Origin of the sequence: Rhodanobacter caeni (genome assembly GCF_039523575.1) — a bacterium.
Lineage (GTDB): Bacteria > Pseudomonadota > Gammaproteobacteria > Xanthomonadales > Rhodanobacteraceae > Rhodanobacter > Rhodanobacter caeni.
The window spans coordinates 614,702-669,487 of record NZ_BAAAFO010000004.1; the positions used below are offsets into that span (position 1 = coordinate 614,702).

A 54,786-nucleotide genomic window follows, 5' to 3' on the forward strand; every position below is an offset into this window, starting at 1 on the left:
CAGCATCGCCTCCACCGCCTCCATGCTGCTGCGCGATACGTGCGCGGTGCCCAGCACCACGTATTCCACGTCGCCGCGGATCACCCGCTCGACGGGTTGGTCCTGCAACGCCAGCGGCGCAGACAAAGTGGAATCGGTTTCGGGAACACTCATGCGATCAGCAGGCCGGTCGGGGTGAAGTCCAAGCATGGGGATGACCGGCATGCGGAACAAGCGGAATGAAATGGCGCCACGTCAGTCGCGGAAGCGCTTGAGCAGGTCGGCGTAGGCGTCGATGCGGCGGTCGCGCAGGAACGGCCAGATGCGGCGTACATGTTCGCTGCGCTCGAGGTCGATGTCGGCCAGCAGCAATTCGCGCCGGTCGGTGCCCGCCTGCGCCAGGAACTCGCCCTGCGGCCCGGCCACGAAGCTGTTGCCCCAGAACTGGATACCCGCGCCGACGTCATCGGGAGCGGCCTCGAAGCCGGTGCGATTGCATGCCAGCAGCGGCAGGCCGTTGGCCACGGCGTGGCCGCGCTGCACCGTGATCCAGGCGTCGCGCTGGCGATCCTTTTCCGGCTGGTCGTCGGTGGGATCCCAGCCGATCGCGGTGGGGTAGAGCAGCAGTTCGGCGCCGGCCAGCGCCATCAGGCGGGCGGCTTCGGGATACCACTGGTCCCAGCACACCAGCACGCCGAGCCGGCCCACCGAGGTATCGATCGGCTCGAAGCCCAGGTCGCCCGGGGTGAAATAGAACTTTTCGTAGAACGCCGGATCGTCCGGGATGTGCATCTTGCGGTATTTGCCGGCGATCTCGGCCGAGCGATCGAACACCACCGCCGTGTTGTGGTACAGGCCTGCAGCGCGCTTCTCGAACAGCGATGCCACCACGACCAGCTGCAGCTCCTGCGCCAGCTTGCCGATGCGTGCGGTGCCGGGGCCGGGGATGGTTTCGGCCTGGTCGAAAACCTCCACCGATTCGCGCTGGCAGAAATACGGGCCGTTGTGCAGTTCCTGCAGCAGAACCAGTTGTGCGCCGGCGCCGGCCGCTTCGCGCAGGCCGGTCTCGATGGCGTCGAGGTTGGCGTCGCGGCTGCCGCGGTCGGTTTCCTGCAGCAGTGCGACTTTGAGGGTCTTGCGGGTCATGGAATGTCCTGCCGGATGGGCCAGTCGGCCCAGTTTAGCGGGTGGGGGTGATGGCGCCGCCAAAGTTGTCGCGTGGCGGCGGGCCCTTTTCGTCAGTGCGCCATGCCCGCAGGCAATTGCATGGTGATGCAGTGCAGGCTGCCGTTCTGCCAGATCAGCGCCCGGCACGGCACCTGCACCACCTCGCGTCCGGGATGCGCCGTGCCGATGATGCGCGCGGCCTCGTCGTCGGCGGCGTCGCCATAGGCCGGCACCAGCACGGCGCCGTTGACGATCAGGTAATTGGCGTACGACGCGGCGAGCCGGCGGCCTTCATCGATGATCGGCTGCGCCCATGGCAGCGGGTACAGCTGGTATGGACGTCCATCCGCCGTGCGCAGCGCGGCCAGTTCGGCGGCCATGCGCTGCAGCTCGTCGTAATGCGGGTCGCTGGCGTCCTCACAGGCCTGGTAGACGATGCGGTCGCCGGGCGCCAAGCGGGCGAGGGTGTCGATGTGCGCGTCGGTATCGTCGCCTTCGAGGTAGCCGTAGTCCAGCCACAGCACGCGTTCGGCATGCAGGCCGTCGCGCAGGATCGCGCTCATCGCCTCGCGCGACTGGTCCGGATGCCGCTGCACCAGGCAGCGCCAGGTGGTGAGGATCGTGCCGGCGCCGTCGCTCTCGATGCCGCCGCCTTCCAGCGCCCAGTCGATGCGCTTGTGGGCGGCGTTGCCGAACACGCCGGCGTCGACCAGGCCCGCCACCAGCGCGTCATCCTGCGCCGCGCCGAACTTGCCGCCCCAGCCGGTGAAGCGGAAATCGGTGAGCTGGAAACGATCGCCGGCGGCCAGCGTGATCGGGCCCGAATCGCGCAGCCAGGTGTCGTCGTAGGGCAGCTCGACGAAGCGGATGCGCGAAAGATCGGCGCCCGCGGCAGCAAGCTTTTCCTGCGCATGCGTTTTCACGGTGGCGTCGGCCACCACGATGATGAGCGACTGGAACCGGGTGATCGCGGCGCCCAGCGCCACGTAGGTGGATTCCACCGCGGCCAGGCGGTCGGCCCAGTCGGTGCCGGCGTGCGGCCAGGCGATCAGCACGGCGGATTGCGGCTCCCATTCGGCCGGCAGGCGCAGTTGGGGGGTGGCGGTCATGTCGGCACTCGCGTCTCGAAGCCCGGCGGGCGAAACGGCAAGTGTAAAGGGAGCGGCACCCGACGCGGTGCCGGTGGATCTTATCCGCGGCTCTTACTGCACCGCCGCCGGGTTCGTATTGTTGCCCGCGGGCGTGTTGAGCACCGAGTGGATCACGTGGTCGTGCTCGAAATACACGATGAACTTGGCGTAGTCCCAGCGGTTGATGACCGGGTGTTTCTTCGTATCGCCACCGCGTGGCGACAGCTTGCGCAGCGGTGCGCCGTAATCACGTTCGACCTGGGCCATGCTGAGCCCGCGCCGGGGCAGGTTCATGCCCTGTTCCTGCTGCACGCGATGGATCAACAGGTTGTCACCGTGCGTGGTGCGGGATTGAAGGGCGTGGGCCGCGGGCGAGGCCGCCAGGCCGGCAAGCGCAGCGAGCATGACGATGATCGGCAAGCCGTTCGTGGACGTGACCATGGATTCCCCTCTCCATACAAGCTGTATGCGGCGTTGTTTTATCAGAACTGCCGATGCTACGCCATGTTCGTTGGCGCCGGTTGCGACGTGATCGGCATTCGCCTGCGCCATCGTCGCCCGAGTCGGTGATGGCGGGGCCGGGCGGCTATCATGGGCGGCTGTGGCGACCGCACGCCTGCTTCCGGACACCTGCTCATTCCATGATCGCCTTTCGACACTTCGCGCTGCGCCGCGGCAGCCGCCTGCTGCTTTCCGATATCGACCTGGTGATCCAGGCCGGCTGGCGGCTGGGCGTGATCGGCCGCAATGGCTGCGGCAAGTCCAGCCTGTTCGCCGCCTTGCAGGGCAAGCTGGAAAGCGACGCGGGCGAACTCGACATGCCGGCCAAGGTGCGGTTGGCATCGGTGGATCAGGAAACCCCTGCGTTGCCCGATGCCGCGATCGATTACGTGCTGGGCGGCGATCCCGAGCTGGCTGCCGCGCTGGCGGCGGAAGTCGAAGCCGGCGAGCGCGGCGACATGGAGGCGATGGCGCTGGCCCACCACCGCATCGAGGAACTGCACGGTTACGACGGCCGCGCCCGCGCCGGCAAGCTGATGCACGGACTGGGCTTCTCGCCCGAGACACACGAGCGCGCGGTGAAGGAATTCTCCGGCGGCTGGCGCGGGCGCCTGAACCTGGCACGCGCGCTGATGTGTCCCTCCGACCTGCTGCTGCTGGATGAGCCCACCAACCATCTCGACCTCGATGCCGTGTTGTGGCTGGAGGAATGGCTGCGTCGCTACCAGGGCACCTTGCTGATCATTTCGCACGACCGCGAATTCCTCGACGGCGTGATCACCCACACCATGCACCTCGATGGCGGCGGCGCGAAGCTGTACACCGGCAACTACAGCGCGTTCGAACGCCTGCGCGCCGAGCAGTTGCGCCAGCAGCAGATTTCGCACGAGCGCGAGCAGGCCGAGCGGGCGCATCTACAGTCCTTCGTCGACCGCTTCAAGGCCAAGGCCAGCAAGGCCAAGCAGGCGCAGTCGCGGATGAAGCGGCTGGAAAAGCTGGCCGGCACCGAGGCGGTGCGCGCCGAGCGGCCTTTCAGCTTCACGTTCCCGCCGCCCGGGAGGCTGCCCGATTCCATGCTGCAGCTGGAGGACGTCACTGCGGGCTACGTTCTGCGCCCTCTCCCGTCAGAGGAAGGGGGCGGTGGCCGAGTCGAGGGGGAATCGGAGCGTGTTTCGATGGGTTCTGCTGCAAGCCCCATCCCCTCTCCTCAATCCTCTCCCCGGGGGGGAGAGGAGGCAAACGCCGCCCTGTCGGGCGAGGTTCATCGTCAGAAAGCGGTGGTGTTGGCCGACGTGCGCTTTTCCATTGAAGCGGGTGAGCGAATCGGCTTGCTCGGCCCCAACGGCGCCGGCAAATCCACCCTCGTCAAAACCCTGGTGGGCGAGCTGGAACCGTTCAGCGGCGTACGCAAGGCACACAAGGACCTGAAGATCGGCTACTTCGCCCAGCACACGGTGGAAAGCCTGCGCGAGGGCTCGACCCCGCTTGACCACCTGCAGGACAAGGCGCCGGGCGTGGCCACCCAGGTGATGCGCGATTTCCTGGGTACCTGGAATTTCGCCGGCGACCGCGCCTTCGAATCCGTCGACGGCTTTTCCGGCGGCGAACGGGCGCGCCTGGCGTTGGCGCTGATCGCGTGGGACAAGCCCAACCTGCTGCTGCTGGATGAGCCCACCAACCATCTCGACCTGGACATGCGCGAAGCGCTGGCCGACGCATTGTCCGATTTCGAGGGCGCGCTGGTGCTGGTATCGCACGACCGCCACCTGCTCGGCCTGGTCTGTGACAGCTTCTGGCGCGTGGCCGACGGCAGCGTGGAAAGCTTCGACGGCGATCTGGACGACTACGCCAAGTGGCTGCGCACCCGTGGTACGGCCAGCAAGAAGGCCGCCAAGGCCAGTGCCACCGTGAGGCCGGTGGCAAAAACGCCGGAGATGTCGCCCGAGGAGCGCCGCCGCCAGGCAGCCGCCCGGCGCGATGAGGAAAAAGCCTCGCGCCAGCGGGTGACGCGCATCGAAACCCGTACCGCCAGCATCGACACCGAGCTGGCCGCGCTGGAAAACCAGCTGGCCGACCCGGCAACGTACAACGGCCCCACCCAGGAACTGATGCGGCTGGGCCAGCGCCAGACCGCATTGCGCCGCGAGAAAGAGGCGCTGGAAACCGAGTGGCTGGAACTGGTCGAACGGCTGGAGGCCCTGCCATGAGCACGAAGCCCGAACGCCCATTGCACCTGTGGCTGCCCGCGCTGGCGCGCTTTGCGCCGGACCATCCGCTGCGCCGGTTGCTGGCCCGCGCCGATCGACGGGCCGACGCTTCCATCGGGTATCTCGACGGGCTGGGCGACCATTTCCCCGGCGCGGGCTCGCCGCTGCCGGCGGCGGCGTTGACGCGCGATTACCTCGCCGGTGATGCGGCAGGCCACGGCTGGTTGTCGGCCGATCCGGCCTGGATACAGCCGGACATCAATGGCGTGCGTCTGCTGGCATGCGGTCAGCTCGGGTTGAGCATGGCCGACGCGCAGGCACTGGCCGCGTCGCTGAAACCCGTGTTCGGCGACGCCGGCATGTTGCTGGAAATCACTGCGCCCGATCGCTGGCACCTGCGGCTGGCCAAGGACGCCGCGCTGCCCGTGTTCGCCGCGCCCGAGCAGGCGATGGGCGAGGACCTGGCCCAGCACCTGCCGCAAGGCCCGCAAGGCAAGCGCTGGCGCGTGCTGCTCAACGAGGTGCAGATCCTGCTGCATCAGCATCCCTTGAATGCGCAGCGGCGGGCGCAGGGGCTGTCGCCGGTCAACAGTCTGTGGCTGTGGGGCGGCGGCACGCTGCCCGGTCCGTTACGCAGCGAATGGGCTGGCGTGATCAGCGATGACGTGCTGCTCCGTGCGCTGGCGGCACGCGCCCAGACCGCGCATCGATCGCGCACGGCCGAGACGGTGGCCACGGCAGGCAAGGGCTGGCTGATCGACCTGCAGGATCTGCCGGCCGGCGACATCGCCACCCAGTGGTGGCCCGCGTTGCAATCGCTGCTGGCGCGCCAGCCGGTGGTGCTGCACTTCGCCAGCGGCGAGCGCTGGCAGCGCAAGCCCTGGCATCGCTGGCGCTTCTGGCGCGGGGCGGGCGGTTGAGCGCGGCAACGTCGGGCCCGCTGCAGTTGCGCCGCCGACCCAGCCTGGGCGAAGCCCGCGGCTGGCCTGATGCCGTGCATCCGGTATTGCAGCGGATCTACGCCGCGCGCGGCGTGTTCGGCCCTGATCAGGTGGAGCATCGGCTGGCCCGGCTGCTGTCGCCGCAGATGCTGGGTGGCATGGATCGGGCGGTCGACCTGCTGGTGCAGGCGATCGAGGGCGACTGGCGCATCCTGATCGCCGGTGACTACGACTGTGACGGCGCCACCGGCACCGCCGTGGCGATACGCGGGTTGCGGCTGCTGGGTGCGAAGCATGTGGACTACGCCGTGCCCAACCGCTTCATCCACGGCTACGGCCTGAGCCCGGCCCTGGTGGCCTCGCTGCAACCCACGCCGCAACTCATCGTCACCGTGGACAACGGCGTGGCCAGCGTGGCCGGCGTGGCGGCGGCCAAAGCGCGCGGCATCCGCGTCATCGTCACCGACCACCATCTGCCGGGCGAGCAACTGCCCGACTGCGACGCGATGGTGAACCCCAACCTGGCCGGCGACGGCTTCCCCAGCAAGGCGCTGGCGGGTGTGGGCGTGATGTTCTACCTGCTGCTGGCGTTGCGTGCGCGGTTGTTTGCGGCCGGAACGCCTGCGCGTCCCGATCTTTCCAGCCTGCTCGATCTGGTCGCGCTGGGCACGGTGGCCGACCTGGTGCCGCTGGATTTCAACAATCGCGTGCTGGTGGCTGCCGGCTTGCAGCGCATCCGCAATGGCCAAGCCTGCGCCGGCGTCACGGCGCTGATCGAATCGGGCAGGCGCAGCCTGGCGACGTTGTGCGCCAGCGATCTCGGTTTCGTGGTGGGTCCGCGCCTGAATGCTGCCGGTCGGTTGGAAGACATGCGCCTGGGCGTCGAATGCCTGCTCACCGACGATGTGGGGCAGGCGCGCCGCCATGCCGAACAGCTCAGTGCGATCAACCAGGAGCGGCGCGACCTTCAGGCCTCGATGGTGGCTGAGGCCGAGGTGATGGCCGCGGGCATGGCGCACACCGACGCGATCGGCGTGGCCTTGTACGAGCCGTCCTGGCATGCCGGCGTGGTGGGGCTGGTGGCGTCGAAATTGAAGGATCGCCTGCATCGGCCGGTGATCGCGTTCGCGCCCGCCAGCGAGGACAACACCGACGACCTGCGCGGCTCGGCCCGTTCGATCGCCGGCTTCCATATCCGCGACGCGCTGGCCGTGATCGACGCGCGCCATCCCGGCCTGATCGAGCGCTTCGGCGGCCACGCGATGGCGGCCGGGCTGAGCCTGAAGACCTGCGATTACCCGCGCTTCGCGGCGGCGTTCGACGCGGTCGCGCAGGAGCTGATCGATGCGGAACGCCTGCAGGCCGTGCTGCTCACCGACGGCGGCCTGCCGCCGGGCGCGGCCTCGCTGGCGCTGGCGCGGCAACTGCGCCACGCCGGCCCGTGGGGTCAGGCGTTTCCCGAGCCCTTGTTCGACGACGTCTTCGAGTGCATCGGCTGGAAGGTGATGGGCGAGCGCCACCTGCGGCTGCAATTGCGCGACCCGCGCGACGGCATGCAGCACGATGCGGTGATGTTCAACGCCTATCGCGGCGATCCGCCGCCGGCGTCGTTGCGCGCCGCCTACGAGCTGACCATCAATGACTGGCAGGGACGGGAGTCACCGCGGTTGCTGTTGCGGCACATCGAACCCGCCTGAAACCGCGCGCCCGTTGCCCGCTTTTCACAACCGGTGCCTCACGCTTGCGGCGTCCCACTCCACGGAGAACGCCATGATCAAGCAGATGGAAGGATTGCCCGCCGGCACGCTGGGTTTTCGCGCCCACGGCCAGGTCACCGCCGCCGATTACGAGCGCGTGGTCATCCCCGACGTGGAGGCCGCGTTCGCGCTCAACCGCAAATTGCGCTTGCTGTTCGTGATCGATGAGGACTTCACCGGCTTCGACCCCGGCGCCATGTGGGACGACGTGAAGATGGGTGCGCGCCACTTCAGCGGCTGGGAGCGGGTGGCGCTGGTGACCGACGTGGCATGGCTGCGCGCCACGGCCAACGCGATGGGTTTCATGATGCCTGGCGAGTTCCGCCTGTTCTCGCTGGCCGATCTCGAGACGGCCAAACGCTGGATCGCCGAATTGCTGCCGGGTTAAGGAAGGCTCTGATTTTGCTCGTCATTCCTGCGAAAGCAGGAATCCAGTGCCTTTACACTCAATAACTTGGAGGCGCTGGATCCCAGCTTTCGCTGGGATGACGAGCAAAAAGCTGGTTGATCAGACCTTCCTTCAATGTTGCAACGCGGCACTTGCATATGGACGTCCAATCTGTTCTATTGACCAGCATGCATTTCCAGCCCGCCAGTTTTTTCATCGACGCCGTCGCTCTGGCGCGTCCTGGTGTGCTGGCCGGTCGCAACAATAATCGCGCGAATAACAACGCCAACCATTGGCGGGCCGGCGCGTAGCTGAAGTTTCATCCCATACGCGAAAAAGGCCCGCCCAGTGCGGGCTTTTTTGTTTTTGGGCGCAACAGGATCATTGCCGGGCAACCGGCGACACCATCAATCACATTGACGAGAAGGGGTAGTGGCATGTGTTCGATTTTCGGGATGTTCGATCTGCAGCCGGGTGACGACCTGGGTGCGTTGCGCCGCCAGGCACTGGAGTTGTCGCAGCGCCAGCGCCATCGCGGCCCGGACTGGAGCGGCGTGTTCGTCGATGAAGGCGCGATCCTGGTGCACGAACGCTTGGCCATCGTGGACCCCACCAGCGGTGCCCAGCCGCTGCGTTCGCGCGACGGCGAGCTGGCGCTGGCGGTCAACGGCGAGATCTACAACCACCGCGAACTGCGCGCCGCCAGCAGCTACGACTTCACCACCGGCTCGGACTGCGAAGTCATCAACGCGCTGTACCGCGAGCAGGGCGGGGCCGGGTCGGCCGGCGATTTCGTCAACAAGCTCAACGGCATCTTCGCGTTCGCGCTGTGGGACGGCGCGGCGAAGCGCTACGTGATCGCGCGCGATCCCATCGGCGTGTGCCCGCTGTACTGGGGCCACGATGCGCAGGGTCGGCTGTGCGTGGCATCGGAGATGAAGGCGCTGGCCACGCTGTGCGCCGACGTGGCGCCGTTCCCGCCCGGCCATGTGTACGACAGTGCCGTCGGCGAGCTGCGTCGCTACTACCAGAAGGACTGGCGCGACTACGCCAACACCCGCGGCCACGACCTCACGCCCGCGGCGCTGCGCCAGGCGTTCGAGCAGGCCGTGCATCGCCAGCTGATGACCGACGTGCCCTACGGCGTGCTGCTGTCCGGCGGGCTGGATTCGTCGCTGGTGGCCGCCTGCGCCGCGCGCTTCGCCCGCGAGCGCATCGAGGACAACGACCGCAGCGAGGCCTGGTGGCCGCGGTTGCACTCGTTCGCCATCGGCCTGGAAGGCTCGCCCGACCTGGCCGCCGCGCAGATCGCCGCCGACGCGCTGGGCACCGTGCACCACGGCTTCGTCTACACCTTCGCCGAGGGGCTGGACGCGATTCCCGAAGTGATCCGCCACATCGAAACCTACGACGTCACCACCATCCGCGCGGCCACCCCGATGTTCCTGCTGGCGCGCCGGATCAAGGCGATGGGTGTGAAGATGGTGCTGTCGGGCGAAGGTTCGGACGAGATCTTCGGCGGCTACCTGTACTTCCACAAGGCGCCGTCGGCCGAGGCTTTCCACGAGGAGACCGTGCGCAAGCTCGACACCTTGCACAGCTACGACTGCCTGCGCGCCAACAAGTCGATGATGGCCTGGGGCGTGGAGGCGCGCGTGCCGTTCCTTGACCTGGAATTCCTCGATGCCGCGATGGGCCTGGATGCGAAGCACAAGATGGCCGGCAACGGCAGGATCGAGAAGCACGTGCTGCGCGAGGCGTTCGATGGCGCGCTGCCGAAGGAAATCCTGTGGCGGCAGAAGGAGCAGTTCAGCGATGGCGTGGGCTACGGCTGGATCGACGGCCTGAAGGACCACGCCGAGCAGTCGGTCAGCGACCGCGAATTCGCCGCCGCCGCCGCGCGCTACCCGTTCAACACGCCGGCCACCAAGGAAGCGTATTTCTACCGTCGCATCTTCGAGCAGCACTATCCCGGCGAAGCCTGCGCGGCCACCGTGCCGGGCGGCAAGTCGATTGCCTGCTCGTCGCCGGCGGCCATCGCCTGGGACCCGGAGTTCGCCAAGCTGGCCGACCCCTCGGGCCGTGCGGTGAAGGGCGTGCACGAAAAGGCCCTGGCCTGATCCATACCTGCAGGAGCGCACCTTGTGCGCGATGTCCTTCGCCACGTCGCGAAAGGCATCGCGCACAGGGTGCGCTCCTACAATTCACCGCGAGCAGGGGCAGCGGGCGGGGCCGCTCTGGTATCCTAGGCGGCTTGCATCCCACACCGACATCACCATGATCGAGACCAATCCCATCCACGCGCAGATCGCCGACCTCCGGGAACGCGTCGAGTCGCTTCGGGGGTATCTTTGACTACGCTTCCAAGAGCGAACGCCTGGAAGAAGTAACCCGCGAACTGGAAAGCCCCACCGTGTGGGATGACCCGGCCCGCGCGCAGGAGCTGGGCCGCGAGCGCGCCCGCCTGCACACCATTGTCGACGGCATCGACACCCTCACCGCCGGCCTCACCGATGCCGATGAATTGCTGGAGATGGCCATCGCCGACGAGGACGATGAGACGGCGCAGTCGGTCACCACCGATCTGGCGCGGCTCGAAAGCCAGGTCGGCAAGCTGGAGTTCCAGCGCATGTTCTCCGGCAAGATGGACGCGATGAATGCGTTCGTCGATATCCAGGCCGGCGCCGGCGGCACCGAGGCACAGGACTGGGCCGAAATGCTGCTGCGCATGTACCTGCGCTGGTGCGAGAACCGCGGCTGGAAAACCGAGTTGATGGAAGTCTCCGGCGGCGACGTGGCGGGCGTGAAATCCGCCACCTTCCGCGTCGAGGGCGACTACGCCTACGGCTGGCTGAAGACCGAGATCGGCGTGCACCGGCTGGTGCGCAAATCGCCGTTCGACTCGGACAACCGCCGCCACACCAGCTTCACCTCGGTGTTCGTGTCGCCCGAAGTCGATGACGACATCGACATCGACATCAACCCGGCCGACCTGCGGACGGACGTCTATCGTTCCTCCGGCGCGGGCGGCCAGCACGTCAACAAGACCGAATCGGCCGTGCGCATCACGCACATCCCCACCAACACGGTGGTCGCCTGCCAGACCGGCCGCAGCCAGCACGCCAACCGCGACACCGCGATGAAGATGCTGGCCGCGAAGCTGTACGAGCTGGAAGTGCAGAAGCGCAACGCCGAGAAGGACGCGCTGGAAGCGACCAAGTCGGACATCGGCTGGGGCAGCCAGATCCGCAACTACGTGCTGGACCAGAGCCGCATCAAGGATCTGCGCACCGGCGTCGAACGCACCGATACGCAGAAAGTGCTTGATGGCGACCTGGACGAATTCATCGAGGCCAGTCTGAAATCGGGGCTCGAGGCCGGCTCCAAGCGCAGTGACGCCTGAGCCGTTTTTGCCGCAGTGGGAGTGAAGCCATGAACCGCAAGAAGAACGGCATCGTGCTGGCGATGGGCGTCGGTTTGGCCATGTTCGGCACGGCCGCCCACGCGGGCCAGGAAAGCTTCGGCCAGAGCGTGAAGCAGGGCGCGAAATCAGCCGGCCATGGCATCGCCGATGGCGCCCGCGAGGTGGGCCACGCCAGCGCCCGCGTGGGCAGGAAGATCGGTCACGGTGCGAAGGAGGCCGGCGTGGGCATCGGTCACGGTGCCCGGGACGCGGGTGTGGCGGTGGGGCATGGCGCGCGCGACGGCTGGAACGCCACCACGCACGCGGTCAAACAGGTATTCAGCAAGGGCGACTGACGCGAGCCGTCATCCGACAACAGCCATCGACAACCAGCCACGCCATTGCGGTGGCTGCCCGGAGCAACCGAGTTTCCATGAGCGCACCGACCGACACCCCAGTCACCGACGTGAATCCCGCTGACGAAAGCAGGCCTGACGAAAACCGGCTCATCGCCGAACGTCGCGAAAAGCTGAAGGCGTTGCGCGCGCAGGGCATCGCGTTTCCCAACGATTTCAGGGTCGACAGCTTTGCCGGTGACCTGCAGGCCGAGTTCGCCGACAAGGACGTCCATACAGCCGAAGCGCTCGACGCCCTCGCGCGGCGGGTGAAGGTGGCAGGTCGCATCCTGCTCAAGCGCGGGCAGGGCAAGGTCAGCTTCGTGCAGATGCAGGACCAGACCGGCCGCATCCAGCTGTTCGTGCACCAGGGCACGCTGGGCGAGACGTACGAAGCGTTCAAGGGCTGGGACGTGGGCGACATCGTGGGCGCCGAAGGCCTGTTGATGCGCACCAGGACCGGCGAGCTTTCCGTGCGGGTCGACACGCTGCGCCTCCTGACCAAGAGCCTGCGCCCGCTGCCGGACAAGTTCCACGGCCTGGCCGACGTGGAGCAGCGCTACCGCCAGCGCTACGTCGACCTGATCGTCACCGAGGAGGCGCGGCGTACGTTCATGCTGCGCTCGAAGATCATCGGCAGCATGCGCCAGTGGCTGGAAGCACCGACGCGCCGCTTCATGGAAGTGGAAACGCCGATGATGCACATGATCCCCGGCGGCGCCACCGCGCGGCCGTTCACCACGCATCACAACGCGCTGGACCTGGAGCTGTACCTGCGCGTGGCGCCGGAGCTTTACCTCAAGCGCCTCGTCGTCGGCGGCTTTGATCGCGTCTACGAGATCAACCGCAACTTCCGCAACGAGGGCGTGTCGACCCGGCACAACCCCGAGTTCACCATGCTGGAGCTGTACCAGGCGTACGCCACCTATCACGAGATCATGGACCTCACCGAAGGCCTGATCCGCGACATCGCGCAAACCGTGCTGGGCACCACCGCGCTGACCTGGGACGGCGCCGACATCGACGTCGGCCCCGCGTTCCGCCGCTGGCGCATGGAAGACGCGGTGCTGGAACTCAACCCCGGGATCAGGCGCGAGGAATTGCGCGACCGCGAGGCGATGGCCGCGCACGCGCGGCGTCTCGGCGTGCAGGTCAAGCCCGGCTATGGCTGGGGCAAGCTGCTGCTGGAGATCTTCGAGCGCACCGTCGAGCACACCCTGATCCAGCCCACCTTCATCACCGACCACCCGGTCGAGGTGTCGCCGCTGGCGCGCGAAAGCGACACCGACAAGGGCATCACCGACCGCTTCGAGCTGTTCATCAACGGCAAGGAGATCGCCAACGGCTTCTCCGAATTGAACGATCCGGAAGACCAGGCTGCGCGCTTCCAGGCCCAGGTCGACGCCAAGGACGCCGGCGACGACGAGGCCATGCACTTCGACGCCGACTACATCCGCGCGCTGGAAGTGGGCCTGCCGCCCACCGGCGGCCTGGGGATAGGCATCGACCGGCTGGTGATGCTGCTGACCGATTCGGCCTCGATCCGTGACGTGCTGCTGTTTCCCTACATGCGGCCGGAAGCGTGAGCACCGACACGCCCGCCTTGCAGGATCTGGCCGCGCCCGATGGTGTCTGCTACGGCTGCGGCAGCGCCCATCCGCATGGACTGCACATCAAGAGCCACTGGCACGAAGACGGCGTGCACGTGGTCAGTAGCCATCTGCCCGGCGCCGATTTCCACGGCTGGCCGGGGCTGGTTTACGGCGGGCTGATCGCGATGCTGGTCGATTGCCATTCCAACTGGACCGCGATGGCCTACCACTATCGCGCCGAGCATCGCGCGCCGGACAGCAAGCCGCGCATCGATTGCGTCACCGGCAGCCTCGGCATCAAGTTCCTCAAGCCCACCCCGATGGACGTGCCGCTGACGCTGAAGGCGCGCGTCGACGGCGAGGTCGGGCGCAAGACCCGCGTGCTGTGCGAGGTTTACGCCGGCGACGTGCTCACCGCGCTTGGCGATTCGATTTTCGTGCGTGTCGACACCGCGCAGCTGGCCGAAGCCGCGCGCAACGCGTGAGCCAGACTCGCGCCCCATCCCATCAGGAGACTTGATCATGTGGTTTGCCATCATCGGAACGGACGTTGCCGACTCGCTGGAGAAGCGCAAGGGCGCGCGGCCGGCGCACATCGCGCGACTGCAGGCGCTGCTGGAGCAGGGGCGCCTGTTCGTGGCCGGTGCGTTTCCGGCGATCGAATCGGAGGACCCGGGCCCGGCCGGCTTCAGCGGCAGCCTGATCCTGGCCGAGTTCCCGTCGCTGGCCGAGGCCCGCGCCTGGGCCGATGCCGACCCCTACGTGGCGGCCGGCGTCTACGCCGACGTGCGGATCAAGCCGTTCCGCAAGGCCTTGCCGGCGTGAGCGAAGCCATGATCGAGCAGATCCGCCAGCGCCTGACCGAGGCGTTGGCGCCGACCGTGCTGGAGATCGCCGACGAAGGCCACCGGCACGTCGGGCACGCGGGAGAGGGCAAGGGTCATTTCCACGTGCGCATCGCCAGCGCGGCCTTCGCCGGTCAGTTGCCGCTGAAGCGCCACCGCATGATCTATGCGGCGCTGGAAGGCTTGATGGATAACGGTATTCACGCGTTGTCGATCGACGCAACGCCGTAGTAAACAAAGATATACGCGACAAACTTGAAGTTGATCGACATGCCGGAACGCATTGCGGCCACGCCCGCCGTTTGGCACAGTGCCCTGTCGCCCACTTTCCGATGATCCATCGATGACCGCATGCGCCTGAGCACCATCAAACTCGCCGGCTTCAAGTCCTTCGTGGACCCGACCACCCTGCACCTGCCCAGCAACATGATCGGCGTGGTGGGCCCCAACGGCTGCGGCAAATCCAACATCATCGACGCCATCCGCTGGGTGATGGGCGAGAGCGCGGCCAGCCGCCTGCGCGGCGATTCGCTGACCGACGTGATCTTTTCCGGCTCCAACTCGCGCAAGCCGGTGGGGCAGGCCACGGTGGAGCTGATCTTCGACAACGCCGACGGCACCATCCAGGGCGAGTACGGCCAGTACGCGGAGATCTCGGTCAAGCGCCAGGTGACGCGCGACGGGCAATCCTCGTACTTCCTCAACGGTGCGCGCTGCCGCCGCCGCGACATCACCGACCTGTTCCTGGGCACGGGCCTCGGGCCGCGCAGCTACTCGATCATCGAGCAGGGCATGATCAGCCAGATCATCGAGGCGCACCCCGAAGAACTGCGCACGCACCTGGAGGAGGCGGCCGGCATCTCCAAATACAAGGAGCGCCGCCGCGAAACCGAGAACCGCATCAAGGCCACCCGCGAGAACCTCGACCGCGTGCGCGACGTGCGCGACGAGGTGGACAAGCAGCTGGAGCACCTGAACCGCCAGGCCCGCGCCGCCGAGCGCTGGAAGGCGCTGAAGGAAGAGCAGACCCGCAAGGAAGCCGAGCTGCGCGCGCTGGAATACCGGGGCCTGAAAAGCCAGCACGACGGCGAGGGCGCCGGCCTGTCCGCCGCCGAGATCGAGATCGAGAAGCAGCTGGCCGGCCAGCGCGAGATCGAGGCGCAGCTGGAAACCGTGCGCGAACGCCACGTGGAGGCCAGCGAGCATTTGAACGCCGTGCAGGCCGACGTCTACAAGGTCGGCGCCGAGATCGCCCGCGTCGAGCAGCAGGTACAGCACAACCGCGAAACCGCCGAACGCCTGCAGCGCGCCCAGGGCGAGGCCGAGCGCGAGCATGCCGAGCTGGCCGTCCATATCGCCACCGACCGCGAGCAGGTCGAAACGCTGCGCCTGGCGCTGGCCGAGGGCGAGCCCAAGCTTGAGGCCCTGCAGCAGATGCAGGACGACACCGCCGAAGCGCAGCGCAGCACCGAGGCCAGGCTGGCCGACTGGCAGCAGCGCTGGGACAACCACACGCGCAGCGCCGGCGAATCCAACCGCGCCGCCGAAGTGGAGCGCACCAAACTCAACTACCTCGACCGCCAGGCGGTCGATCTGGCGCGCCGCCGCGAAATGCTGGAAGCCGAGCAGAAGGCCACCGACGTGGCCGCGCTCGATGCCGCCGGCGAGCAGTTGCACACCGAGCACGATACCCAGCGCGAGCGCGTGGAAGCACTGGGCAGCCTGCTCGACCAGCACAAGACCAGCCACGAGAAGTTGCTGGAGGAAGAACGCCAGCTGCAGTCCGCCCTGAACGAGGCACGCCAGCAACTGCAATCCGCCCGCGGTCGTTACGCCTCGCTGGAAGCGCTGCAGCATGCGGCGCTGGGCCAGGAGGAAAGTGCGGCCAGCGGCTGGCTGGCGCGGCTGGGCCTGGACAAGGCGCGCCGGCTGGGCGCCGCGTTGCAGGTGGACAACGGCTGGGAATCGGCCGTCGAAACCGTGCTGGCCGGCCTGCTCGACGGCGTGCTGGTGGATGATCCGCTGGGCCTGGCGGCCGAGTTCGACAGCCTGGGCGAAGCCGACCTGGCGCTGCTCGATGCCGCCGACGGCGGGCAGGGCGCCAACGGCACGCTGGCCGCCCGCGTGCGCGGTCCCGCGGCGGCGCTGCAGTTGCTGTCCAACGTACAGACGGCCGAAACGCTGGACGAAGCGCGCAACCGTGCCGGTGCGCTGCAACCGCAACAATCCATCATCACGCGCGATGGCGAATGGCTGTCGCCGCAGTGGGCGCGCGTGCGCCGCGCACAGGGCAACCAGGTGGGCGTGCTGGCGCGCGAGCGCGACCTGCGCCTGCTCACCGAGCAGATCGCCACGCTGGAAGCCCAGCTGGAAGAATCCGCCAGCCAGCTCGACGACCTGCGCACGCGCAAGTTCGAGGCCGAGCGCGCCCGCGACGATGCCCAGCGCGAGCTGTACAACGCGCATCGCCGCCAGTCCGAACTGGCCGGCCAGCTGCAGAGCCACCGCGGCAAGCTGGAAGCCGCCCGCGCCCGTGCCGAGAAGGTCAGCGGCGAATTGAACGACCTGGCGGCGCAGCTGGACGAGCTGCAAAGCCAGACCCGCGATGCCCGCGCCCGGCTGGACGAATCGGTCGGCCTGATGGGCGACATGGAAGACCAGCGCCGCGAGCTGGAAAACGAGCGCCGCGCCCTGCTCGAAGCGCGCGAGGAAGCGCGCATGAACGCGCGCGAGGCGGCCGACCAGTCGCACGCGCTGGCGCTGTCGCTGGAATCGAAGCGCTCGTCGCTGGCCTCGCTGGAGCAGGCCCTGGCGCGCATGGACGCCCAACTGCGCCAGATCGAGGCGCGCCGCGACCAGATCAACGAACAGCTCGCCGCCGGCTCCGACCCCATCGCCGAGCTCGAGGCCGAGCGCCAGGCCTATCTCGACCAGCGCCTGCTGGTGGACAAGCAACTGGTCGAAGCCCGCCGCGCGCTGGAAGAATGCGACATCGCGTTCCGCCAGCTGGAGCAGCAACGTCATATGGCCGAGCAAGGCCTGGCGGCGTTGCGCGAAAGCCTGTCCGAAAAACGCCTCGCCGCCCAGGCCTTGCAGCTGCGCGCCGAGCAACTGGCGCAGGCGATCGCCGCGTCCGGCCTGGAGCTGGAAACCCTGCTGGCCGAGCTGGCCGACGACATCGACGCCGACCAGTGGCGCCAACAGCTCGCCGACATCGGCCAGAAGATCGCCCGGCTGGAGCCGGTCAACCTGGCCGCGATCCAGGAGCACGCCGAGCAGAGCGAGCGCAAGACCTATCTCGACAACCAGCTGGCCGACCTGGTCAACGCGATGGAGACGCTGGAAGGCGCGATCAAGAAGATCGACCGCGAGACGCGCCAGCGCTTCAAGGAAACCTTCGACAAGGTCAATGCCGGCGTGCAGGAGCTGTTTCCGCGCCTGTTCGGCGGCGGCCACGCGTACCTGGAGCTCACCGGCGACGACCTGCTCAACACCGGCGTGTCGATCATGGCGCGCCCGCCGGGCAAGCGGCCGTCCAATATCTCGCTGCTTTCCGGCGGCGAGAAGGCGCTCACCGCGGTCGCGCTGGTGTTTTCCATCTTCGGCCTCAACCCCGCGCCGTTCTGCCTGCTCGACGAGGTGGACGCGCCGCTGGACGAGGCCAACGTGGGCCGCTTCTCCTCCATGGTGCGCGAGATGAGCGAGAAGGTGCAGTTCATCTTCATCAGCCACAACAAGGCCACCATGGAAGCGGCCAGCCAACTGTGCGGCGTGACCATGCGCGAGCCGGGCGTTTCGCGCCTGGTGCAGGTCGATCTGGCCGAAGCAGCTAAACTGGCGGGGGCCGCCTAGGGAGGCTGCGACTGCCGCCATGGCGGTCGAATTTTTTCGCAGGCTCTGAGGACATCATGATGACGCTGCAACCCGTGCTCGCCTTTGCCTGGAATCCCGCCGTCGGCATTCCGATGCTGATCGTGGGCCTGATCGTGCTGGCGCTGATCTGGCTGTTCGGCCAGCCGAAAAAGGAGCCCGGTGCACGGCGCGCAACCGGCCATCCGAATCCCGGTGAGCGGCGCGAACCCAGCCTGGCCGACGATGCCGCGTTCGACCCGGCATTCAACGTCCCCAGCCCGCGCGGTCCGGGCGCACAGCAGGGCGAGCTCGACATCGGTCTGCGCGAGGAACTCGAACGGCTGGGCGCCACGTTGTCCGGTGAACGCACGTCGGCGCCGCCTGTCTCCAAACCCCAACCCAAGTTGGCCGACCACGTGGCATCCATCGTCGATGTCCTGCGCGCGCCCAGTCCGCGCGACGGGGTATCGGCGCCGGAACCGGTCGTGCAGGCATCCATCGTGCCCACGCCCGCCGCACCGTCTGCGCCTGTCGTCGACACGCCTGCGTCGCCGCCGACCGTCGCCGCGCCGCCGCCGCGGTCGGACCTGGGCAAGCGCCCCGCCCAGTTGCCGGTGGAGCGCATCGTGACGCTGTTCGTCGTGGCCCGTGACGGCTGCCAGTTCAGCGGCTCGGACCTGGTGGTCGCCGCCGAAAAGGCCGGCCTCGAATACGGCGACATGGGTATCTATCACCGGCTGGTGGACGGCAAGCGGGAGCTGGGCCCGATCTTCAGCGTCGCCAACATGCTCAAGCCGGGCAATTTCGACCTGGCCCGCCTCGACAGCCTGCGCACCCTGGGCGTCAGCTTCTTCATGACCCTGCCGGCACCGTTGTCCGCACTCGATGCGTGGGACGCCATGCTGCCCACCGCGCAACGACTGGCCGAGCTGCTCGATGGCCATGTGCTGGACGAGGAGCGCAACGCCCTCGGCCGCCAGCGCATCGCCCACATCCGCGACGAACTGCGCAGCTGGGACCGCGACCACGAAGGCCAGGAAATCATCTTCGGCCGCTGAGCCCCGCAGTCGCGTAAAACCGTAGGAGCGCACCCTGTGCGCGATGCCCTTGTGCTGAACATGACGGCGCAACGTTCGCCCCTGGATTCACCGTTCGCCAGAACGGTGCCAGGCTGAACGGTATTCCGCGGTCGCGGCTTCATGGACTTGACCCTGGACCTTGATCACGGGTCTAGACTAGGCCGCATGAACATCCAGCCTGCTTCCCTGACCATCGGTGCCGTCGCCAAGCGCGTCGGTGTGGCGATCGACACCATCCGCTATTACGAGCGCGAAGGGCTGTTGCCCGAACCGCGGCGGCGCGCGTCCGGCTATCGCAGTTATGACGAGGGCGCGATTGCGCAGTTGCGCTTTATCCGCCGGGCGAAGGATCTGGGTTTCACGCTGGAGGAGATCCGCGAGCTGCTGGCGTTGTCGGCCGATCGCCAGCGTGGCGTGAAAGCGGTGAAGCAGCGCGCGCAGCAACGACTGGCGGCGATCGAGCAGCGCATCGCCGAGTTGCAGCGCGTGCGCGACGGGCTGGCGCAACTGGTGGCGTCGTGTCCCGGTCACGGCAAGCCGGAGGATTGCCCGATCCTGCGGGCGCTGGCCGATGGCGAGGTGAAGCCATGAGCGCGTCATGCTGCGGTGGCGGCGCACCGGCGACGGCGGTGAAGGACCCGGTCTGCGGCATGACGGTCGATCCGGCGACCGCCAAGCATCACGCCGAACACGAGGGCCACACCTACCACTTCTGCGCGGCTCGCTGCCGCGAGAAGTTCGTGGCCGATCCGTCGGCGTATCTGGAAGAAAAAGCGGCGCCCGTGGCGGCGCCTGCCGGCACGATCTATACCTGTCCGATGCATCCGGAAGTGCAGCAGGTCGGCCCCGGCGATTGCCCCAAATGCGGCATGGCGCTGGAGCCGATGATGCCGAACCTGGACGAGGACGATGCCGGCGAACTGACCAGCCTGGGGCGGCGGTTCTGGACGCTGCTGGTGTTGACCTTGCCCGTGTTCGCGCTGGCGATGGGGCCGCACCTGTTCGGCTGGCAGTTGCCGTCGCCGTGGGGTGGCATCGCGGGTTGGATCGAGGCCGTGCTGGCGACGGTGGTGGTGCTGTGGGGCGGGGCGCCGTTCTTCCGCCGGGGCTGGCAGTCGCTGAGGCCGTGGCAGCCGAACATGTACACGCTGATCGCGCTGGGTACCGGCGTGGCGTGGATCTACAGCGCGGTGGCGTTTTTGTGGCCGGGCCTGTTTCCGGCCGGTTTCCGCGACATGCACGGCCGGGTGGCGGTGTACTTCGAATCCGCGGCGGTGATCGTGACGTTGGTGACGCTGGGCGATTATCTGGAGTTTCGAGCGCGGCGGCGTACGGGAGCGGCACTGAAGGCCTTGCTGGGACTGGCGCCGAAAAACGCGCGCCGGATCGCCAGCGACGGCAGCGAAAGCGACGTGCCGCTGGACGCGCTCAAGGTGGGCGACGTACTGCGGGTGCGCCCGGGCGAGAAAGTGCCGGTGGATGGCGTGGTGCTGGAGGGCGAAAGCCACGTCGACGAATCCATGCTCACCGGCGAGCCGATGCCGGTGGCCAAGGTGGCGGGTGACGCGCTGGTCGGCGGCACCGTCAACCAGGATGGCGGATTGACGATGCGCACGCAGCGGATCGGCGGCGAAACCCTGCTGGCGCAAATCGTGGCGCTGGTGGCGCAGGCGCAGCGCAGCAAGGCGCCGTTGCAGCGCGTGGCCGATCGCGTGGCGGCGTGGTTCGTGCCGGCAGTGGTGGCGGTCGCGGTGCTGGCGTTTGCTACCTGGGCGGCGTTCGGCCCTACACCGGCATTGACCCACGCGCTCATCGCGGCGGTGTCCGTGCTGATCATCGCTTGTCCGTGCGCGCTGGGCCTGGCCACGCCGATCTCGATCATGGTCGCCAGTGGTCGTGGGGCGCAGCACGGTGTGCTGTTCAAGGATGCCGGCGCCATCGAAGCCCTGCGCGATATCGACACGCTGGTGGTGGACAAGACCGGCACGCTGACGCAGGGCAAACCCGTGCTGACCGAGCTGGTGAGCCTGGCGGGGCGGTCGCGCGAACAATTGCTGGCGATGGCGGCGGCGCTGGAGCGTCCCAGCGAGCATCCGCTGGCGCGGGCGATCGTGACGGCGGCGGATGGCGAGAGCGCGCCGGTACTCAAGGTTACGGATTTCCGCTCGCTGACCGGCCGTGGCGTCAGTGCGGTGGTCGCCGGGGCCGACCTGTCGGCGATCGGCCATCACGCCGCCCTCGGCAACGCAAGTCTCATGGCCGAATTGCGCATCGCCGTCGATGCCGCTGCCGCAACGCGCGCCGAAGCCCTGCGTGCCAGCGGCGCCACCGTGATGTTCCTGGCCGTCGACGGCGCGCTCACCGCCCTGCTGGCGGTGGCTGACCGCATCAAGCCGGACACGCCCGCGGCGATCAAGGCGCTGCATGCCGCCGGGTTGCGCCTGGTGATGCTGACCGGCGACAGCACCACCACCGCGCAGAAGGTGGCGCGCGAGCTGGGCATCGATGAAGTTCACGCCGAGGTTTCGCCCGCCCGCAAGGCCGAAGTGGTGAACGCGCTGCGTGCCGCCGGGCACCGCGTGGCGATGGCCGGCGACGGCATCAACGACGCGCCCGCGCTGGCGGCGGCCGACATCGGCATCGCCATGGGCGGCGGCACCGACGTGGCGATGGAAAGCGCCGGTGTCACCCTGGTCAGGGGCGAGCTGGGCGCGATCGTGCGGGCGCGCAAGCTGTCGCAGGCCACCGTGCGCAATATCCACCAGAACCTGTTCTTCGCCTTCGTCTACAACGCCGTCGGCGTGCCGCTGGCGGCAGGCGTGCTGTATCCGTGGTTCGGCGTCACGCTGTCGCCGATGCTTGCGGCGCTGGCGATGAGCCTCAGCTCGGTCTCGGTGGTGAGCAACGCATTGCGGCTGCGGCGCACGCCGCTGAACGGTGTGGCGAAGGCGTGAAAGCCTCTTCATGCCGCGCAGCCGCGACGGCAACAAGGGGCGGATTAGGGTCAGTGGCGCGGGCGCGGTGTCATGGTCTGCCGTGGAACGCGATGTGACTATCGTGATTGCCGCGCTCGCACCTTCTTGCACCGAGGAATTCCCATGAAGATTGGGATCGTTGCAGGGCTGGCCGTTGCGTCCGCGATGGCGTTGTCGGCCTGTGGCAAACACGACGACACGGCGAACACGCCCGACACGGTGCCCGGCGCCACGGCGACCGCGTATACGCCGGCGGCCCCCGCGCCGGCACCGATGCCGCCGGCAACCGCGTCGACCGCCCCGACGTATCCGCCACCGGCGACGACCGCTGGCGTGAACAACCTACCGCCGACGGCGCGAACCCGCCCGTAAGCGCTGGCGGTCCGCAACGGACATGCAAGGCGCGCGGGGCTCGATCGAGCCCCGCGGCGCCTTGCTGCATGTGAAAGCGCTACGATCGTTGGGTCCTCACGCCCGCGCTGCAGACGAATCGCGGGCCGCTACCCAAAGGAGCAAACCGATGCCAGACCTCTCCCGCTTTCCGATCGCCCAGCGTTGGCCGGCGCAGCACCCTGACCGGATCCAGCTGTATTCGCTGAACACGCCCAATGGCGTCAAGGCGTCGATCATGCTGGAGGAGACCGGCCTGCCGTACGAGCCGCACCTGGTCGACATCACGAAGAACGAAAGCCATACGCCGGAATTCCTGTCGCTGAACCCGAACGGCAAGATCCCCGCCATCATCGACCCCGACGGCCCGCGCGGCGAGCCGCTGGGATTGTTCGAGTCCGGCGCCATCCTGCTGTACCTGGCGGACAAAACCGGCAAGTTCATCTCCACCGATCCGGCCCGGCGCTGGCACACGATCCAGTGGGTGTTTTTCCAGATGGCGTCGATCGGCCCGATGTTCGGCCAGGTTGGCTTCTTCAACAAGTTTGCCGGCAAGGACTACGAGGACAAGCGCCCGCTGCAGCGCTACGTGGATGAATCGAAGCGCCTGCTCGGTGTATTGAATGGACGTCTGGACGGCCGTGACTGGATCATGGGCGACGACTACAGCATCGCCGATATCGCCACCGTCGGCTGGGTCAACAACCTGATCACGTTCTACGAGGCGCGCGAGCTGGTCGATTACGACACCTTTGCCAGTGTCGGGCGCTGGCTCAACCGGGCGCTGGAGCGTCCGGCGGTTCAACGTGGCCTGATGATTCCCGCGCGCGGTTGATTCGGCGGCTTCAGTGGACCGTCTCGCCGGCGCGCGCTTCGCGGCTCGCCGGGGCGGCGTGCAGGAGTTGCTGCAACTTCAGGTACACCCCGTTGGTCCAGCCGAAACCGATGACATTGTCCTTGTAGCCAACGCTGATTTTCACATCGGCGTCGCCGCTGACCATGTTGTATTTTTCGCGGATGGTGCCGTCCATCGCCAGGCTGCGATCGACGGTGGCGGTGAACGCGCGGGCGATGCGTCGCGCGTCATCGTGGAAGCCGTAGGCGTCCAGGCCCGCCACCGCCAGCCAGTTGGTGGGCGCCCAGCCAAACGGCGCATCCCACTGCGCGCCGCTGACGTGATCGCTCATGGCCAGTCCGCCCTTGTGCTCGAAGAGGGGAAGCTTTGCGCGCACCGCGCTGGCTTGCGACGCCGAGGCGGCGCCGGCCCACAGCGGATAGAAGGTGGTGAGGTAAGCCTCGTCGGATGAGGTCTTGCGGACGAAGTCGTAATCCCTGTACATCCCGAGATCGGCGCGCCACAGGTAAGTGTCGATGGCGCGCCGTCGTGCGTCGGCGGCATTGGCCCAGCGCTGCGCATCGCCTGGGCGACCGAGCCGTTTGGCGAAATCGTGCAGGTCGCGTTCGTAGCGGTAGAGCAGGCTGTTCAGTCCCACCGGCGCGTAATGATGGGTGGAGCCACCGAAAGGTCCGAAGTGGAACGTGGTGTCGAACCCCGATTCGCGCATGGCCCGGTCGCCCAGGTAGAAATCCGCGCTGAGGCGATAGCCTCTGGACCAGGCCGCCGCGCACACCGTCGATGCGCGCACGTCGCAACTGACGGTTTTCAGGTGCGCCGCTTCGGCCGCATCGGGATGTTGCGAGGCCTTCACCAGGTAGTCGTGGTGAACCGCTGGATGCGCCAACAGCCAGTCGATGGCCGTGACCAGGTAGCTGCTGTCGGGGATCTCCTGTACCGGGCGCGCGCCACCCAGGTCGAAATAGCGCGCCAGGCCGGTGCCGCCGGCACGGTGCTCCTTGCGCAGCCAGATGTCGTGATCCCGGACCGCCAGCGGGTACGCATGCCGCAGCCACGCCTGCGCCTCGGCACGGTCGCGGAACGCGGCGGGGTCGTCGAGCACGGCGCGGATCATTTCGCCCAGGAACGGCGGCTGCGAGCGGGTGAGGTAATACGTGCGGTTGGCGTTGAGCACGGCGCCGTAATGCGCCACCTCGAACAGGAAGTTGTCGACCATGCCGCGGGCCAGGGCAGGGCGGTGATCCGCCAGCAGGCCCAGCACGATGAAGTAGCTGTCCCAGCCGTACATCTCGTTGAAGAAGCCGCCCGGCACCACGTAGGGGTGCGGCAGGTATAGCAGGCCCTGGCTCGGCAGTTGCGTGGGCGACAGCGCCGCCAGCCGGTCGATCGGGCGCGGCAGCGTGCGCACGTCGACATGGCAGCGCTGCTCCAACGCCGCGATGGCGGGGGAAACGGGCAGGTCCGCGGGCAGGTACAACACCGGCTCGCCGCTGACCTTGGGGTCCGCCAGCGAGGCGCAATCATCCATCGAACGCGTCAGCGTGGTCCAGGCGTGATCGATGTACGAGCGGGTCTGCTGCGGGTCGGGCGTGGCCGCATGGACGGTGGCGAGCAGCGCCAGCGACAACGCGGTCAGCGCGCAGCGGAACAAGGCTTTCATCGAGCGCCCCCTTTGCCCAGGCCCGATTTATGGCCGCTCCACGTTGCCGGCCTGGATGCACCGATTACCGCGAGCCGGCCTTGTCGGCGCTGCCGTTGCAGGCGGGGTGCCCACATTGGCAAGCATCCGCGGCGTTGTTGGACAGCGGCGACTCCACCCGTTTGCGGCAGTGCTCGCTGCAATAGGCCTCGCCGGCCGGCACGCTGCAGCGGCAGGCCGGGTGCGCACATTGCTGGTTCGCGTTGGCGTTCATCGCGCTTCCTCGTCAATGATTCATGCCGGCATCGCTCGTGGCCGAGCCGCCGTCGAGTTTCTGCGCCATTTCCAGATGCGTGCGCAGCGTGGGCGTGGTGGCTTCGGCGAACTTGCGCACATCGGCGTCCTTCGCCTGTTGGCTCTCGGTGGTGAACATGTCGATAGCCTTGGTGTGGTCCCTCACCATCGCCGCCGCCCAGGCCCGGTCGAACGCGGCGCCATCCATCTGCCTCATGCTGGCCACCTTCTGTTGCGCCTCGGCGGTGGGCGTGGCCGGCAGCCGCACCTGCTTTCTCACGGCCAGCTTGCGCAGTTCGCGGTCGGCCTTCTTGTGGTCGGTGACGATGCGCTGCGCCAGTTGCTTCACCTGGGCATCGGAGGATTTTTCCAGCGCGAGCTGGCCCATCTGGACTTCGGCCATGCCGTCGGCCAGGGCGTGCTCCATGAACGCGCTGTCGCTGGCGACCGATTGCGCCGACGCGGTGCAGGCCAGCCCCAGTGCGAGGGCACCGGCGGCAAGAGGAACAAGGAATCGTCGGGACATGTCGCTCTCCAGGCCGGGGTGGGGCGGTCAAGCAGAACCGAAACCGGGGCAAGGGGGCGTGATCTTTCCGTCGATGGGGCATGAGGGTGGCGGCGCGCCTCATGCGGGGGAAGCTTGACCGCTGCGATCGATGCGTCGTTGGCGCCACGCCAGCAAGGGCGGCGTCGAGATGCCGTGGACGACGATGCTGAGTACGACGGTTGTTATCGCGAATTGGGAGACCAGCACGGCGTCGTCGCCCTGAAGTCCATAGGCCATCGCGAAAGCCAGGTAATTCAGGCTGCCGATGCCGCGCACGCCGAGCCAGCCGATCAGCAGCCGCCGTGACAATGGGATGCCGCTGCCGATCGTCGACAGCCAGACCGCCAGCGGCCGCACACCCACGAACAACACCAGCGCCAGCACCACGCCCGGCAGGTGCCAGTAGCGGGCACACGCGGCACCCAGCAACAGCACCAGGGCGGCGGCCATCAATCGTTCGAGGGTGGCGCCAAACGACAGCGCATCGGACACCACCAGGCCCGCCGAGGTGGCCGGGTTGCTGATGTCGTGCGGCCCCACCCGGTTGGGGTTGACCAGCATCTCGGCCGGCGGATGGTCGAGCTGTCCCCCTTCCTGCCCGAAATGCGGGTGAGGGTGCTCCGCGACCACGCGGATTTCGGCGCGGCGCAGGCCCAGGCCTGCCGCAAAGGCCGCAAGAAAGCTGGATGCGGACACGGCCTGTGCGGCGGCATAGGCCAGCGCCATCAGCCCCAAGGCCAGGAAATCGCTGGGGGAGGTATCCCGGCTGGTGGATTTCAGGCGCACGCCGAGCAGGCCGGTGCCCCAGCCCAGGGCAAAGCCGATGGCCAGGCCGCCAAGCAAGGGCCAGGCAAAGTCCCAGCACGCCCACGATCCCGCATCCGCGGCGGAAACCGGGCCACGCAGCATCAGCAGGCCAAGCATCAGGAACGGCAAGGCCGTGCCGTCGTTCAGCCCGGCCTCGCCGGAAAGCGCCAGCCGAAGAGCATCCTTGTCGCGCGCATCATCCACGGCGACCATGCTGGCGAGCACCGGGTCGGTTGGCGCGGCGATGGCGCCCAGCAGCAAGGCCAACGACCAGCGGAAGCCGAACGCCCAATGCGCCACCACGCACAGTCCAAGCACCGTCAGCACCATCGCCGGAAGCGCCAGCCGTGCTGCCGTGCGCCACATGGGGCGGCGAAAATCCACGCGCAATTTCAGGCCGGTGAGAAACAGCGAGACCACCAGCGCCGCCTCGGTCAGCCGCGCCGTGGCTTGCGCGTGCAGCGCAAAATCCACGTCCATCAGACCCAGCACCCACGGGCCCAGGAGACAGCCTGCCAGGAGATAGAGACTGAACGATGTTACCGGCAAGCGGCGTATCCAGCCCGACGCCAGCGACATCAGCAACAGCAGGCCGCCGATCAACGCAAACCATGCGGTAAAGCCCATGGGCGGAATCCTTGCGATGGGGCAGGTGATCTCGGTACGGGGGAGCCCGGACCGACCGGTGGCTACCGCAGGGGCGCGCCCATGCGGCGGGCGCAGCGCACGCCCGTGATGCGCCGCGCCGCGCGGGTCGTGCAACAGAGGCGTGGCGGCGTCCTCAATGCGGCGTCGAGACGCGTTCGGCGACCTGCTGCTTCAGCGAGCGTGCGTCGGTGGCTTCGAGATCCGCCTGGGCCACGATGCCGCAGATGGCGCCATTGGCATCGACGATGGGTACGCGGCGAATGCGGTGCCGGGCCATCAGCTGGGCGCATTCCTCCAGCGTGGCGTCGTCGCGAACCGTCTGCGCCGGCGCGGTCATGCAGCTTTCAACCGTCACGTCCTGGGCGTTGCCGCCCACGGCCACGCAGCGCAGCACGATGTCGCGATCGGTGATCACGCCGATCGGCCGCATTTCGCCGTCCGTGACCGGGATTTCGCCCACGTCCTGCTCGAGCATCAGCCGGGCGGCGTGGGCCAGCGGGACGCCAGCGGCGCAGACGCGGGGGCGCGGTGTCATGATGTTCTGCACGTTCATGGTTTCTCCTGGCGGCTCGGGAAAACACGGATCGATCGACCCGTCGTTCCTGGGAGACTGCACACACGCCGCTCAACGAAAGGTGTGCGAAGTGTCAATGTCCCCGGCCGGCGAGCGACGTGGTGTTCCGTTCTCGTCACGCTGACACGCCGGAGCGGATGCTTTCGATTCACCGAACCGGAGCGAGCACCATGGGCGACAACAAACACGGGCATCCGCGCCGCCACCCCCGTGGTGACGTCACCGACACGCCAGAACCGGCGAGCCACAAGCGGGCAGGTGAACCGGGCGCCGGTGACGGGCAGCAGGGCACCGGCGGCATCGCGAGCGGCGAAGCCACCAGTACGCCCAGCCAGCGCGGCAGCCAGCCGCATCTGGGTAGCCAGCCAGGCCACGCCGGCGGTGCGCCCGGTCGCAGCGGCGAGAACGAGGGCGGCAACGAGGATCAGGCCGGCATTCCCGGAGGGGGCGACGAAATCGACGCGATGGCGCGGGCGCGAACACGCTGATCGAGCAGGCGCTGATCACGCAAGCGCTGATCAAGCAAGCGCTGATCGAGGACGTCGCGGCCCGGTTCGCGGTCGCAGCGGCCCTCGAGCAGCAAGATCAGCGTCAGGGAGCACCGGCAAGGAACCGGCGACGACCTCAACCCTCGCCCATGCCCTGGACCGGCTCCGACGCACCGCCCGTTCGCACCCGGTTTTCGATCCGCTGGCCAATGTCGCGGTCGACGTGCTTCCAGTAGTCGAACGCGCGCTCCAGCACCGGGCTGCGCACGCCGGCGAGCAGGCTGCCGGCGACCTGGTCCACGAACTGCGCGCGCTGGGCGTCGTTCCATACGTCGCGGACCAGCGTACCGGCCTGGCCGAAGTCGTCGTCCTGCTCGTGCAAGGTGTACGCGCTGCGGGTCATCTCGCCATCGGCTTCCCAGCCGTCGGCGACCGGGCCGGTCTGGTCGGACCAGCCGTGGCCTGCGCTGTTGGGCGCGTACACCGCGGCGTTGCCCTGGTGGTGATACGCCATCTGGCCGTCGAACATATAGGTGTTCACCGGCACCCTGGGCTGGTTTACCGGCAGCTGGTGGAAGTTGGTGCCGATGCGGTTGCGCTGTGCGTCGGCGTAGGCAAACGCGCGGCCCAGCAGCATCTTGTCCGGCGACAGGCCGATGCCCGGCACCGTGTTGCCGGGCGAGAACGCGGCCTGCTCGATCTGCGCGAAGAAGTTCTCCGGGTTGCGGTTGAGCGTCATCGTGCCGACCTTGATCAGCGGGTAGTCCCTGTGCGGCCACACCTTGGTCAGGTCGAACGGGTTGAAGCGGTAGTGTTTCGCCTCGGCGTACGGCATCACCTGCACCGAAAGATCCCACGCGGGATGCTCGCCGCGCGCAATGGCCTCGAACAGGTCGCGGCGGTGGAAGTCCGCGTCTGTCCCGGCCATCGCGGCGGCTTCGGCATTGTCGAAAAACGCCATGCCCTGGAGGGTGTGGAAGTGGTACTTCACCCAGAACTTCTCGCCGGCGGCGTTGATCCACATGTAGGTGTGCGAGCCGTAGCCGTTCATGTGCCGCCACGTGCGTGGCAGGCCGCGTTCGCCCATCACATAGGTCACCTGATGCGCGGTTTCCGGATTGGACGTCCAGAAATCCCACTGCATGTGGTTGTCGCGCAGGCCGGAGTCGGGCAAGCGCTTCTGGCTGCGGATGAAGTGCGGAAACTTCATCGGGTCGCGCAGGAAGAAAATCGGCGTGTTGTTGCCGACCAGGTCGTAGTTGCCCTCGTCGGTATAGAACTTCAGCGCGAAGCCGCGCACGTCGCGCCAGGTATCGGGGCTGCCCATTTCGCCGGCCACGGTGGAGAAGCGTGCCAGCATGTCGGTCTTGGCGCCCTTCTGGAACAGCATTGCGCGGGTATAGGCCGAGACATCCTCCGTTGCCTCGAATACGCCGAACGCGCCGGCACCCTTGGCATGCGGTTGCCGTTCGGGAACCTTCTCGCGATTGAAGTGGGCCATCTGCTCCAGGAAGTGCACGTCATGGAGCAGGATCGGCCCATCGGGCCCCAGGGTGAGCGAGTGGCGATCGCTGATCGCCGGCGCGCCCGTTCCGGTGGTCGAGCCGGTGGCGGACGAATCGTTGCGGGGCGGTTGGCTGGAACTGCTCATGGGGCGCTCCTCGGTCGGTGGGCCTGTCAGTGTGCTCGCGCGGTCGTTCGGGTTGTGTCATCAGGCTTGGCGCGGCAACCGCGCCCGACCACGCCGGCGTTCCCGGCGCTCCGCTGCCCGGTGGCCGATAATCGCTGCGCGAGGCTTGCGCATGGCAGCCTCAACCGCCCTGGAGATCGTCCATGTCCCGCACCGAAAGCCGTTTTACGAGCCGTTCCGGACATGTGCTGAGTGGCACCGTGGCGCAGCCGGTGGGGCCGGTTCGCGCGGTGGCGCTGTTCGCCCACTGCTTCACCTGTACCCGCGCCAGCCTGGCCGCGGTGAGGATCACCGACGAATTGGCGCGCCTGGGCATCGCCACGCTGCGCTTCGACTTCACCGGACTGGGCTCGAGCGAGGGCGATTTCGCCAGCGTGGGTTTTCCCGGCGACGTGGACGACCTGGTCGACGCGGCGGAGCATCTGGCCGCCACCCTCGGCGCGCCGCAACTGCTGATCGGCCACAGCCTGGGTGGCGCGGCGGTGCTCGCGGCGGCCGCTCGCATTCCCTCGGCGCGCGCGGTGGCCACCATCGGCGCACCGTCCGACGTCAGCCATGTGCTGGACAGCATCCACGGCGACCTGCAGGCGATCGAGGCGCAGGGCAGGGGCGAAGTGTCGATCGCGGGCCGCCGCTTCCCGTTGAGTGCCGCCTTCCTGCGTTCGGCACGCGAAGCCGACGTGCTGGGTGCCGTGAAGCAACTGCATCGTCCCATCCTGATCGCCCACGCGCCGGGCGACACGGTGGTCGGCATCGACCATGCGCGCCGGCTGTTCGACGCGGCCCGGCACCCCAAAACTTTCCTCAGCCTCGACCAGGCCGGCCACCTGTTGCCGAACGAGGCCGACGCGCGCTACGCGGCGCGCATGATCGCCTGCTGGGCGGACCGCTTCCTGGAACCGGTAACCGTCGCCGAAACCCTTGAGCTGGGGATGGTGCGCGTGACCAACAACGCTGCCGGTCTTGCGGTGGCGATCGACGCGCGGCATCACCAGCTGATCGCGGACGAGCCGCGCGACGTCGGTGGCGACGATGCCGGCCCCACACCTTACGACCTGCTGCTGGCCTCGCTCGGCGCCTGCACCGCGATGACCTTGCGGATGGTGGCTGGCCGCGAAGCGATCCCGCTGGACGAGGTCGAGGTGACGCTCTCGCATGAGCGAAACCACGCCAGGGATTGCGACCACTGCGACCAGGACGATGCACGCGTGCAGGCGATCTACCGCCGCCTGAAACTGGTCGGCGACCTGACCGCCGCGCAGCGCGAACGCCTGCTCGCCGTGGCCGAAAGATGCCCGGTGCACCGCACGCTGACCGGCAGCCTGCACATCCACGACGAACTGCTGCCTGGCTGAGTGCACGTTGCGCCCGGCCGCCGACGCCAGCCAGCGGCGGCATCAGGCCGGCACTTCAAGCCCCTGGATTAGTCGCCTTGCCAGCCGCGTGTGGCGCAATTGTTCCAGCCACCAGGCCAGTGCACGGCCTTCGTGGTCGCTGCGCCAGGCGACGTAGAGTGTGTTCGGTTCGCGCGGGTCGGCCATCTTCTTCTCGACCAGTTGGCCATGCCTGAGCAGGGCGGCGACGCGCTGGCGAGGTAGCCAACCCACGCCAAGGCCATCACGCTGGGCCAGGATCTTGGCGCGCATGCCAGGCACCGCCAGCGTGGCCTGGCCGCCCAACACGCCGTACGCGCGGCCAACGCTGCGCGACGAATCGGCCACGACCACCGCTCGATGCGCAGCGACCGCGTCCTGCGACAACGGCTCGGCGGCCTTCGCCAATGGATGGCGTGGCGATACGGCGAACACCCAGTCCATCGTGCCGAGCTCGAACCAGCGCAGCTTCGGTATCGCTGGCGGTTCGTTGGTGGCGCCGACGACCAGGTCTGCCCGGCCTTCGCGCAAGGCTTCCCAGGTGCCGCCGAGCACCTCGTGGGTGAGACGCAGGCGCACGCCGGACTGCAGCGCGTCGAACGCACGGATCACCGGCAACAGCGTCTCGAACTCCAGGATCTCGTCGGTGACGATGTGCAGGCGATCCTCCCAGCCGCTGGCCACCTGTTTCACGCGCTGGCCCAGGCGCGCCACGTCCTGCACCAGCCGCCTGGCCTCGTTGGCGAGCAGTTCGCCGGCCGGGGTCAGTTGCAGGCGGTAACGGCGACGATCGAACAGCAGTGCGTCGAAACGTGTTTCAAGCTGGCGGGCCGCATGCGAGACGGTCGATGGCGCCTTGCCCAGCTGCGCCGCCGCGCGGGACAGGCTGCCGGTGTTGCGGATCGCCTGCAGCAGCGCCAGTTCGTCGTCGGACAACATGTGCAACTCCTTCGAACGAGTTCGTCGAAACGATGGTACGGCAAACGCCGCGCCGGCGATCAGGATGGCGCCACTGAAACACCACACCGACATTGGAGCAGACCATGAATCGTTTCGAAGGCAAGTCCGTACTCGTCACCGGCGGCAGTAGCGGCATCGGCCTGGCCGCGGCCCACGCGTTCGCCGCCGAAGGCGCGCGCGTCATCATCACCGGTCGCGACACCGCCGCGCTGGCCGAAGCCAAGGTAGCGCTGGGCAGCAAGGCCATCGCCCTGCGCAACGACGCTGGCGTGGCGGGCGAGGCGAGGGAGCTGGCGGCCGCGCTGGCCAGCCAGCAGATCCGCCTCGACGCGGTGTTCATCAATGCGGGCGTGGCGAAGTTCGCGCCGTTCGCCGAGGTCGACGAGGCGCTGTGGGACCAGGGCTTCGATACCAACGTCAAAGGCGCCTACTTCCAGATCCAGGCCTTGCTGCCGCTGCTCAACGCGGGCGCCTCGATCGTGCTGAACGGTTCGATCAACGCGCACATCGGCATGCCGAATTCGTCGGTGTACGCCGCCAGCAAGGCCGCCTTGATCTCGCTGGCGAAAACGCTGTCGGCTGAACTGCTGCCCCGCGGCGTGCGCGTCAACGTGGTCAGTCCCGGCCCGATCACAACGCCGCTTTACGGCAAGCTGGGCCTCGACGCGGCCACGCTGGAAGCGACCGCCGCCGAGATCCAGGGCCAGGTGCCGCTGGGCCGTTTCGGCACACCGCAGGAGGTGGCCGCCACCGTGCTGCATCTGTCCGCGGCGGAGTCGGCCTTCATCGTCGGCAGCGAAATCATCGTCGATGGCGGCATGAGCCAGTTGTAGGAAGAAGCGGGCGCGCGCTGCCTTGTTGATGAACGACGACGCGTTCGCATGACGCGCATGAGCCGGGCGACGTAGCCGTGCGTGTTTTCCCGGCTTCCGGCGAAGCTGGCCAGGGATGGCTGCTTCGACGAGGAGACGCCCGCGCATCGACGATGGTGCTCAGTGCGGGGGATGCGTAGCCGCCGCCGGGCAGGCCGGCAGGCCCGATGCGGGCGCGCGGTTGGGGCCCATGTTGCGCCGGATCGATTGCTCCGGGGTCAACCACAGCTCCCCGCGCACCTCACAGTTGGCGGCATAGTCGAACAGCACCTGCATGTGCTGCTGGTCAAAATCGATGAAGCTGGCCTGCGGGTAGTCCACCGGGATCTCGGTGAGGTGGAAATGCATGCCGAGCCGCCGCGCTGCCGCGATATTGTCGACGATCGCCTCGCGGGTCTTGTAGGTCATCTCGGCGGCGAGGGCGTTCGACACGATGTCGACGGTGTTGTAGCGCGTGGTTTGCGGCGTTCGCGCAAGTTGGCCATTGACGATCATGTAAAACTGCGCGTCGCGCAGCAACGGCAGCTCGATCGACTGGATGCCCGCGATCAGCGGGATGCTGAAAACGGAGGTTGTCACGCCGCCATCGACGTGCATTTCGTCGTACTCGCGCGCGCCTTCATGGACGCGGATCAACACCGGCGGAAACACGCCAGGCACGCTCGCCGAAGCGATGAGCACGTCACGGAACAACCGGCGCGCAGCGGGACCACCGTGTCGGGCGATCTCGCCGAGATTCCACAAGACGGTTTCGTGCTTGTCCAGGTCGGTGGTCGCCACCACCAGACGGCGGCCCTTCATCGCCTCGCGTGCCACGGCATCGATCATCTCCGTCGTGACGAAATGATCGACCAGCTGGAACAGCGCGTTGCGATGGGGCAGGCCACGCGGCGACAGCAACCGGGACAGGATGGTCCGCACGGGCGCGCGCAGCAGGCGTGCGCTGCGCCCGCCGGTGAAAGCCGCCTGCATGCGCGCATCCCACGCCGGCCCCAGGAAGGCGAACGGCGCCAGCAGCGCGCCAGCACTCACGCCCGTCACCATCTCGAACGACGGCCGGGTATGCGCGCGGCTCATCCCGACCAGCGCGCCTGCGCCGTAAGCGCCGCCCGAACCGCCGCCCGACAGCGCCAGAATGCTCACCTTGCCGGCATTCGCCGCCGCGTGAATGCCAGCGAAGAAATCCGGAGCCAGATCAGTGAACGTGCGCATGTCGGTGGTAACCAACCGTACGCTGGCCGGAAAGCCGTCAGGTGTCGCCCTGCCGATCAGCTCCGGCGGCGCAGGACGACGCGGCACGGTCTGGCAGGCCGCCAGTGCCAGCAGTCCAGCCAACAACGGAACCGACTTGCCACGCATCGTGCGGGTCTCCGATGGCCAAGGTAGGCGGGACCGATTTTGCGGCGCGGGAAAATGCAGCTTCAAGCGTCTTCCTCCCGATTCCGCCAGGGAATGCCGTGTTCGGGCAATCGATGCCCATTTCGTTCAAATGGCGTGGGCTGTCGTTGCCAAAAGGCCAACGCCAGGTTGCAGGGAAGCGGGTGGGGAAGTGCGTGCATCGCCTTGCTGACCCTGCCCACGTCCGTGCAGGCGAACCAACTAGGGTAGCGGGCATCATCACGTCGAGACGCCGGCGGCGATGGATTGGCGGGGGGGATGGCTGGAGTATTGCCTTGCCACGTCAATACCACAGAGATCCAGCGCCCGAATGCTGGTGGTCATGAAATCGATGAAGGCGCGGATTCGCTTGGGAAGTTGCTGCCGGCTGAGATAGCACAGGTAGTGCCCGCGATCGTCGGGCGCATCCTGTTCCAGGCACGCCGCCAGCGCGCCGTCGCGCAAGGCTTCACTCACCTGGTAGGCCGGGAGCTGGGCCAGTCCCTGGCCGTCCAGCACCGCGCGCATGGCCAGTTCGGGGTCGTTGACGACGATGGCCGCCTCCGGTGTGATGCTGCGCTTCTGGCCGTCGACCTTGAAGTCCCAGCTTTGCAGGCGGCCGTTGGCCAGGCGCTGGTTGATGCATGCGTGAGCGGCCAGCTCATCGACCGAACCGGGCAGGCCGTGCTGGCGCGCGTAGCGGGGCGAGGCGCAAACATGCATCTGCATCGGGATGAGCTGCTTGGCGATGATCTGGCTGTCGTCCAGTCGCCCATCGCGAAAGGCGACATCGACGCCATGGGTCGCCAGGTCGTCCACCCCTTCTTCCAGCCGCAGCTCGAACGTCACCGCGGGGAAGCGTGCACGGAATTCCGCCATCAGCGGCGCGACGACCTTGCGACCGAAGCCGTGGGGAGCGCTGATCTTCAGCAAACCCCGCGGCGGGCCCTCGCGCAGGTCGCGCATCTCCTCCAGCGCCTGCAGGATGCGGTCGACTCCCGGGCGGCAGTTTCGGTAGAACAACTCGCCTTCGCGCGTGATCGACGTCGCACGCGTGGTACGGCAGAACAGGCGCGCCCCGATCTGGCCCTCCAGTTTCTGCACGCTGCGGCTCACCGCCGAGCGGCCGATGCCCAACCGGTCCGCAGCACGGGAAAAACTGCCCTCGTTGGCCACGGTGATGAAGGCGATCACGCCGGCATAGCTGGCGGACAGGCTGGAGGCGAGAAGATCCTGATGGTCGGATGAACCCGGGGGCGGCGTGACAGGGGACATGGCGACTCGTTCCATCTGGGCGATTGGCTCAGGTTGGCAGTGCCGCTGCCGCTGCGGAATCCCGAATCAGGTCAGTCATCAGTCCCTCGATCCGGGGTGTTCGATTGCAGGTGGATGACGCGGCGCCCGTGGCGCCTGGCATCGAGCGAGTAGGCGCCAGGGCCGACCAGCATGATCGCCGCGCAGCCGCCGACGTGGCCTGCAAGCAGCAACTGCCGGAGCGGGTCAGTGGCTGCCACCAGGGCGAACGCCACCGCCACGCCCAGCAGCAGGGCAACCGATCGCGTGGCGAGCCCTGCGACCAGGAGCAAGGCGGCCAGCCCTGCCGCCAGGTGAAGCATGGCGGGTCCAGCGATATCCGTCGGCAGCATCGTGACCACACCGAAGGCGGCAGCGGCGTCGCCGATGCGCAGGATCGACAGGGCGAGCCCGGCGGCACCATCGGGGTAGCGGCATACATAATTGCTCATGCGGCGACGATATCGTCATATCGCCTCGCCGCGAGGCCCCTGTCGAGGGAGCACGCGCACCCCCGATCGAGGGTAGGATGTCCGTTCTCCAGAGGATGGCGGGGCTGGCCCATCGGTACAGCCGGGGTGAAGTATCACGACGATGTGGCAACCCAGAATTTTTCTGCTTGCGGTGCTGGCGATGCTTCCCTTGGCGGCGCATGCGGGCAAGCGCTCCCTGGCCGACTACTCGCACCAGCGCTGGACCGAAGCCAGCGCCACGCCAGTGCCGGTGCGAGCGATGGCGCAAGGCCGCGATGGATTCCTCTGGCTGGCCACGGGCGAGGGGCTGTTCCGGTTCGACGGGGCCCGGTTCGAGCGGATCGAGGTGGAGGGGCACGCCCGGAAAAGCGACTTGCCGAGCGCGCTGCTGGTGACGAAAAACGGCGACGTCTGGACCAGTTTCGAGACCTCGCGCCGTTTCGCGGTCTATCGCGACGGCGTGCTCCGCCTCCTCGCTGCACCCCCGGCGCCGAGCCGTATCGTCGAGATGGTCGAAGGCAAGGACGGCGCGATATGGGCGCTCACCGCCAACTTCAACGCGGAGGTGCTGCGTTTCCGCGACGGCAAGTGGAAGACGTTCGATGCAGCGGATGGCCTGCCGCAAAGCAGTGCCGCGAACATGCTGGTGGCAGCCGACGGCGCCCTGTGGATCGCCTGCGGCAATGCGGTGGCGCGCCTGGCCGCGGGTGCCGAGCGGTTCGAGATTTTTCGCAGGACGCCTGCGGGCATGGTGTCGCGGGACCCCGAGGGCCGGATATGGCTGACGGAGAGCGCCGGAAGCTACCCGCTCACCGGGCCGGGCGGGCGCGGAACGCTGGCGCCGTCACGCATGCCTTATCGCGCCGGTGGCGGGCAGGTGCGGGCGGCGCCGCTGTTCGACCATGAGGGAAACCTGTGGATCGGTACCCGCTACGAAGGCGTGCGGCGCATCGCGACGCCGGCCGCCACGCACGCCAGTGGCGGTGGGGAGTCCGAAGCGTTCACGAGCCGCGATGGGCTGTCCGCGGATGTCACGAACCAGTTGCTGGAGGACCGGGAGGGAAGCATCTGGGTCGCCACCGAGAGGGGCCTGGACAAGTTCCGCCCGGCCACGCTCATCGCGGAACCGGAGCTGGGTTCGCCAGCGATCTTCGGCGACAAGCTGCTGGCGGCCTCCGATGGAAGCGTCTACATCGGCGAGGCGCACACGATTTTCCGCGTCAAGCCCGGCGGTGCGCCGGAGCCGATCATGCGCCAGGTCGCCGAGCCGCAGAGCCTGTGCGAGGCACCGGACGGCGCGATCTGGATCGGCTTCGCACACCGGATCGTCGCATGGGCTGAGGGCCGCATCCGCGAGACGATCGAACGACCCGACCAGGACGCCAACCACAACCTGATCTACGACTGCGTATTCGACGCCTCCGGAAACTTGTGGATCTCCGCCTCCGGCGGAGGCCTGCGCCGCTACCGGGATGGCCGGTGGGAAACGATGCTCAACGCCGGCGATCGCGCCGACTTCTACCCGACCACCATGGTGCGCGCGCCCCACGGTGGCGTGGTCGTGCAGGTGGGCGACCGGCTGATGTGGATCGACGGTTCCGGGAAGCGGTCGTACACGCCCCTGGATTTCGGCGAAGGCGGGCTCAAGGTGCTCACGCTCCACACCAGCGGCGACGACGTCTACGCCGCCGGCGCCTTCGGGCTCTCGCGCATCCGCGCCGGGCAGGTCGAAACGATCCGCGCCGATCCGGTGTCGCCGGACAGCCGCATCAACGGCATCGTGCGGACGCCGGACGGCGATACCTGGCTGGCGTATCCGAAGGCGCTGGTCCGGTTTCGATCGGCCGACCTCGACCGCGCGTTTGCCGTCCATGCGCTGCCCGCGTCGACGCTGTCCCTCGGTGCCGGCGACGGACTGGCCAGCCAGCCGCATTCGCATTCGCAACGGTCGATGGTGCGCGGCGGCGACGGGCGGCTGTGGGTCGCCACGGAAACCGGCACGCTGTGGATGGACCCTGCGCACATTGTTCGCAATGCGCTCGCTCCCGGCATCGCCATCAAGTCGATCACCGCCGACGAACGCGCCTGGCGCGACCCGGCCGTGCTGGAGCTGCCGGCCGGTACGGCCAAGATCGAAATCGATTTCTCGGTGCTGAGCCTGGCCGATCCCTCGCGCGTGCAGGCGCGCTACATGCTGGAGGGATTCGATCGCGACTGGGTCGATGCCGGCGCCCGGCGGCAGGCGTTCTACACCAACCTCCCGCCCGGCAAGTACAGGTTCCGGGTGACCGGCGCCAACAACGACGGGGTCTGGAACCGTGCCGGGGCCACGTTGGCGTTCACGATACCGCCCACCTTTTTCCAGTCGGGCTGGTTCATCCTGCTCTGCGCCGTGCTGCTGCTGGCCGTCCTCGGCGCGATCTACCGGTTGCGGGTGCGGCAGATCGCGCGCCGCATCCATGCCCGGCTGGACGAGCGCGCGGGGGAACGCGAACGCATCGCGCGCGAACTCCACGACACCTTGCTGCAGGGCATCCAGGGGCTGATGCTGCGTTTCCAGGCGGTGGCCGACCGGCTGACGCACGACGACAGGTCGCGTGAGCAGCTCGAGGCCGCGCTGGTCGCCGCCGACGAAGTGGTGGTCGACGCCAGGAACCGCGTGCGCGACCTGCGCGGCGTCGAGGGCACGAACGATCTTTGCCTGATCGTCGAGCACCTGGTGGCCCAGGCGCCGTTCGATCCACCGATTCCGGTGCGCATCGTGGTGGAGGGCAAGCCGCGGCTGTTGCATCCGTTCGTCGCCGAGGAGATCAAGCGGATCGTGCGCGAGGCGCTGTTCAACACGGCGCTGCATGCGCGCGCGTCGTCGGCCGAGGTGGCGATCGGCTTCGAGCCGCGGCATCTGGCCATCCGTCTGCGGGACGACGGCATCGGCATCCCCGGTGACGTGGTGGCGCATGGACACAAAGACGGCCATTTCGGCATGATCGGCATGCGCGAGCGCGCCGAGAAGATCGGCGGCAAACTGATGGTCAGCAGCAGACCCGGCGCCGGCTCCGAAATCACGCTTACCCTGCCGGCCAAGCTGGCGTTTGCGAAGGGAAATCCGCGCCGTCGGTCCCGGCTGCGGCTGCCGATGCGAAGGAAGTCTTTCGATGAGTGAGCAGAAGATCAGGATTCTCGTGGTCGACGACCATCCCGTGCTGCGCGACGGCGTGGCGGCCATCGTGCAGAACCAGGTCGACATGGAAATGGTGGGCGAGGCGCGCAACGGCGCCGAGGCCGTCGAGCGCTTCCGTGCACTGCGCCCCGACGTGACGCTGATGGACCTGCAGATGCCGGGGATGAACGGCGTCGACGCGATCACTGCGATACGGGCGGAATACCCGGGCGCGAGGATCATCGTGCTCACGACCTATGCGGGCGACGTGCAGGCGGTGCGCGCGTTGAAGGCGGGCGCGCTCGGCTACCTGCTCAAGAACAGCCTGCGCACCGAGTTGATCGATGCGATCCGGGACGTCCATCGCGGACAGCGCCGCGTGCAGCGCGACGTCGCCGACGAGATCGCGCTGCATGTGGTCGACGAGGCCCTCACCGAGCGGGAGATCGCGATACTGCGGCTGGTGGCGATCGGCAAGGCGAACAAGCAGGTCGGCGCGGAACTGGGTCTGTCCGAGGAAACGATCAAGGGCCACCTGAAGAACATCTTCTCAAAACTCGACGTGGCCGATCGCACGCACGCGGTCACGCTGGCGGCGCGGCGGGGCATCATCGAGCTTTGACCCGTTCGTCAGGCGGATTTCCTGAGCGGCACGGCCTGGTCGGCTGGTGCCGCGGGACCTGCTGACGGCCATTCCGGGGCGCCGCCCGTGCCCGCGCTGTCGATGCCACGAAGCTGCCTGCCCGGCAGGCGCCGCGGATCGACCGCCTGCACGCCGGTGTCCGCCACCAGCCGCCGATAGAGGCCGTGCGGCGTCCAGGTCCAGTACGAGCGGCCGAGCAGGAAGGCGACCAGCACGGCGCAATTCGACCATCCGCGCAGCTGCGTACCGCGACCGGGAATGGCTTCGCGCACCTTGAGCACATGGCCGGCTGCACCCCATTGCAGGAACCGGGACGCGTCGTCGGACGTGAGCACGTTGACCATCAGCCGCGTCCACCACGGTTCGACCAGCAGCCAGCGGCCGTCATCGAGCGGACGGATGGCGAACACGTGCTTGTGCCGCGGATGCGCGAATCGGTGCCACCACTGCCGATACAGGCCGGGGACGAAACAGACCAGCCATTCCGCCGCCGGCAAGGTCACCACGGACCCGTTCGCGTCGATGTCGAGCACGGGCCCGTCGACGACATTGTCAGCCTCGTCGGCATCGCGCACATCGAAGGCGGCGAACGTCGGCAGCAGGGCCATCGTCTTCAGCTTGGCGAGCAGGGGGGACATGCGTGGCTCCTGTGTGGAATTCGTGGAAACAGGTCGATGCGTTGCCTGGCCGAACCGCGGTTCGCCCGTGGTGCACGACTGCCGGACCGGAAGCGCGGCGCGACCTCGTGGCCGGCCTTCGCGCCGGAAAAACTGTAGGGTCGTGGCCGAGTGGCCGGAAGCCATCGAGGCGTATGCACCGTGTTCCGTGCATGGCACCAATACGGACGCGCGCGCGTTACCGCGAGCCACCCTCATGCACCAGCGAGTCGCTGCATCTCCCGCGCGATGAAATCCGAGAGCAACCGGACCCGCGCCGGCGCGAGCCCGCCGAAGGCGTGCAGCGCACGCAGCGGCAACGCGGGCAGGCGCTGGTCGCGCATCAGCTGGATCAGGTCGCCACGGTCGAGATCGTCCTGCACGGTGCACTTCATCAGGTAGGCGATACCCATGCCGCTCAGCGCGGCCGCACGCAGGCCGAAGCCGGTATCCAGGCCGAGGCGGCCGCGGGGCGTGATCGTGGTGCCGTCGGCGAACACCAGCGGCAGGGTTCTGCCGCCGAATACGTAGCGGACGAACGGCAGCTCGCGCAGTTCGCGGATGGAATCCGGCTCGCCCGCCCGGCGCAGGAAGGCCGGCGAGGCGACCAGCGCCATGTCGAGATCGGCGAGCGTCCTGGTCCTCAGCTCGCTCGCCGGCACGGTGCCGACGCGGAACACCACGTCGTAGCCCTCCGCAATCACGTCGACGTGCCGGTCCGCCAGTGCCAGGTCCAGCTCCAGGTGCGGATGCGCGACGAGGAACCGGGTGGTGATGGCTTCCATCAGCAGGCGGCCGAGTTCGCCGGGCATGCTCACGCGCAGGCGGCCACGCACTCCGTCGGCGGAGCGCATCGCGTCGGCGGAATCCTGGAGCTCGCGCAGCAGCGGCGCGACGCGGTCGAAGAACAGCTGGCCGTCCGGGGTCAGGCTGAGCGTGTGCGTCGATCGGCGGAACAACCGCGCGCCCAGTTCGCCTTCCAGCCGCCGGACTGCTTTCGAGATCGCCGATGGCGTGGTGCCCGCGTTGCGTGCGGCGGCGCTGAACGAGCCCGCCTCCACCGCGCGCACGAAGGCGACGAGGCCGGCCGACTGGTTGAGCACGCTGGACATTTGTGGACTCCAGGGCACAACGGCTGTGCCGGTTGCAGGGCTGGTTCGCGCGGGCGGGCACCGCATGTTTCGTCCACCACCAACCACCCGGGACATCGAATGAAACGTCTGCAAGACAAGGTCGCCCTGATCACCGGCGGCAACAGCGGCATCGGTTTGGCGACCGCGCAACGGTTTGCCGCCGAGGGCGCGCAGGTCATCGTGACCGCGCGACGGCAGGAACCGCTCGATGAAGCGGTCTGGCGCATCGGGCACGGCGCCCTGGGCATCCGCGGCGATGTCGCGGACCTCGCCCATCACGCCGCCGTGGCCGACGAGATCCGCGCCCGCTTCGGGGCGCTCGACATCTACGTGGCCAACGCTGGCGTCAACACGATCACGCCCAGCGCCCAGGTCACGCCGGAGGAGTTCGACGCGCAGTTCAGCGTCAACACGCGCGGCGTGTTCTTCGGCGTGCAACACGTCGCGCCGCTCATCCGCGACGGCGGCAGCATCGTGTTGACCAGCTCGCTTGCCGCCACGCGCGCGCTCGACGGCCATGCCGTCTACGCCGGCTCCAAGGCCGCCCTCCGCGCGTTCGCGCGCAACTGGGCGCTGGAGTTCAAGGCCCGCAGGATCCGCGTCAACGTGCTCAGCCCCGGGCCGGTGGATACCTCCATCCTGGAAAAGATGGGCATCCCCGAAGCGCAGCGGCCCGGCTTCGTCGAAGCCATGGCCGCCATGATCCCGGCCGGCCGTTTCGGCGAAGCGGACGAGCTGGCGGCAGCCGCCCTGTACCTGGCCTCGGACGAAAGCCGCTTCGTCAACGGCGTCGAGCTGCTGGTCGATGGCGGCATGTCGCTGAATTGATCCCTCCCACCCCACGCACAAGGCAGGAACCCCATGACTACTTCGCACAACCCGGAAATCCTCGATTTCATCGACCGTCTGGCCGACACCGGCAGCCACTACCGCATGGAGGAGATGGACGGCCTCTACGTGGACGACCTCGGCTTTCTCGTGCTCACCCCCGAGGGCAACATCGCGCGCTTCTCGAAGGCGGAAATGCTCGGCGAGTTCAGGAGCCGCCGCGACGCCGGCGAACCGCCGCTGTCGACCGAAAAACGCATCCTGCATGTCGAAGAGCAGGGTGACCATGCGACGGCCGTACTGTATCGACGGATGAGTAACCAGGCCGATCCGGCACTGTACGAACTGCGCCTGCGCAAGGTCGACGGCGCATGGAAGGTGGCCGGCGAGACGGTGATGCCGTGGCCCGAGCTGGCCACGGCCCGGGGCTTCCTGCCGCCGCGCACGAGGTAGGCGCCGGGCGCGCCGATCGGTGCGCAGGCCGGGCGACCGGGTTGCGCACCTTCGGCTCATGCTTGCGACAAGGCTTGGCATGGACGGCGTCGGTCGCCAGGCGGCTCAGGGTTCGAGCGAAACCACGCAGTCGATCCCCGCGCGCGCCATCTTGGCGTAGGGGCAAAGGCGCTCGGTGTTGCGCACCAGCTCCGCGGCGATCGCCCGGTCGATGCCGGGAAGGTGGATGCGGATGTCCGCCGACAGCATGAACAGGCCGTCGACCGGGTCCCGCCCGAAGGTAACCAGGGCCGTCACTTCGGCGTCCGGAATCGCCAGCTTCGCGCGCGCGGCAAGCAGGCTCAACGCGCCGTGGAAGCAGCCGGCAAAGGCGGCGGCGAACAACTGCTCCGGATTGGTGCCGCCGCCGGAGCCACCCAGCTCCTCCGGCATGCGCAGTTGCACGTCCAGCATGCCGTCGTCGGAGCGCGCCGCGCCGGAGGCGCGGCCATGCTTCGCCTCGCCGCCGGTGACGTGCACGGTACCGGTGTAGAGCGGGAGGAATTCCGTTCCGAAGTGCTTGTCGAGCAACGAAACGGGCGGGGGTTGCGGCTTGTTCATGGATGAAGCTCGTGTGGTGGTGGCTGACGGCGTGTGCAAGAAAGCCCGGACAGGCTCCGGCAAAGGCCGGTCCGGGCTTCGGGTGAACCATGTTGTCTGCGGCGCGGTGCCGGTCAGCGGGAAGCCGCGCGGCTCGCCGTCGCGGCGGGGGCAGCCACGATGCGATCGGCATAGGACGAGCGGCCGAGCCATGCCTCGAAATCAAGCGCGCCGATGCGCGCCGAGGCGGTGGGCAACAAGGTGTCCGCTTCCAGGCGGGCGCCGAAGTACGTGGCGTCGGGATCGGCGATGACCTTCCTCGGATCGCCGATGGCGGCCAGGAAGCGCCGCACCCATTCCGCCAGCGGCGCCTTGTCCGGCCCGGCGATCTCCACCATGTCGTTGCGCGGTTTGCCGCGAGCGTAGTCGGCCACCGCATCGGCCACGTCGTCGGAGGCGATCGGCTGCATCAGGCCGGTCGAGAGGTGGATCTCGTGGTCGCCCGCGCCCTCGTTGGCGATGCCGTTGAGGAATTCGAAGAACTGGGTGGAGTGCACGATGGTGTACGGAATGCCGGATGCGCGCACCAGCGCCTCCTGCGCCATCTTGGCGCGGATGTAGCCGCTGGCCGCGAACGCGGGGCGGCCGGTGCCCACCACCGACAGGGCGACATGGTGCTGCACGCCGGCCTTGTGTTCCGCGGCGAACAGGTTGCGCCCCGAGGTTTCGAAGAACTCGAGCACGGCCCGGTCCTCGAACGAGGGCGAGTTGGCCAGGTCGATCACCGTGTGCACGCCGGTCATGGCCGCGTCGAGGCCTTCGCCGGTGATCGTGTTGATGCCCGACGATGGCGCAGCGGCCAACACCTCATGGCCGTGCCTGCGCAGGCGTTCCACCACCTTGCTTCCGATCAGACCGGTACCGCCGATGACGATGATTTTCATGATGTCTCTCTCTTCCCGTGACCGCGCGTCGAGCGCCTTGTGGCCATCCTAGGTTCCGCTGCCGGTGGCCGATAGGCCGCGCGATGGCAGCAGCATGTTGCCCTGGACGCACCAATCCTCCCCGGCCGGATCGGGCGTGCCGTGACCGCTTCATTGATGCGGACAAAGCAACACCGAGAGTCCGCCGCCGTGGCTACCGGCGGCGGCAGGCCACGCCTAGGCTGCAATCCGCCACGCCATCGCGTGCAAGCGGTGCCCCAGCCGACCTGGGGACAACAGCACTACAACGAGGACCGAACCGTGACCCAACGCATCGATTACCAGAAACAGGCACCCGAACTTTTCCGCGGGCTGGTCGCCCTGAACACCCAGGTGAAACAGTCCGGCCTCGAGGAGTCCATCTGCGACCTGGTCGATATCCGCGCATCGCAGATCAACGGCTGCGGCTTCTGCCTGGACATGCACGTCAAGCAGGCGGTGATGCACGGCGAGCGGCCGCTGCGCCTGCACCACCTCGCGATCTGGCGCGAGTCGACCCTGTTCTCGCCGCGCGAGCGCGCCGCGCTGGCGTGGACCGAGGCGCTCACGCAGCTGTCGCCCCTGGGCGTCTCCGACGAAATCTACGAGCGCGTGTGCACGCAGTTCTCGGAGAAGGAGCTCACCGATCTCACCTATGCGGTGATGGCGATCAACGCCTGGAATCGCATCAACGTGGGCTTCCGGGCCGTGCCCGGCGCGTACGACAAGGCGTTCGGGCTGGACAAGGCCGGCCTGGCCTGAACCCCGCGCGGCGACGGCCAAGCCGTCGCCGTGTCGCCTCCGGCAAGAACCCGTCAACCGCAAGGAGACAACCATGCACACCATCAAGACTCTGGGCATGCTGGGCCTGCTCGTGTCCGGCGCGGCCTTCGCGCATTCGCCGGCCACGCACGGCACCGCGCAGGCGCCTTCGGCCGAGGTCAAGGCATTGATGACCAAGGCGCTGCCCGACTACCCGGGCAAGGAAGCCGAAATGATCACGGTCACCTATCCGCCGGGCTCGGTCGACCCGGTGCACCGCCACGAAGCCCACGCCTTCGTCTACGTGCTCGAAGGCTCGATCGTGATGGCGCTGAACGGTGGCAAGGAAGTCACCCTGACGGCGGGGCAGACCTTCTATGAAGGCCCCAACGACATCCACACCGTCGGACGCAATGCCAGCCGCACCAAGCCGGCCAGGTTCCTGGTCGTGCTGCTGAAGGACGAGAACGCACCCGTATTGACGCCGGTGGATTGATCCGGACGGATGAAGCCACGAGGCGGCCGCACGCGGCCGCCTCGGCGTGTCTGGCAGGCAGCGCATCGCCCGGCCTGGTGCCGCGATGGCCCCGATGGCCCCGATGGCCATGGCGGGATCTCCTTGCATCATCGCGGTGACGGCGCGGGTGCCCGCGCCACCCGCTCAATGCCCGGGAGGGAGCCGGTCCGGCACCGGCCGGGTCTGCTCGTGGCCGAAGCGCGTGTAGAACCACAGGAAGATGAAGAAGCCGAAGTAACCCAGCACCATCAGGCGTCCGAACGCGTTGTCCCAGGTGGTGACGTCTGCGCGCGGGAACCATGCCTGGACGAGTTCGGCAGTCACGCCCGCGCCACTCAAGCCAAGACCCAGGAACGAGCAGGCGAGCACCGCCAGGGCTACCCGGAAGCCGCGGCCGCGATAGCGCACCGAGCGAACCTTGCAGCGGTCGATCCACGGCAGCAGCGGCAGCAGGATGATGGCGCCGAACATGCCCAGCACGCCCCAGAACGCAGTGCCGAGGAACGAGGGGATCATGCGCAGGATCGCGTAGAAGGGCGTGAAGTACCAGCTCGGCTTGATGTGCGCCGGCGTGGCCAGGTTGTTGGCTGGCACGAAGTTGTCGTGTTCGAGAAACCAGCCGCCCATGGTCGGCGCGAAGAACACGATGAAGGCCGCCACGAGCAGGAAGAAAGCCACGCTGAGGATGTCCTCCACCGTGTCGTAGGGATGGAAGGGGATGGTATCCACCGGCACCTTCGCGCCCCAGCGGTTGCCCTTGGGCCCGTGCTTGACGTCGATGCCTTCCGGGTTGTTCGAGCCCACCTCGTGCAGCGCGGCGATGTGCAGCACCACCAGCAACAGCAGCGCGATCGGCACCGCGATGACGTGCAGGGCGAAGAAGCGGTTGAGCGTGGCGTCGCCGGGCAGGAAGTCGCCCATGATCCACTGCACCAGCGAGTCACCGATCCATGGCACCGTGCCGAACAGCGAGATGATCACCTTGGCGCCCCAGAACGACATGTTGCCCCACGGCAGCACGTAGCCCATGAAGGCCTCGGCCATCAGCGCCAGGAAGATGATCGAGCCGAGCAGCCAGACCAGTTCGCGCGGCTTCTTGTACGAGCCGTACATGATGCCGCGGAACATGTGGATGTACACGGTGACGAAAAACAGCGACGCCCCGGTGGAGTGCATGTAGCGGATCAGCCAGCCCCATTCCACGTCGCGCATGATGTACTGCACCGAGTCGAACGCATGCGCCGCGCTGGGGTTGTAGTTCATGGCCAGGAAGATCCCGGTCACGATCTGGTTGGCCAGCAGCACGATGTTCAGCACACCGAAGTAGTACCAGAGGTTGAGGTTCCTCGGCACGTAGTACTCGCTCATGTGCTTGCGGTACATGGCCTTGAGGCAGGGCGCCCGCTCATCGATCCAGCCGGCAATGCGAGTGATGGCGTTCATGGTGGTGATGCCTCCCTGGTGGCTCGGAATCCTGCGGGTCGCAGGCCGCCGGCGGTAGGTACGCCAAGGGCCCCGGCGTGTTGCCGGCCGGACAACAATCGCCGGCCGCCGGCGTGTCGTGGCTGCTTCAGGCGACGCCTTCGAGCAGGTCCCGGAGACCGTCCTCGTCGCCTTCGGCGAGCAGGTCGTAGGGGATTCTTCCGCCGGTGGCGCGCTGCGGGGCACACATCCAGTGGGCGGCGCGCTGGCGGCTGCCGATGTATTCGCTGACCTCGTTGGCGAGCTGGGGATGGCGCAGTTCCAGCGCTTCGAACGCATTCGACACCAGCGTTTCGCGCAGCTCGGCCAGCCGCGCGAGCTCGCCGGCGATGTTCTGGAATTTCGTGGTCGCTGCACGCATCGCAATTTTCCGTTGAGTGGGTTGTGATGGGGGTGATGGAGTGCGTGGTCAGTCGCGCGCGCCGCTGCGCACGGCGCGGAGAAAGGCAATGACCGCCGCGGCGCGGCCGAGCGCCACCAGTTGTTCGGCGGTGAGGTACCCGAGTTCCGCGATGGGCACGTGCCGGTACCAGTGCTTCATCGCCCGTGGATCGGGCTCGATGCAGGCCGCTTCCCGCAACAATGCCAGGGTCGTCGGGATCAGGTTGAAGAGGGTGCTGTAGCTGTTGTCGCCAATCGGCGCGATCAGCCGATCCGCCGGATCGGCGTGGTAGGCCGCGTCCACCAGCAAGTGGAGTGGGGGCGTGGCCTCGCGGCGGGCGGTGGTGGCTGCGGTCATGGTGACGAGCTCCTGCAGGTCTCTGGGACTCCAGCCGATCGGACGTCCAGACGTCCCATCGGGAAAGCCGGGCTTGCCATGGTTCACCCGGCAACGCGATGGCGATGCCGCGAGTCGGGGTTCCACACGGCGGTTCATGCTTCCTGCCCACGGCGTCGTCGTGTAGCTGATTGGCTATCCGCGGGGACACCGCGCCAACGTGGGTTGTCCCGTGCACGAACGGGTGGAAAGTGCACGACCCGTTACAGCCGCCTCGACGATCTGACACCCGTCGTCTTCGTTGCCGTGGGAAGAAAGCGGATTCGATTCTTCATGACGGTGGCCGGCGCGGGTAGATCCGTGCGGGGCCGCAGCGTGTTGTCGCGATGGCAACAAGCACGTGCGACGCCACTGTTGCCGGCCGTACAACACGGTGGTCAGCGTGCACGGTCTACTTGCTCCGTCGCGGCGTACCTACCATGCGACTTCCGCGCCCGAGTTCACGCCGCGTAGATCATCGACGCGAAACAGGCGGCGCCATCCCGAAGGCATCACGCATGAGCCCATCGATCCCCACTCCGGCACACCCGCCGCGCGACCGCCAGGCGCCACCCGCGCCTGCCACTGCCACGGACGCGAGCCGCGATCGCAGCCTTGCCATGGTCTCGCACGAACTGAAGCAGCCGCTTTCCGTGCTGCTGTTGAACCTCGGCCGGCTGCTGGAGAAGGTGGCCGAACCGGATATCCGGGGCGCGCAGGAGCTCGGTCAGGCGATGGGCCATTCCATCCGCCGCCAAGCCCGCATCATCGACGATCTGTTCGACCTCTCGCGCATGCGCATCGGCAAGCTTCGCCTGGATCCGGAAGCGGTGGATCTCGGCGGGATGGTCCGTGCCGTCGTCGCAGACGCGGCCGTGCGCGCACCGGGTCGCGACCTGCGCGTCGACGTCGATGCGTCGCGGCGGCATGTCTGCGTGGCCGACCCCGCGCGGCTGGAACAGATGCTGTCGAACCTGCTGGACAACGCGGTGAAATTCACCGGGCAGGGCGGTTGCATCATGGTGCGCGTCGCCAGCGGCAAAGGGTTCGTCAGGGTCTCGGTGACCGATGACGGCTGCGGCATCTCCGCGGAATTCCTTCCGCACGTATTTCGGATGTTCGGGCAGGAAATGAGCGGAAACCATGCCGCCCCACAGGGCATGGGCATCGGGTTGGCTCTGGTGCATGAGCTGGCGAACGCCCACGGGGGCAGGGTGGAGGCGCAATCGGAAGGGCCGGGACGCGGCGCGAGTTTCACGCTGTGGCTGCCGATACCGGACTGTGTCGCCGACACGCTTCCGGTCGCGCCGCGCCGCGCGAAGGCACGGTCCGTATCCTCGCTCGGCTCATGACGCGGAAGCGGAGGGTCGCCTGCGCAAGCGCGCAGTAGCGAAGCGAAGGCCCGCCCACGCGCCTGCGGCTTGTGCGGGCGGAGGGCGACGCCCGTCACCAGTCACCCGAAAGCATGCCCGCCGCGCGGAAACCACGCGGCGGGCATTTCCTTGCGAAGATCGCCGACCTCCGGTCGGCGATCTTCGGATCAGCTGCGGAAGAACGCCAGCAGGTCGCGGTTGATCACGTCCGGGTGGACGGCAAACATGCCGTGCGGATAGCCGGGGTAGATCTTCAGCGTGGCGTGCTTGAGCAGCTTCGCCGAGAGCGGGGCCGAATCGGCGACGGGGACGATCTGGTCGTCGTCGCCGTGCATCACCAGGGTTGGCACGTCGATGGCCTTGAGGTCTTCGGTGAAGTCGGTTTCCGAGAAGGCCTTGATGCCGTCGTAGTGCGCCTTGGCCCCGCCCATCATGCCCTGGCGCCACCAGTTGTCGACGCAGCCCTGGATGGTCTTCACCCCCGGCCGGTTGAACCCGTAGAACGGCCCCGACGCAAGGTCGCGATAGAACTGCGAGCGGTTCCGGGCCAGCGCATCGCGCAGGCCGTCGAACACCTCGCGCGGCAAGCCGCCGGGGTTGGCGGCCGTCTTCAGCATCAGCGGCGGTACCGCATTCATCAGCACCAGCTTGGCGACGCGGCCGGCGCCGTGGCGGGCCACGTAGCGCGTGGCCTCGCCGCCGCCGGTGGAGTGGCCGACGTGGATGGCATCGCGCAGGTCGAGGTGTTCGACCACCGCCGCGGCGTCGGCCGCGTAGTGATCCATGTCGTGTCCTGTGATGCCCTGCGATGAGCGGCCGTGGCCGCGGCGGTCGTGCGCGATGACGCGATAGCCGTGATCGAGGAAAAACAATATCTGCGTGTCCCAGTCGTCACTGGACAGCGGCCAGCCGTGGTGGAAGACGATGGGCTGGCCGGAGCCCCAGTCCTTGAAGAAGATTTCGGTGCCGTCTTTCGTGGTTATCGAGTTCATGTCGTGGTTTCTCTGCTGGGTGGGGGAGTGGTTTCTCGGGGCTGCCCGGGCCGTGGAGATCGCCAGGGGCAGGGTGGTCGTCGCCGCGGCGAGCAGGCCGGCAAGCATCAGTTGCCGGCGGCGCGGATCGATGGGTGCAATGTCATCCGGGTGTTGCATCGGCTGGTTCCTCCGTGGGGGACGCCCATGACCATCGGGCCCGGGCAAGGCTAGGCGCGGATACGGCGAGGCGGTAGGGCGGCGCGGGTATCCATGGTGTTGCTGGACGCTCACCAATCGCGGGGTCGCGCGCGTGGCATGGTTGGCCACGCCGGGCGCTTGCCGTCCGGTGCAAAACCGAGGAGTGAAACCATGCAGAACCTGCTGCTGCAGACCACCATCGAAGGCGATCCGGACGACTGGCACATCGGGCGCTTCGGGTTGCTCGCCGAATACCTGGCCGGGCTTCGCGACGAAAGCGGGCAAGCGGCGTTCCGCGTCATTGCGCGCAATCGCGACCCGCGCGGCAGACCCGATCCGGTGCTGTCCCGGCTGGACGCGTCGGACTTCCAGCAGTTGTGGCTGCTTGCCGTCGACGTGGGTGACGGGCTCAGCGAGGAGGATTGCGCGGCCATCGGCCGCTTCCGGCGCAAGGGCGGCGCATTGCTGGTCGCCCGCGACCACATGGACCTGGGCAGCTCCGTGTGCACGCTGGCCGGCGTCGGTGCGGCCCATCACTTCCACACGCGCAACCTGGACCCCGACGCCAGCCGCCATTGCATCGACGACTGCGACACCACCGACATCTCGTGGCCGAACTACCACTCGGGCGCCAACGGCGACTACCAGCGCGTGCGCCCGGTCAGCGAACCGCATGCGGTGCTGCGGGATCCTCAATCGAAGTCCGGCGTGATCCGCTATCTGCCCGCCCATCCGCACGAAGGCGCCATCGGCGCACCGGCGGACGACCCCAGCAGCCGCGTGATCCTGCAGGGGACGAGTGCGACGACGGGCAGGGACTTCAACCTCGCCGTGGCCTTCGAAGGCTGGGCCGAGGGCGGGCGGGCGATCGCCCAATCCACCTTCCATCACTTCGCCGACTACAACTGGGACATCGCGGCAGGCTGCCCCTCGTTCGTCTCCGAAACGCCCGGCGACGGCATGCGGCATTTCCCTGAAGCGCTCAGGTCCACCCGGCGCTATGTCCGCAACCTCGCGTTCTGGCTGGGCGGCAACTGATGGCGACGCCGGACGGAGCAGGGCATTGGTGCGCGCGCGGAACCACCGCCGTTACCGCCGCGGCCCTACCGGGGCACGTCCCGGCTGCCTAGCATCGGGGCAGGCAAGGCGAGGAGGCAGACATGAACATCGTCGTCATGGGCGGCAGGGGACTGGTGGGTCGGAACATCGTGGAGCGCTTGCGCCGCCAGGGCCATGCCGTGTCATCCGCCTCCCGCGCCAGCGGCGTCGACGTGATTACCGGCAGGGGCCTGGCCGAGAGCCTGGCCGGCGCGGACGTGGTGGTCGACGTGACCAACTCGCCGACTTTCGACGACCTCGCCTCCTTCGAATTCTTCCGCACGGCCATCGCCAACCTGCTCGCTGCCGAAAAGCGGGCAGGTGTCGGCCTCCACGTATCGCTTTCGGTCGTCGGCACCGGGCGCCTGGACGCCAGCCCCTATCTCCGCGGCAAGGCGCTGCAGGAACGACGCATCGCGGCCTCGGGCATCCCGTTCACCATCGTCCATGCGACCCAGTTCTTCGAGTTCCTGCTCGATATCGTCAACTATGCCGTGCGCGGGCAAACCATCGACCTTTCGCCCGCCTTCATCGAGCCGGTGGCGTCGGACGATGTCGCCGCCACGATCGCCCGCGTCGCCGTCCAGGCACCCCTGAACGGATCGATCGAGATCGCCGGCCCCGAGCGCGCGCGCATGTCCGAACTCATCCAGCGCTTCGTCCGCGACATCGAGGCGCCCTACGAGGTAAGGACCAGGACCGACGCCACCTACTTCGGCGCGGTGCTGGACGAATCCGTGCTTCTTCCTGGTGCAGACGCGGAGCGGGGCACCCAAGGCTTCGAAGCCTGGCGGGGCCGGTCTGAATACGCGCGCGCAGACTGGTAGGGGCTCGGCAACCCAAATCCATAATTTCGCATAATGTATAGGCTTTGGTGAGGTCAGGCATTTTGCACACCGTTGGATTGGTGATTATTAACCTGATTATCTGCCGGTGGCAAACCGTTCAATTCGTCGCCAAAGATTTCGACCATTGCGCGGACATGATCGGCCTCGCGTTCGGCGATTATCGGGGCCATTTTCTCCGGGGCAACGTCCGCCGCGATCTTCCAGATATTCCACTCCACGCTGCACAGGTGGAAGCCCCCGAGGCGGTCCAGCGCGAGCAGGCCGAGTCGGGCCTGTACCTCACCGTTGAAGGCTTCGGCAAAGTCTGTCGCCGAGGCGAAGGGGTCGCCGTCGACCATCCACGGCTCACCGGGTGGCGGTTCCAGGTGGCGGGTGGCGGCGTAGTACGCCTGTAGGGCGATGCGGCACGCATCCTCAGCCGAGAAGAAGCGGCATTGCGCCGCGTAGTCGATTTTCATGCGAACATTCCTTCGGGGCTTCGGCCCCGGTGTGTTGTACCAGAGGCCCCTGAACAGCTTGCCGGCTTGCAGGGGCCTCGCCTTTTCTGGCGTCACTCGGGCGGCAGGTCGACGCCCATGCGTTCGCGCAGTGCCATCTCAAACTCGCCAACCAGCTCGATCACGAAGCGCTCTCGATGCCCTTCGGCTTTGTCCATGGCGTAGTGGATGCCATCGACAGCACACATGATGACGTCGGGCTCGCTCACGCCGTAGGCCAGGAGACCCGGTTCCTTGCTGCCGCCCATCATCCAATCGCCTTCATTTACTGGCAGGTTCACTGCATCGTCTCCGTCTTGAGGTAGGCCCTCACCACGCCGCGAGACACATCGACGCACCAAGGGGTAGGGATCAGCTCACCGGTGACAAGGTCCACGAAGCCCCCGGCCACCCGCTGCAACTTGGGGAAGCCCCGCCGCTCGTAGCGGCGGGCGTACATGCACCACTGTTCTTCCTCAGCGATTCGGCGTTCTTCTTCGGCGACGCGCAGATCCCACCATGCGGCGCTACCTTCGGGCGGGAGGGCTGGGTCGACGTAACGAAGCCACACGGAGCCATCGGGTTGCGGCGTGCGCACCTCGATGCGGCGGGCGTTCCATGCCTTCTGCGCTTCCAGGTCGGCGAAGCAAGCTTCGCCCCGGCGTTGGTCCCATGCCTTGGCCACCCACATGGGCCACAGGCGTTCGCGCAGCTCCACGCGGCGGGCAGGGTCGTGGCCCCCGTTTCCATGCAGGCGCACACCTTTGGGCAGGCGCTTCACGTCCTCGGGGCGGGTCTTGGTCGCGTACTTCACCATGTAGCCCACCGGGTTGCGGGCCGTCTCGATGTTGCTCATGCCGTACGGCCACCAGCCGCACTGGTCAGGGCGGGGCAAGCGCAGCCTGCGCGGCACCCACACCAACACGTGGTAGTGCAACGCGCCGCGCTTCTGCAGCTCGCCGACCCACGCGAAGCGGCAAGGGCAGTCCCGGCGTTTGAACCACTGGCGCATCAGCCGCACGAAGCGGGACACGTGCCGCGGTTCCCATGTTTCACCCGGGCGATAGGTGAGGGTAATGAAGGTCTTGCGGTAGGCCGAGCGGCCCAGCCGGTCAGAAGCCCAACGGGCTTCCCGTTCGTGGAGCTTGGCCGCTTCCGTGATCGTACGACGGAGCCGCTGGCACCGAGCCTTGCGCGGGTCGATCACTACCACATCACCCTGCATGGCACACCCCCGCCAAACGGCGCAAAAAGCGGGTTTGACCATGGTGGCGTTCCACTTGTTTAGAAGAGCTGACAAGCCCCGCGCCGCTGCGCGCCGCCGCCGCCGCTCTGCCGAACCGTTCGGCAACCATGTCCAGGTCGCCCGCCATGTGCGCCGCCGCCGGCGGTGCC

General features: G+C 67.7%; 54 protein-coding genes (1 of these 54 running past the window's edge). 28 read left to right on the plus strand and 26 right to left on the minus strand.

Annotated features, from left to right (window positions below):
- The 4 genes from ABD017_RS15620 to ABD017_RS15635 form a co-directional block, all read right to left on the minus strand.
- Positions 1–153, minus strand: partial view of a TraB/GumN family protein gene (locus ABD017_RS15620; RefSeq protein ID WP_343883702.1) — the beginning only. Its footprint begins 1,092 nt before the window's first position; only the first 153 of its 1,245 coding nucleotides appear in the window; it begins with the start codon at positions 151–153; its stop codon lies off the left edge, out of view.
- An 81-nt stretch (positions 154–234) separates the two neighbouring features.
- Positions 235–1,125: a carbon-nitrogen hydrolase gene (locus tag ABD017_RS15625; RefSeq protein WP_343883703.1), complete on the minus strand. Its 891-nt coding sequence runs from the start codon at positions 1,123–1,125 to the stop codon at positions 235–237.
- 92 nt (positions 1,126–1,217) lie between these two features.
- Positions 1,218–2,255: an agmatine deiminase family protein gene (locus tag ABD017_RS15630; RefSeq protein WP_343883704.1), complete on the minus strand. Its 1,038-nt coding sequence runs from the start codon at positions 2,253–2,255 to the stop codon at positions 1,218–1,220.
- A 93-nt stretch (positions 2,256–2,348) separates the two neighbouring features.
- Positions 2,349–2,717 (minus strand): hypothetical protein, encoded by a 369-nt coding sequence (locus tag ABD017_RS15635; RefSeq protein ID WP_343883705.1) that lies wholly within the window; start codon positions 2,715–2,717, stop codon positions 2,349–2,351.
- Between the two features lie 200 nt (positions 2,718–2,917).
- On the opposite strand from ABD017_RS15635, the gene ABD017_RS15640 reads away from it, so the two are divergent.
- From ABD017_RS15640 to ABD017_RS15715, 16 genes are all read left to right on the plus strand, one after another.
- Positions 2,918–4,984 (plus strand): ABC-F family ATP-binding cassette domain-containing protein, encoded by a 2,067-nt coding sequence (locus tag ABD017_RS15640; protein ID WP_343883706.1) that lies wholly within the window; start codon positions 2,918–2,920, stop codon positions 4,982–4,984.
- Complete coding sequence (locus tag ABD017_RS15645) at positions 4,981–5,904, plus strand: phosphoglycerate mutase (RefSeq protein ID WP_343883707.1); 924 nt, start codon at positions 4,981–4,983, stop codon at positions 5,902–5,904. Before ABD017_RS15640 ends, ABD017_RS15645 begins: the two co-directional genes overlap by 4 nt.
- Positions 5,901–7,622 carry a single-stranded-DNA-specific exonuclease RecJ gene (gene recJ, locus ABD017_RS15650; RefSeq protein WP_343883708.1) on the plus strand — a complete coding sequence of 574 codons (1,722 nt, stop codon included), beginning with the start codon at positions 5,901–5,903 and terminating at the stop codon, positions 7,620–7,622. Before ABD017_RS15645 ends, recJ begins: the two co-directional genes overlap by 4 nt.
- Positions 7,623–7,695: 73 nt before the next feature.
- Positions 7,696–8,070 (plus strand): SpoIIAA family protein, encoded by a 375-nt coding sequence (locus ABD017_RS15655; protein WP_343883710.1) that lies wholly within the window; start codon positions 7,696–7,698, stop codon positions 8,068–8,070.
- 437 nt (positions 8,071–8,507) lie between these two features.
- Positions 8,508–10,190 carry an asparagine synthase B gene (gene asnB / locus ABD017_RS15660; protein ID WP_343883712.1) on the plus strand — a complete coding sequence of 561 codons (1,683 nt, stop codon included), beginning with the start codon at positions 8,508–8,510 and terminating at the stop codon, positions 10,188–10,190.
- 157 nt (positions 10,191–10,347) lie between these two features.
- Positions 10,348–11,473 (plus strand): peptide chain release factor 2 gene (gene prfB, locus ABD017_RS15665; protein ID WP_343883713.1). Its coding sequence is split into 2 segments (ribosomal slippage): positions 10,348–10,422 and positions 10,424–11,473, totalling 1,125 coding nucleotides; the frame shifts between segments, so codons are not numbered across the junction.
- Between the two features lie 29 nt (positions 11,474–11,502).
- Positions 11,503–11,829 carry a hypothetical protein gene (locus ABD017_RS15670; RefSeq protein WP_343883714.1) on the plus strand — a complete coding sequence of 109 codons (327 nt, stop codon included), beginning with the start codon at positions 11,503–11,505 and terminating at the stop codon, positions 11,827–11,829.
- Positions 11,830–11,906: 77 nt separating this feature from the next.
- Entirely contained in the window at positions 11,907–13,454 is a 1,548-nt protein-coding gene (gene lysS / locus ABD017_RS15675; RefSeq protein WP_343883715.1) for a lysine--tRNA ligase, read from the plus strand.
- Positions 13,451–13,945 (plus strand): PaaI family thioesterase, encoded by a 495-nt coding sequence (locus ABD017_RS15680; protein ID WP_343883716.1) that lies wholly within the window; start codon positions 13,451–13,453, stop codon positions 13,943–13,945. The genes lysS and ABD017_RS15680 overlap by 4 nt, the downstream gene beginning before the upstream one ends.
- A 37-nt stretch (positions 13,946–13,982) precedes the next feature.
- A complete protein-coding gene (locus ABD017_RS15685; protein ID WP_343883717.1) occupies positions 13,983–14,285 on the plus strand; it encodes a YciI family protein in 303 nt (100 codons plus the stop codon).
- Between the two features lie 8 nt (positions 14,286–14,293).
- Entirely contained in the window at positions 14,294–14,536 is a 243-nt protein-coding gene (locus ABD017_RS15690) for a BolA family protein (RefSeq protein ID WP_343883785.1), read from the plus strand.
- A gap of 120 nt (positions 14,537–14,656) precedes the next feature.
- On the plus strand, positions 14,657–18,157 hold the full coding sequence (gene smc / locus ABD017_RS15695) for a chromosome segregation protein SMC (RefSeq protein WP_343883718.1): 3,501 nt from the start codon (positions 14,657–14,659) through the stop codon (positions 18,155–18,157).
- A 59-nt stretch (positions 18,158–18,216) separates the two neighbouring features.
- Positions 18,217–19,215 carry a cell division protein ZipA gene (gene zipA / locus ABD017_RS15700; RefSeq protein ID WP_343883719.1) on the plus strand — a complete coding sequence of 333 codons (999 nt, stop codon included), beginning with the start codon at positions 18,217–18,219 and terminating at the stop codon, positions 19,213–19,215.
- A 186-nt stretch (positions 19,216–19,401) separates the two neighbouring features.
- The gene (locus ABD017_RS15705) at positions 19,402–19,827 is read left to right on the plus strand and encodes a MerR family transcriptional regulator (protein ID WP_343883720.1); all 426 of its coding nucleotides are present in this window, start codon (positions 19,402–19,404) and stop codon (positions 19,825–19,827) included.
- Positions 19,824–22,190: a heavy metal translocating P-type ATPase gene (locus tag ABD017_RS15710; RefSeq protein WP_343883721.1), complete on the plus strand. Its 2,367-nt coding sequence runs from the start codon at positions 19,824–19,826 to the stop codon at positions 22,188–22,190. The genes ABD017_RS15705 and ABD017_RS15710 overlap by 4 nt, the downstream gene beginning before the upstream one ends.
- Positions 22,191–22,731: 541 nt before the next feature.
- Complete coding sequence (locus ABD017_RS15715) at positions 22,732–23,436, plus strand: glutathione S-transferase N-terminal domain-containing protein (protein WP_343883722.1); 705 nt, start codon at positions 22,732–22,734, stop codon at positions 23,434–23,436.
- 10 nt (positions 23,437–23,446) lie between these two features.
- Here the strand turns inward: ABD017_RS15715 and ABD017_RS15720 are convergent, their stop codons facing one another.
- The 5 genes from ABD017_RS15720 to ABD017_RS15740 all read right to left on the minus strand — a co-directional run bounded on the left by ABD017_RS15720 (position 23,447) and on the right by ABD017_RS15740 (position 27,945).
- Entirely contained in the window at positions 23,447–25,117 is a 1,671-nt protein-coding gene (locus ABD017_RS15720) for a trehalase family glycosidase (protein ID WP_343883723.1), read from the minus strand.
- A 64-nt stretch (positions 25,118–25,181) separates the two neighbouring features.
- Positions 25,182–25,370: a hypothetical protein gene (locus ABD017_RS15725; protein WP_343883724.1), complete on the minus strand. Its 189-nt coding sequence runs from the start codon at positions 25,368–25,370 to the stop codon at positions 25,182–25,184.
- Between the two features lie 12 nt (positions 25,371–25,382).
- Complete coding sequence (locus ABD017_RS15730; RefSeq protein ID WP_343883725.1) at positions 25,383–25,916, minus strand: DUF4142 domain-containing protein; 534 nt, start codon at positions 25,914–25,916, stop codon at positions 25,383–25,385.
- A 99-nt stretch (positions 25,917–26,015) separates the two neighbouring features.
- Positions 26,016–27,371 carry a cation:proton antiporter domain-containing protein gene (locus tag ABD017_RS15735; protein WP_343883726.1) on the minus strand — a complete coding sequence of 452 codons (1,356 nt, stop codon included), beginning with the start codon at positions 27,369–27,371 and terminating at the stop codon, positions 26,016–26,018.
- 154 nt (positions 27,372–27,525) lie between these two features.
- On the minus strand, positions 27,526–27,945 hold the full coding sequence (locus tag ABD017_RS15740; protein ID WP_343883727.1) for a CBS domain-containing protein: 420 nt from the start codon (positions 27,943–27,945) through the stop codon (positions 27,526–27,528).
- Between the two features lie 191 nt (positions 27,946–28,136).
- Here ABD017_RS15740 and ABD017_RS15745 point away from each other — a divergent pair, with 191 nt between their 5' ends.
- On the plus strand, positions 28,137–28,454 hold the full coding sequence (locus tag ABD017_RS15745; protein WP_343883728.1) for a hypothetical protein: 318 nt from the start codon (positions 28,137–28,139) through the stop codon (positions 28,452–28,454).
- 136 nt (positions 28,455–28,590) lie between these two features.
- Here the strand turns inward: ABD017_RS15745 and ABD017_RS15750 are convergent, their stop codons facing one another.
- A complete protein-coding gene (locus ABD017_RS15750; protein ID WP_343883729.1) occupies positions 28,591–30,105 on the minus strand; it encodes a catalase in 1,515 nt (504 codons plus the stop codon).
- 182 nt (positions 30,106–30,287) lie between these two features.
- Between ABD017_RS15750 and ABD017_RS15755 the strand changes: the two genes are divergently transcribed.
- Positions 30,288–31,499, plus strand: a complete 1,212-nt coding sequence (locus ABD017_RS15755) for a bifunctional alpha/beta hydrolase/OsmC family protein (RefSeq protein WP_343883730.1) — start codon at positions 30,288–30,290, stop codon at positions 31,497–31,499.
- A gap of 42 nt (positions 31,500–31,541) precedes the next feature.
- On the opposite strand, the gene ABD017_RS15760 is transcribed toward ABD017_RS15755, so the two are convergent.
- The gene (locus ABD017_RS15760) at positions 31,542–32,456 is read right to left on the minus strand and encodes a LysR family transcriptional regulator (protein WP_343883731.1); all 915 of its coding nucleotides are present in this window, start codon (positions 32,454–32,456) and stop codon (positions 31,542–31,544) included.
- Between the two features lie 104 nt (positions 32,457–32,560).
- On the opposite strand from ABD017_RS15760, the gene ABD017_RS15765 reads away from it, so the two are divergent.
- Positions 32,561–33,310: an SDR family oxidoreductase gene (locus ABD017_RS15765; protein WP_343883732.1), complete on the plus strand. Its 750-nt coding sequence runs from the start codon at positions 32,561–32,563 to the stop codon at positions 33,308–33,310.
- A 159-nt stretch (positions 33,311–33,469) separates the two neighbouring features.
- On the opposite strand, the gene ABD017_RS15770 is transcribed toward ABD017_RS15765, so the two are convergent.
- The 3 genes from ABD017_RS15770 to ABD017_RS15780 all read right to left on the minus strand — a co-directional run bounded on the left by ABD017_RS15770 (position 33,470) and on the right by ABD017_RS15780 (position 36,471).
- Positions 33,470–34,774: a patatin-like phospholipase family protein gene (locus tag ABD017_RS15770; RefSeq protein ID WP_343883733.1), complete on the minus strand. Its 1,305-nt coding sequence runs from the start codon at positions 34,772–34,774 to the stop codon at positions 33,470–33,472.
- Positions 34,775–34,966: 192 nt separating this feature from the next.
- Positions 34,967–36,001, minus strand: a complete 1,035-nt coding sequence (locus tag ABD017_RS15775; RefSeq protein ID WP_343883734.1) for a LysR family transcriptional regulator — start codon at positions 35,999–36,001, stop codon at positions 34,967–34,969.
- Between the two features lie 71 nt (positions 36,002–36,072).
- Positions 36,073–36,471, minus strand: a complete 399-nt coding sequence (locus ABD017_RS15780; protein ID WP_343883735.1) for a hypothetical protein — start codon at positions 36,469–36,471, stop codon at positions 36,073–36,075.
- A gap of 142 nt (positions 36,472–36,613) precedes the next feature.
- On the opposite strand from ABD017_RS15780, the gene ABD017_RS15785 reads away from it, so the two are divergent.
- Together ABD017_RS15785 and ABD017_RS15790 are read left to right on the plus strand one after the other, a co-directional pair.
- On the plus strand, positions 36,614–39,655 hold the full coding sequence (locus tag ABD017_RS15785) for a sensor histidine kinase (protein ID WP_343883736.1): 3,042 nt from the start codon (positions 36,614–36,616) through the stop codon (positions 39,653–39,655).
- Positions 39,648–40,274 carry a response regulator transcription factor gene (locus ABD017_RS15790; protein WP_343883737.1) on the plus strand — a complete coding sequence of 209 codons (627 nt, stop codon included), beginning with the start codon at positions 39,648–39,650 and terminating at the stop codon, positions 40,272–40,274. The genes ABD017_RS15785 and ABD017_RS15790 overlap by 8 nt, the downstream gene beginning before the upstream one ends.
- Before the next feature lie 8 nt (positions 40,275–40,282).
- Here the strand turns inward: ABD017_RS15790 and ABD017_RS15795 are convergent, their stop codons facing one another.
- Together ABD017_RS15795 and ABD017_RS15800 are read right to left on the minus strand one after the other, a co-directional pair.
- A complete protein-coding gene (locus ABD017_RS15795) occupies positions 40,283–40,933 on the minus strand; it encodes a hypothetical protein (RefSeq protein ID WP_343883738.1) in 651 nt (216 codons plus the stop codon).
- A gap of 233 nt (positions 40,934–41,166) precedes the next feature.
- Entirely contained in the window at positions 41,167–42,063 is an 897-nt protein-coding gene (locus ABD017_RS15800; RefSeq protein ID WP_343883739.1) for a LysR family transcriptional regulator, read from the minus strand.
- A gap of 99 nt (positions 42,064–42,162) precedes the next feature.
- On the opposite strand from ABD017_RS15800, the gene ABD017_RS15805 reads away from it, so the two are divergent.
- Both ABD017_RS15805 and ABD017_RS15810 read left to right on the plus strand, forming a co-directional pair.
- Positions 42,163–42,912 (plus strand): SDR family NAD(P)-dependent oxidoreductase, encoded by a 750-nt coding sequence (locus ABD017_RS15805; RefSeq protein WP_343883740.1) that lies wholly within the window; start codon positions 42,163–42,165, stop codon positions 42,910–42,912.
- Positions 42,913–42,945: 33 nt separating this feature from the next.
- Positions 42,946–43,365 (plus strand): hypothetical protein, encoded by a 420-nt coding sequence (locus ABD017_RS15810; RefSeq protein ID WP_343883742.1) that lies wholly within the window; start codon positions 42,946–42,948, stop codon positions 43,363–43,365.
- A 105-nt stretch (positions 43,366–43,470) separates the two neighbouring features.
- Here the strand turns inward: ABD017_RS15810 and ABD017_RS15815 are convergent, their stop codons facing one another.
- Entirely contained in the window at positions 43,471–43,965 is a 495-nt protein-coding gene (locus tag ABD017_RS15815) for an Ohr family peroxiredoxin (RefSeq protein WP_343883743.1), read from the minus strand.
- Between the two features lie 113 nt (positions 43,966–44,078).
- Positions 44,079–44,888: an SDR family oxidoreductase gene (locus ABD017_RS15820; RefSeq protein ID WP_343883744.1), complete on the minus strand. Its 810-nt coding sequence runs from the start codon at positions 44,886–44,888 to the stop codon at positions 44,079–44,081.
- Between the two features lie 300 nt (positions 44,889–45,188).
- On the opposite strand from ABD017_RS15820, the gene ABD017_RS15825 reads away from it, so the two are divergent.
- Positions 45,189–45,668: a carboxymuconolactone decarboxylase family protein gene (locus ABD017_RS15825; protein ID WP_343883745.1), complete on the plus strand. Its 480-nt coding sequence runs from the start codon at positions 45,189–45,191 to the stop codon at positions 45,666–45,668.
- A 73-nt stretch (positions 45,669–45,741) separates the two neighbouring features.
- Positions 45,742–46,164, plus strand: a complete 423-nt coding sequence (locus tag ABD017_RS15830; protein WP_343883746.1) for a cupin domain-containing protein — start codon at positions 45,742–45,744, stop codon at positions 46,162–46,164.
- A 165-nt stretch (positions 46,165–46,329) separates the two neighbouring features.
- Here the strand turns inward: ABD017_RS15830 and ABD017_RS15835 are convergent, their stop codons facing one another.
- The 3 genes from ABD017_RS15835 to ABD017_RS15845 form a co-directional block, all read right to left on the minus strand.
- Positions 46,330–47,628, minus strand: coding sequence for a cytochrome b (locus ABD017_RS15835; RefSeq protein WP_343883747.1), 1,299 nt, complete (start codon positions 47,626–47,628; stop codon positions 46,330–46,332).
- A gap of 127 nt (positions 47,629–47,755) precedes the next feature.
- Positions 47,756–48,028 (minus strand): antitoxin Xre/MbcA/ParS toxin-binding domain-containing protein, encoded by a 273-nt coding sequence (locus tag ABD017_RS15840; RefSeq protein WP_343883748.1) that lies wholly within the window; start codon positions 48,026–48,028, stop codon positions 47,756–47,758.
- A gap of 48 nt (positions 48,029–48,076) precedes the next feature.
- Positions 48,077–48,406, minus strand: a complete 330-nt coding sequence (locus tag ABD017_RS15845) for a hypothetical protein (protein ID WP_343883749.1) — start codon at positions 48,404–48,406, stop codon at positions 48,077–48,079.
- A 536-nt stretch (positions 48,407–48,942) separates the two neighbouring features.
- Between ABD017_RS15845 and ABD017_RS15850 the strand changes: the two genes are divergently transcribed.
- On the plus strand, positions 48,943–49,776 hold the full coding sequence (locus ABD017_RS15850; RefSeq protein WP_343883750.1) for a sensor histidine kinase: 834 nt from the start codon (positions 48,943–48,945) through the stop codon (positions 49,774–49,776).
- 188 nt (positions 49,777–49,964) lie between these two features.
- Here the strand turns inward: ABD017_RS15850 and ABD017_RS15855 are convergent, their stop codons facing one another.
- Positions 49,965–50,789 (minus strand): alpha/beta fold hydrolase, encoded by an 825-nt coding sequence (locus ABD017_RS15855; RefSeq protein ID WP_343883786.1) that lies wholly within the window; start codon positions 50,787–50,789, stop codon positions 49,965–49,967.
- A 351-nt stretch (positions 50,790–51,140) separates the two neighbouring features.
- On the opposite strand from ABD017_RS15855, the gene ABD017_RS15860 reads away from it, so the two are divergent.
- Complete coding sequence (locus ABD017_RS15860; protein ID WP_343883751.1) at positions 51,141–52,007, plus strand: hypothetical protein; 867 nt, start codon at positions 51,141–51,143, stop codon at positions 52,005–52,007.
- Positions 52,008–52,129: 122 nt separating this feature from the next.
- Positions 52,130–52,894 carry an SDR family oxidoreductase gene (locus ABD017_RS15865; protein WP_343883752.1) on the plus strand — a complete coding sequence of 255 codons (765 nt, stop codon included), beginning with the start codon at positions 52,130–52,132 and terminating at the stop codon, positions 52,892–52,894.
- 53 nt (positions 52,895–52,947) lie between these two features.
- Here the strand turns inward: ABD017_RS15865 and ABD017_RS15870 are convergent, their stop codons facing one another.
- The 4 genes from ABD017_RS15870 to ABD017_RS15885 form a co-directional block, all read right to left on the minus strand.
- Positions 52,948–53,373 (minus strand): hypothetical protein, encoded by a 426-nt coding sequence (locus ABD017_RS15870; RefSeq protein ID WP_343883753.1) that lies wholly within the window; start codon positions 53,371–53,373, stop codon positions 52,948–52,950.
- A 92-nt stretch (positions 53,374–53,465) separates the two neighbouring features.
- Positions 53,466–53,693: a hypothetical protein gene (locus ABD017_RS15875; protein WP_343883754.1), complete on the minus strand. Its 228-nt coding sequence runs from the start codon at positions 53,691–53,693 to the stop codon at positions 53,466–53,468.
- Positions 53,690–54,616: a rolling circle replication-associated protein gene (locus ABD017_RS15880; protein WP_343883755.1), complete on the minus strand. Its 927-nt coding sequence runs from the start codon at positions 54,614–54,616 to the stop codon at positions 53,690–53,692. The genes ABD017_RS15875 and ABD017_RS15880 overlap by 4 nt, the downstream gene beginning before the upstream one ends.
- Positions 54,606–54,786 (minus strand): hypothetical protein (locus tag ABD017_RS15885; protein ID WP_343883756.1); only part of this gene is annotated, 181 nt, incomplete at its 5' end. The genes ABD017_RS15885 and ABD017_RS15880, both read right to left, overlap by 11 nt.

Coding starts and splice junctions, on each gene's coding strand:
- ABD017_RS15625 (WP_343883703.1), bottom strand. CDS start 1,125: ATGACCCGCAAGACCCTCAAAGTCGCACTGCTGCAGGAAACCGACCGC.
- ABD017_RS15630 (WP_343883704.1), bottom strand. CDS start 2,255: ATGACCGCCACCCCCCAACTGCGCCTGCCGGCCGAATGGGAGCCGCAA.
- ABD017_RS15635 (WP_343883705.1), bottom strand. CDS start 2,717: ATGGTCACGTCCACGAACGGCTTGCCGATCATCGTCATGCTCGCTGCG.
- ABD017_RS15640 (WP_343883706.1), top strand. CDS start 2,918: ATGATCGCCTTTCGACACTTCGCGCTGCGCCGCGGCAGCCGCCTGCTG.
- ABD017_RS15645 (WP_343883707.1), top strand. CDS start 4,981: ATGAGCACGAAGCCCGAACGCCCATTGCACCTGTGGCTGCCCGCGCTG.
- ABD017_RS15655 (WP_343883710.1), top strand. CDS start 7,696: ATGATCAAGCAGATGGAAGGATTGCCCGCCGGCACGCTGGGTTTTCGC.
- asnB (WP_343883712.1), top strand. CDS start 8,508: ATGTGTTCGATTTTCGGGATGTTCGATCTGCAGCCGGGTGACGACCTG.
- ABD017_RS15670 (WP_343883714.1), top strand. CDS start 11,503: ATGAACCGCAAGAAGAACGGCATCGTGCTGGCGATGGGCGTCGGTTTG.
- lysS (WP_343883715.1), top strand. CDS start 11,907: ATGAGCGCACCGACCGACACCCCAGTCACCGACGTGAATCCCGCTGAC.
- ABD017_RS15685 (WP_343883717.1), top strand. CDS start 13,983: ATGTGGTTTGCCATCATCGGAACGGACGTTGCCGACTCGCTGGAGAAG.
- ABD017_RS15690 (WP_343883785.1), top strand. CDS start 14,294: ATGATCGAGCAGATCCGCCAGCGCCTGACCGAGGCGTTGGCGCCGACC.
- smc (WP_343883718.1), top strand. CDS start 14,657: ATGCGCCTGAGCACCATCAAACTCGCCGGCTTCAAGTCCTTCGTGGAC.
- zipA (WP_343883719.1), top strand. CDS start 18,217: ATGACGCTGCAACCCGTGCTCGCCTTTGCCTGGAATCCCGCCGTCGGC.
- ABD017_RS15705 (WP_343883720.1), top strand. CDS start 19,402: ATGAACATCCAGCCTGCTTCCCTGACCATCGGTGCCGTCGCCAAGCGC.
- ABD017_RS15710 (WP_343883721.1), top strand. CDS start 19,824: ATGAGCGCGTCATGCTGCGGTGGCGGCGCACCGGCGACGGCGGTGAAG.
- ABD017_RS15715 (WP_343883722.1), top strand. CDS start 22,732: ATGCCAGACCTCTCCCGCTTTCCGATCGCCCAGCGTTGGCCGGCGCAG.
- ABD017_RS15720 (WP_343883723.1), bottom strand. CDS start 25,117: ATGAAAGCCTTGTTCCGCTGCGCGCTGACCGCGTTGTCGCTGGCGCTG.
- ABD017_RS15725 (WP_343883724.1), bottom strand. CDS start 25,370: ATGAACGCCAACGCGAACCAGCAATGTGCGCACCCGGCCTGCCGCTGC.
- ABD017_RS15730 (WP_343883725.1), bottom strand. CDS start 25,916: ATGTCCCGACGATTCCTTGTTCCTCTTGCCGCCGGTGCCCTCGCACTG.
- ABD017_RS15735 (WP_343883726.1), bottom strand. CDS start 27,371: ATGGGCTTTACCGCATGGTTTGCGTTGATCGGCGGCCTGCTGTTGCTG.
- ABD017_RS15740 (WP_343883727.1), bottom strand. CDS start 27,945: ATGAACGTGCAGAACATCATGACACCGCGCCCCCGCGTCTGCGCCGCT.
- ABD017_RS15745 (WP_343883728.1), top strand. CDS start 28,137: ATGGGCGACAACAAACACGGGCATCCGCGCCGCCACCCCCGTGGTGAC.
- ABD017_RS15750 (WP_343883729.1), bottom strand. CDS start 30,105: ATGAGCAGTTCCAGCCAACCGCCCCGCAACGATTCGTCCGCCACCGGC.
- ABD017_RS15755 (WP_343883730.1), top strand. CDS start 30,288: ATGTCCCGCACCGAAAGCCGTTTTACGAGCCGTTCCGGACATGTGCTG.
- ABD017_RS15760 (WP_343883731.1), bottom strand. CDS start 32,456: ATGTTGTCCGACGACGAACTGGCGCTGCTGCAGGCGATCCGCAACACC.
- ABD017_RS15765 (WP_343883732.1), top strand. CDS start 32,561: ATGAATCGTTTCGAAGGCAAGTCCGTACTCGTCACCGGCGGCAGTAGC.
- ABD017_RS15775 (WP_343883734.1), bottom strand. CDS start 36,001: ATGTCCCCTGTCACGCCGCCCCCGGGTTCATCCGACCATCAGGATCTT.
- ABD017_RS15780 (WP_343883735.1), bottom strand. CDS start 36,471: ATGAGCAATTATGTATGCCGCTACCCCGATGGTGCCGCCGGGCTCGCC.
- ABD017_RS15785 (WP_343883736.1), top strand. CDS start 36,614: ATGTGGCAACCCAGAATTTTTCTGCTTGCGGTGCTGGCGATGCTTCCC.
- ABD017_RS15790 (WP_343883737.1), top strand. CDS start 39,648: ATGAGTGAGCAGAAGATCAGGATTCTCGTGGTCGACGACCATCCCGTG.
- ABD017_RS15795 (WP_343883738.1), bottom strand. CDS start 40,933: ATGTCCCCCCTGCTCGCCAAGCTGAAGACGATGGCCCTGCTGCCGACG.
- ABD017_RS15800 (WP_343883739.1), bottom strand. CDS start 42,063: ATGTCCAGCGTGCTCAACCAGTCGGCCGGCCTCGTCGCCTTCGTGCGC.
- ABD017_RS15805 (WP_343883740.1), top strand. CDS start 42,163: ATGAAACGTCTGCAAGACAAGGTCGCCCTGATCACCGGCGGCAACAGC.
- ABD017_RS15810 (WP_343883742.1), top strand. CDS start 42,946: ATGACTACTTCGCACAACCCGGAAATCCTCGATTTCATCGACCGTCTG.
- ABD017_RS15815 (WP_343883743.1), bottom strand. CDS start 43,965: ATGAACAAGCCGCAACCCCCGCCCGTTTCGTTGCTCGACAAGCACTTC.
- ABD017_RS15820 (WP_343883744.1), bottom strand. CDS start 44,888: ATGAAAATCATCGTCATCGGCGGTACCGGTCTGATCGGAAGCAAGGTG.
- ABD017_RS15830 (WP_343883746.1), top strand. CDS start 45,742: ATGCACACCATCAAGACTCTGGGCATGCTGGGCCTGCTCGTGTCCGGC.
- ABD017_RS15835 (WP_343883747.1), bottom strand. CDS start 47,628: ATGAACGCCATCACTCGCATTGCCGGCTGGATCGATGAGCGGGCGCCC.
- ABD017_RS15840 (WP_343883748.1), bottom strand. CDS start 48,028: ATGCGTGCAGCGACCACGAAATTCCAGAACATCGCCGGCGAGCTCGCG.
- ABD017_RS15845 (WP_343883749.1), bottom strand. CDS start 48,406: ATGACCGCAGCCACCACCGCCCGCCGCGAGGCCACGCCCCCACTCCAC.
- ABD017_RS15850 (WP_343883750.1), top strand. CDS start 48,943: ATGAGCCCATCGATCCCCACTCCGGCACACCCGCCGCGCGACCGCCAG.
- ABD017_RS15855 (WP_343883786.1), bottom strand. CDS start 50,789: ATGAACTCGATAACCACGAAAGACGGCACCGAAATCTTCTTCAAGGAC.
- ABD017_RS15860 (WP_343883751.1), top strand. CDS start 51,141: ATGCAGAACCTGCTGCTGCAGACCACCATCGAAGGCGATCCGGACGAC.
- ABD017_RS15865 (WP_343883752.1), top strand. CDS start 52,130: ATGAACATCGTCGTCATGGGCGGCAGGGGACTGGTGGGTCGGAACATC.
- ABD017_RS15870 (WP_343883753.1), bottom strand. CDS start 53,373: ATGAAAATCGACTACGCGGCGCAATGCCGCTTCTTCTCGGCTGAGGAT.
- ABD017_RS15880 (WP_343883755.1), bottom strand. CDS start 54,616: ATGCAGGGTGATGTGGTAGTGATCGACCCGCGCAAGGCTCGGTGCCAG.